The 55,947-nt window shown below is 40.4% G+C and carries 55 protein-coding genes and 1 rRNA gene; 31 read left to right on the top strand and 25 right to left on the bottom strand.

What is annotated here, in order from left to right; all coding sequences use genetic code 11:
- Nucleotides 1–411: 411 nt before the first annotated feature.
- The 9 genes from CSV68_RS13370 (at nt 412) to CSV68_RS13325 (ending at nt 11,538) form a co-directional block, all read left to right on the top strand.
- Nucleotides 412–2,226, top strand: a complete 1,815-nt coding sequence (locus CSV68_RS13370; protein WP_199175032.1) for an assimilatory sulfite reductase (NADPH) flavoprotein subunit — start codon at nt 412–414, stop codon at nt 2,224–2,226.
- Between the two features lie 23 nt (nt 2,227–2,249).
- Nucleotides 2,250–3,974, top strand: coding sequence for an assimilatory sulfite reductase (NADPH) hemoprotein subunit (gene cysI / locus CSV68_RS13365; protein ID WP_099662372.1), 1,725 nt, complete (start codon nt 2,250–2,252; stop codon nt 3,972–3,974).
- Between the two features lie 256 nt (nt 3,975–4,230).
- Nucleotides 4,231–4,842 carry an NAD(P)H:quinone oxidoreductase gene (wrbA, locus tag CSV68_RS13360; protein ID WP_099626281.1) on the top strand — a complete coding sequence of 204 codons (612 nt, stop codon included), beginning with the start codon at nt 4,231–4,233 and terminating at the stop codon, nt 4,840–4,842.
- A 1,209-nt stretch (nt 4,843–6,051) separates the two neighbouring features.
- Nucleotides 6,052–7,203, top strand: coding sequence for an ABC transporter substrate-binding protein (locus CSV68_RS13350; protein WP_099662371.1), 1,152 nt, complete (start codon nt 6,052–6,054; stop codon nt 7,201–7,203).
- A gap of 107 nt (nt 7,204–7,310) precedes the next feature.
- Entirely contained in the window at nt 7,311–8,195 is an 885-nt protein-coding gene (locus tag CSV68_RS13345) for a branched-chain amino acid ABC transporter permease (protein ID WP_099662370.1), read from the top strand.
- A 4-nt stretch (nt 8,196–8,199) separates the two neighbouring features.
- A complete protein-coding gene (locus CSV68_RS13340; RefSeq protein ID WP_099634733.1) occupies nt 8,200–9,183 on the top strand; it encodes a branched-chain amino acid ABC transporter permease in 984 nt (327 codons plus the stop codon).
- The gene (locus CSV68_RS13335) at nt 9,155–9,928 is read left to right on the top strand and encodes an ABC transporter ATP-binding protein (protein ID WP_099634732.1); all 774 of its coding nucleotides are present in this window, start codon (nt 9,155–9,157) and stop codon (nt 9,926–9,928) included. The genes CSV68_RS13340 and CSV68_RS13335 overlap by 29 nt, the downstream gene beginning before the upstream one ends.
- Nucleotides 9,921–10,622: an ABC transporter ATP-binding protein gene (locus CSV68_RS13330; protein WP_099662369.1), complete on the top strand. Its 702-nt coding sequence runs from the start codon at nt 9,921–9,923 to the stop codon at nt 10,620–10,622. Before CSV68_RS13335 ends, CSV68_RS13330 begins: the two co-directional genes overlap by 8 nt.
- A 571-nt stretch (nt 10,623–11,193) precedes the next feature.
- The gene (locus CSV68_RS13325; RefSeq protein ID WP_099662368.1) at nt 11,194–11,538 is read left to right on the top strand and encodes a DUF6568 family protein; all 345 of its coding nucleotides are present in this window, start codon (nt 11,194–11,196) and stop codon (nt 11,536–11,538) included.
- A 67-nt stretch (nt 11,539–11,605) separates the two neighbouring features.
- Here the strand turns inward: CSV68_RS13325 and CSV68_RS13320 are convergent, their stop codons facing one another.
- From CSV68_RS13320 to CSV68_RS13295, 6 genes are all read right to left on the bottom strand, one after another.
- Nucleotides 11,606–12,241 carry an NAD(P)-dependent oxidoreductase gene (locus CSV68_RS13320; RefSeq protein ID WP_099662367.1) on the bottom strand — a complete coding sequence of 212 codons (636 nt, stop codon included), beginning with the start codon at nt 12,239–12,241 and terminating at the stop codon, nt 11,606–11,608.
- Nucleotides 12,222–12,983, bottom strand: a complete 762-nt coding sequence (locus CSV68_RS13315; RefSeq protein WP_099662366.1) for a sirohydrochlorin chelatase — start codon at nt 12,981–12,983, stop codon at nt 12,222–12,224. The genes CSV68_RS13320 and CSV68_RS13315 overlap by 20 nt, the downstream gene beginning before the upstream one ends.
- Entirely contained in the window at nt 12,980–13,756 is a 777-nt protein-coding gene (gene cobA, locus CSV68_RS13310) for a uroporphyrinogen-III C-methyltransferase (RefSeq protein ID WP_099662365.1), read from the bottom strand. The genes CSV68_RS13315 and cobA overlap by 4 nt, the downstream gene beginning before the upstream one ends.
- A 12-nt stretch (nt 13,757–13,768) precedes the next feature.
- On the bottom strand, nt 13,769–14,365 hold the full coding sequence (gene cysC, locus CSV68_RS13305; RefSeq protein WP_099635154.1) for an adenylyl-sulfate kinase: 597 nt from the start codon (nt 14,363–14,365) through the stop codon (nt 13,769–13,771).
- An 11-nt stretch (nt 14,366–14,376) separates the two neighbouring features.
- Nucleotides 14,377–15,519: a sulfate adenylyltransferase gene (gene sat, locus CSV68_RS13300; RefSeq protein WP_099662364.1), complete on the bottom strand. Its 1,143-nt coding sequence runs from the start codon at nt 15,517–15,519 to the stop codon at nt 14,377–14,379.
- A gap of 68 nt (nt 15,520–15,587) precedes the next feature.
- Complete coding sequence (locus tag CSV68_RS13295) at nt 15,588–16,295, bottom strand: phosphoadenylyl-sulfate reductase (RefSeq protein ID WP_099662363.1); 708 nt, start codon at nt 16,293–16,295, stop codon at nt 15,588–15,590.
- Between the two features lie 884 nt (nt 16,296–17,179).
- Between CSV68_RS13295 and CSV68_RS13290 the strand changes: the two genes are divergently transcribed.
- Nucleotides 17,180–17,896 carry a YebC/PmpR family DNA-binding transcriptional regulator gene (locus CSV68_RS13290; RefSeq protein ID WP_099635150.1) on the top strand — a complete coding sequence of 239 codons (717 nt, stop codon included), beginning with the start codon at nt 17,180–17,182 and terminating at the stop codon, nt 17,894–17,896.
- Nucleotides 17,897–17,935: 39 nt separating this feature from the next.
- On the opposite strand, the gene CSV68_RS13285 is transcribed toward CSV68_RS13290, so the two are convergent.
- Nucleotides 17,936–18,310 carry an SLAP domain-containing protein gene (locus CSV68_RS13285; protein WP_099635149.1) on the bottom strand — a complete coding sequence of 125 codons (375 nt, stop codon included), beginning with the start codon at nt 18,308–18,310 and terminating at the stop codon, nt 17,936–17,938.
- A gap of 221 nt (nt 18,311–18,531) precedes the next feature.
- Here CSV68_RS13285 and CSV68_RS13280 point away from each other — a divergent pair, with 221 nt between their 5' ends.
- From CSV68_RS13280 to CSV68_RS13270, 3 genes are all read left to right on the top strand, one after another.
- Nucleotides 18,532–18,999 carry a low molecular weight protein-tyrosine-phosphatase gene (locus CSV68_RS13280; RefSeq protein WP_099635148.1) on the top strand — a complete coding sequence of 156 codons (468 nt, stop codon included), beginning with the start codon at nt 18,532–18,534 and terminating at the stop codon, nt 18,997–18,999.
- Complete coding sequence (locus CSV68_RS13275; protein ID WP_099635147.1) at nt 18,996–19,697, top strand: RluA family pseudouridine synthase; 702 nt, start codon at nt 18,996–18,998, stop codon at nt 19,695–19,697. Before CSV68_RS13280 ends, CSV68_RS13275 begins: the two co-directional genes overlap by 4 nt.
- A gap of 75 nt (nt 19,698–19,772) precedes the next feature.
- On the top strand, nt 19,773–20,990 hold the full coding sequence (locus tag CSV68_RS13270; protein WP_099635146.1) for a carboxylate--amine ligase: 1,218 nt from the start codon (nt 19,773–19,775) through the stop codon (nt 20,988–20,990).
- Between the two features lie 48 nt (nt 20,991–21,038).
- Here CSV68_RS13270 and CSV68_RS13265 read toward each other — a convergent pair whose 3' ends face one another.
- Complete coding sequence (locus CSV68_RS13265; RefSeq protein WP_233192923.1) at nt 21,039–22,772, bottom strand: methyl-accepting chemotaxis protein; 1,734 nt, start codon at nt 22,770–22,772, stop codon at nt 21,039–21,041.
- A 281-nt stretch (nt 22,773–23,053) separates the two neighbouring features.
- Between CSV68_RS13265 and CSV68_RS13260 the strand changes: the two genes are divergently transcribed.
- Both CSV68_RS13260 and CSV68_RS13255 read left to right on the top strand, forming a co-directional pair.
- Nucleotides 23,054–24,097 (top strand): lipid II:glycine glycyltransferase FemX, encoded by a 1,044-nt coding sequence (locus tag CSV68_RS13260; protein ID WP_099662361.1) that lies wholly within the window; start codon nt 23,054–23,056, stop codon nt 24,095–24,097.
- 38 nt (nt 24,098–24,135) lie between these two features.
- Entirely contained in the window at nt 24,136–25,317 is a 1,182-nt protein-coding gene (locus CSV68_RS13255; protein ID WP_099635143.1) for a DEAD/DEAH box helicase, read from the top strand.
- A 170-nt stretch (nt 25,318–25,487) separates the two neighbouring features.
- Here the strand turns inward: CSV68_RS13255 and map are convergent, their stop codons facing one another.
- The 3 genes from map to CSV68_RS13240 form a co-directional block, all read right to left on the bottom strand.
- Nucleotides 25,488–26,237 (bottom strand): type I methionyl aminopeptidase, encoded by a 750-nt coding sequence (gene map / locus CSV68_RS13250; RefSeq protein WP_099662360.1) that lies wholly within the window; start codon nt 26,235–26,237, stop codon nt 25,488–25,490.
- Nucleotides 26,238–26,331: 94 nt separating this feature from the next.
- Nucleotides 26,332–26,673 (bottom strand): magnetosome magnetite crystal formation protein family, encoded by a 342-nt coding sequence (locus CSV68_RS13245; protein WP_099635141.1) that lies wholly within the window; start codon nt 26,671–26,673, stop codon nt 26,332–26,334.
- Between the two features lie 101 nt (nt 26,674–26,774).
- Complete coding sequence (locus CSV68_RS13240; protein WP_099635140.1) at nt 26,775–27,512, bottom strand: hypothetical protein; 738 nt, start codon at nt 27,510–27,512, stop codon at nt 26,775–26,777.
- Between the two features lie 231 nt (nt 27,513–27,743).
- Here CSV68_RS13240 and CSV68_RS13235 point away from each other — a divergent pair, with 231 nt between their 5' ends.
- Nucleotides 27,744–28,289, top strand: coding sequence for a GNAT family N-acetyltransferase (locus CSV68_RS13235; protein ID WP_099635139.1), 546 nt, complete (start codon nt 27,744–27,746; stop codon nt 28,287–28,289).
- 904 nt (nt 28,290–29,193) lie between these two features.
- Here CSV68_RS13235 and CSV68_RS13230 read toward each other — a convergent pair.
- From CSV68_RS13230 to CSV68_RS13225, 3 genes are all read right to left on the bottom strand, one after another.
- Complete coding sequence (locus CSV68_RS13230; RefSeq protein ID WP_099635138.1) at nt 29,194–29,772, bottom strand: beta-class carbonic anhydrase; 579 nt, start codon at nt 29,770–29,772, stop codon at nt 29,194–29,196.
- 108 nt (nt 29,773–29,880) lie between these two features.
- Nucleotides 29,881–30,021, bottom strand: coding sequence for a hypothetical protein (locus tag CSV68_RS17360; protein ID WP_199168577.1), 141 nt, complete (start codon nt 30,019–30,021; stop codon nt 29,881–29,883).
- Nucleotides 30,022–30,128: 107 nt separating this feature from the next.
- Nucleotides 30,129–31,361, bottom strand: a complete 1,233-nt coding sequence (locus CSV68_RS13225; protein WP_099635137.1) for an aminopeptidase — start codon at nt 31,359–31,361, stop codon at nt 30,129–30,131.
- Between the two features lie 184 nt (nt 31,362–31,545).
- On the opposite strand from CSV68_RS13225, the gene motA reads away from it, so the two are divergent.
- Together motA and motB are read left to right on the top strand one after the other, a co-directional pair.
- Nucleotides 31,546–32,355: a flagellar motor stator protein MotA gene (motA, locus tag CSV68_RS13220; protein ID WP_099635136.1), complete on the top strand. Its 810-nt coding sequence runs from the start codon at nt 31,546–31,548 to the stop codon at nt 32,353–32,355.
- Entirely contained in the window at nt 32,339–33,106 is a 768-nt protein-coding gene (motB, locus tag CSV68_RS13215) for a flagellar motor protein MotB (RefSeq protein ID WP_099635135.1), read from the top strand. Before motA ends, motB begins: the two co-directional genes overlap by 17 nt.
- 29 nt (nt 33,107–33,135) lie before the next feature.
- Here motB and CSV68_RS13210 read toward each other — a convergent pair whose 3' ends face one another.
- Both CSV68_RS13210 and CSV68_RS13205 read right to left on the bottom strand, forming a co-directional pair.
- Entirely contained in the window at nt 33,136–33,357 is a 222-nt protein-coding gene (locus tag CSV68_RS13210; RefSeq protein ID WP_099635134.1) for a DUF1128 domain-containing protein, read from the bottom strand.
- A 74-nt stretch (nt 33,358–33,431) separates the two neighbouring features.
- Nucleotides 33,432–34,787 (bottom strand): alanine/glycine:cation symporter family protein, encoded by a 1,356-nt coding sequence (locus CSV68_RS13205; RefSeq protein ID WP_099635133.1) that lies wholly within the window; start codon nt 34,785–34,787, stop codon nt 33,432–33,434.
- Nucleotides 34,788–35,010: 223 nt separating this feature from the next.
- Here CSV68_RS13205 and CSV68_RS13200 point away from each other — a divergent pair, with 223 nt between their 5' ends.
- Together CSV68_RS13200 and CSV68_RS13195 are read left to right on the top strand one after the other, a co-directional pair.
- Nucleotides 35,011–35,451 carry a hypothetical protein gene (locus tag CSV68_RS13200; RefSeq protein WP_099635132.1) on the top strand — a complete coding sequence of 147 codons (441 nt, stop codon included), beginning with the start codon at nt 35,011–35,013 and terminating at the stop codon, nt 35,449–35,451.
- A gap of 35 nt (nt 35,452–35,486) precedes the next feature.
- Nucleotides 35,487–36,437 (top strand): YihY/virulence factor BrkB family protein, encoded by a 951-nt coding sequence (locus CSV68_RS13195; protein WP_099635131.1) that lies wholly within the window; start codon nt 35,487–35,489, stop codon nt 36,435–36,437.
- Nucleotides 36,438–36,478: 41 nt separating this feature from the next.
- Here the strand turns inward: CSV68_RS13195 and CSV68_RS13190 are convergent, their stop codons facing one another.
- From CSV68_RS13190 to CSV68_RS13170, 5 genes are all read right to left on the bottom strand, one after another.
- Complete coding sequence (locus CSV68_RS13190; RefSeq protein WP_099662359.1) at nt 36,479–38,383, bottom strand: heavy metal translocating P-type ATPase; 1,905 nt, start codon at nt 38,381–38,383, stop codon at nt 36,479–36,481.
- 810 nt (nt 38,384–39,193) lie between these two features.
- Entirely contained in the window at nt 39,194–40,726 is a 1,533-nt protein-coding gene (locus CSV68_RS13185) for a fumarate hydratase (protein WP_099662358.1), read from the bottom strand.
- A 24-nt stretch (nt 40,727–40,750) separates the two neighbouring features.
- Nucleotides 40,751–40,921 carry an SE1561 family protein gene (locus CSV68_RS17355; protein WP_099635128.1) on the bottom strand — a complete coding sequence of 57 codons (171 nt, stop codon included), beginning with the start codon at nt 40,919–40,921 and terminating at the stop codon, nt 40,751–40,753.
- 353 nt (nt 40,922–41,274) lie between these two features.
- Nucleotides 41,275–42,075, bottom strand: coding sequence for a delta-lactam-biosynthetic de-N-acetylase (pdaA, locus tag CSV68_RS13175; RefSeq protein ID WP_099635127.1), 801 nt, complete (start codon nt 42,073–42,075; stop codon nt 41,275–41,277).
- 105 nt (nt 42,076–42,180) lie between these two features.
- Nucleotides 42,181–43,080, bottom strand: coding sequence for a TIGR01777 family oxidoreductase (locus CSV68_RS13170; RefSeq protein ID WP_099662357.1), 900 nt, complete (start codon nt 43,078–43,080; stop codon nt 42,181–42,183).
- Between the two features lie 93 nt (nt 43,081–43,173).
- Here CSV68_RS13170 and recX point away from each other — a divergent pair, with 93 nt between their 5' ends.
- Both recX and CSV68_RS13160 read left to right on the top strand, forming a co-directional pair.
- Nucleotides 43,174–43,986 carry a recombination regulator RecX gene (recX, locus tag CSV68_RS13165; protein WP_099635125.1) on the top strand — a complete coding sequence of 271 codons (813 nt, stop codon included), beginning with the start codon at nt 43,174–43,176 and terminating at the stop codon, nt 43,984–43,986.
- On the top strand, nt 43,976–44,308 hold the full coding sequence (locus tag CSV68_RS13160; protein ID WP_099635124.1) for a YfhH family protein: 333 nt from the start codon (nt 43,976–43,978) through the stop codon (nt 44,306–44,308). The genes recX and CSV68_RS13160 overlap by 11 nt, the downstream gene beginning before the upstream one ends.
- A 38-nt stretch (nt 44,309–44,346) precedes the next feature.
- On the opposite strand, the gene CSV68_RS13155 is transcribed toward CSV68_RS13160, so the two are convergent.
- Nucleotides 44,347–45,330, bottom strand: coding sequence for a metal-dependent hydrolase (locus CSV68_RS13155; RefSeq protein ID WP_099662356.1), 984 nt, complete (start codon nt 45,328–45,330; stop codon nt 44,347–44,349).
- Between the two features lie 97 nt (nt 45,331–45,427).
- Here CSV68_RS13155 and mutY point away from each other — a divergent pair, with 97 nt between their 5' ends.
- The 4 genes from mutY to CSV68_RS13135 all read left to right on the top strand — a co-directional run bounded on the left by mutY (nt 45,428) and on the right by CSV68_RS13135 (nt 49,398).
- Nucleotides 45,428–46,474: an A/G-specific adenine glycosylase gene (mutY, locus tag CSV68_RS13150; protein ID WP_099662355.1), complete on the top strand. Its 1,047-nt coding sequence runs from the start codon at nt 45,428–45,430 to the stop codon at nt 46,472–46,474.
- 72 nt (nt 46,475–46,546) lie between these two features.
- Nucleotides 46,547–46,861, top strand: coding sequence for a gamma-type small acid-soluble spore protein (locus CSV68_RS13145; RefSeq protein ID WP_099635121.1), 315 nt, complete (start codon nt 46,547–46,549; stop codon nt 46,859–46,861).
- Nucleotides 46,862–47,055: 194 nt separating this feature from the next.
- Nucleotides 47,056–47,604, top strand: coding sequence for a nucleoside tri-diphosphate phosphatase (ntdP, locus tag CSV68_RS13140; protein ID WP_099635120.1), 549 nt, complete (start codon nt 47,056–47,058; stop codon nt 47,602–47,604).
- Nucleotides 47,605–47,652: 48 nt separating this feature from the next.
- On the top strand, nt 47,653–49,398 hold the full coding sequence (locus tag CSV68_RS13135; RefSeq protein ID WP_099635119.1) for an ABC transporter ATP-binding protein: 1,746 nt from the start codon (nt 47,653–47,655) through the stop codon (nt 49,396–49,398).
- A 129-nt stretch (nt 49,399–49,527) separates the two neighbouring features.
- Here CSV68_RS13135 and CSV68_RS13130 read toward each other — a convergent pair whose 3' ends face one another.
- Nucleotides 49,528–50,607, bottom strand: a complete 1,080-nt coding sequence (locus CSV68_RS13130) for an FUSC family protein (RefSeq protein WP_099635118.1) — start codon at nt 50,605–50,607, stop codon at nt 49,528–49,530.
- Nucleotides 50,608–50,681: 74 nt separating this feature from the next.
- Entirely contained in the window at nt 50,682–51,968 is a 1,287-nt protein-coding gene (locus CSV68_RS13125) for a glutamate-1-semialdehyde 2,1-aminomutase (RefSeq protein ID WP_099662354.1), read from the bottom strand.
- Nucleotides 51,969–52,138: 170 nt separating this feature from the next.
- On the opposite strand from CSV68_RS13125, the gene bcp reads away from it, so the two are divergent.
- The 3 genes from bcp to perR all read left to right on the top strand — a co-directional run bounded on the left by bcp (nt 52,139) and on the right by perR (nt 54,118).
- Nucleotides 52,139–52,612, top strand: coding sequence for a thioredoxin-dependent thiol peroxidase (bcp, locus tag CSV68_RS13120; RefSeq protein ID WP_099635116.1), 474 nt, complete (start codon nt 52,139–52,141; stop codon nt 52,610–52,612).
- A 12-nt stretch (nt 52,613–52,624) separates the two neighbouring features.
- Entirely contained in the window at nt 52,625–53,569 is a 945-nt protein-coding gene (locus CSV68_RS13115) for a D-2-hydroxyacid dehydrogenase (RefSeq protein ID WP_099635115.1), read from the top strand.
- A gap of 102 nt (nt 53,570–53,671) precedes the next feature.
- On the top strand, nt 53,672–54,118 hold the full coding sequence (perR, locus tag CSV68_RS13110) for a peroxide-responsive transcriptional repressor PerR (protein WP_099662353.1): 447 nt from the start codon (nt 53,672–53,674) through the stop codon (nt 54,116–54,118).
- Nucleotides 54,119–54,159: 41 nt separating this feature from the next.
- Here perR and CSV68_RS13105 read toward each other — a convergent pair whose 3' ends face one another.
- The gene (locus tag CSV68_RS13105; RefSeq protein WP_099635113.1) at nt 54,160–54,516 is read right to left on the bottom strand and encodes a YgzB family protein; all 357 of its coding nucleotides are present in this window, start codon (nt 54,514–54,516) and stop codon (nt 54,160–54,162) included.
- Nucleotides 54,517–54,675: 159 nt separating this feature from the next.
- On the opposite strand from CSV68_RS13105, the gene CSV68_RS13100 reads away from it, so the two are divergent.
- Complete coding sequence (locus CSV68_RS13100; protein WP_368665184.1) at nt 54,676–55,539, top strand: nucleotidyltransferase-like protein; 864 nt, start codon at nt 54,676–54,678, stop codon at nt 55,537–55,539.
- A 342-nt stretch (nt 55,540–55,881) separates the two neighbouring features.
- Nucleotides 55,882–55,947, top strand: a 16S ribosomal RNA gene (locus CSV68_RS13095); the annotation flags it as partial.

Raw genomic sequence — 55,947 nt, 5'->3', positions numbered from 1 at the left:
TTCATGTGAGTCCTCCTTGGTTATAATTAGGGGTCAAGCCGTCGACGCCTTGACACCCCGAATCATACCAAGGGGACTTTTCTATTTCAATAGGGTTCCACTAACCAAACAGGAATGCTCCCGATGGATCAGCGCGGGCCTTGAGACCCCACAGGAAGCGAAGCTGACGAGTAGGCTCAAGGTCGCGCCCATGGGAAAGCGTCCCTCCGAAGCGCAAATCCCCACCCCAGCAAAAATTCCAACTACTCTATTTCTACAAAGTTTACTTTACTATATTAAATGCCTACTTGACTAATAGGATTAATCATAATACAATGAAATCATCTTAAAAATAGTTGTCAGTCTAGTCAGATTTTCTGCAACATTAAGCGATTATAAAAAATACAATAAGAGGTTGCGAGGGTGATGAATATGGCGTTACAAGTATCGAACAGTCCTTTTAGTGAAGAACAAGTAGAATTGCTCAATCGTTTATTGCCGAACATTACAGAAACACAGCAAAGTTGGCTTAGTGGTTATTTAACAGCTATCTGCTCAGCTTCAGTACCATCGGGTGGCGTCGCTGTATTAGAGCGTCCCGCTATCGAAGTTCCGACGGCAGTAAAAGAAATAACTATACTTTATGGCTCCCAAACAGGCAACGGGCAGGGAATCGCAGAACAAGCGGCAGCTAAGTTAAAAGAGAAATCTTTTGATGTGACTATACAGTCTATGAATGATTTCAAACCCAATAACCTGAAGAAAATTGAAAATCTATTGCTTGTCATCAGTACACATGGAGAAGGAGATCCACCTGATACAGCCTTACCATTTTTTGAATTCTTGCATGGAAAACGTGCCCCGAAACTAGGTCATCTTCATTATTCAGTATTGGCACTTGGCGATAGCTCATACGAATTCTTCTGTAAGACGGGCGCTGATTTCGATCAGAAACTATCCGACCTTGGCGCTGTTTCGTTAGCACCACGTGTAGATTGTGATTTGGATTATGATGAGCCGGCAGCACAGTGGCTAGCGGCGGTGGAAGTTTCATTAGAAATCCAAACGGGTGGTCAATCGGCTGCAGCTAGTGTGGAAATTGAAACTACATCTTCTACTCAGTATTCACGCACGAATCCATTTAAAGCGGAAGTACTTGAAAATATTAACCTAAACGGCCGAGGTTCTAATAAAGAGACGCGTCATGTGGAGATTTCATTAGAAGGCTCTGGACTGACATATGAACCGGGCGATAGTGTAGGGATTTTTCCAACGAACAATCCCGACTTAATCGATGAGATTATTCAACTAGGGAATTGGAATGCAGAAGAAACCGTCGAAATTAACTCACAAGGTGAACGCCGTGCTTTACGCATTGCTTTACTGAATCACTTAGAGATTACTGTAGTAACTAAACCGTTACTTGAAAAACTATCTAATTACTCTGAGTCAGAAGAGTTGAAGCGAATTATAAAAAAAGAACATGCAGAAGAACTTCGTGCGTATGTCGATGGACGCGATTTACTAGATGCATTAAAGGACTTCGGACCAGTAGAAGCTTCAGAACAACAGCTGGTGGGGATACTTCGTAAATTGCCAGCGAGATTATATTCAATTGCAAGTAGTCTAGAAGCGAATCCTGAAGAAGTGCATCTGACAATTGGTGTTGTTCGTTACGAAGCGCATGGTCGCGACAGACAAGGCGTTTGCTCTATTCAATGTGCAGAAAACCTTGAGCCAGGAGATACATTACCAATCTATATCCATAAAAATGATAATTTCCGTTTACCTGCTAATTCCGAAACACCGATCATCATGATAGGGCCAGGAACGGGTATCGCGCCATTCCGTTCATTTATTGAAGAACGTAGTGAAACAGGAGCAGAAGGAAAGTCTTGGTTGTTCTTTGGGGATCAGCATTATGTGACAGATTTCTATTATCAGACGGAATGGCAAAATTACGTGAAGGATGGTGCATTAACACGCCTGGATGTAGCATTTTCACGTGACACGGATGAAAAAGTATATGTACAGCATCGTATGAAGCAAGCAAGTCAAGAACTGTACCAATGGATTGAAGAAGGTGCAGTGATTTATGTGTGTGGTGATGAACAGAACATGGCAAAAGACGTCCATGCGACGTTATTAGAAATCCTTCAACAAGAAGGCGGCAAATCACTTGAAGAAGCTGAAGCATTCATTACACAGTTAGTTCAAGAAAAGCGCTATCAGAGAGATGTCTATTAAGTAATTTGAAGGGGAGTGGGAGCATGTCTTCAACAACAAAACCGATCCATATACAAGATGGAGCACCGAGTGATGTAGAAGAAATTAAAATTGAAAGTGATTACTTGCGTGGAAACCTCATCGAAACGATGAATGATTCCATCAGTTCAGGAATTCCAGATGATGATAACCGTCTAATGAAATTTCACGGAAGTTATTTGCAGGATGACCGAGATCTACGGGTAGAGCGTCAGCGTCAAAAGTTAGAGCCGGCCTATCAATTCATGATCCGCGTGCGTACACCAGCTGGCTTCGCTACGCCAAAGCAATGGCTGGTTATGGATGAACTGGCACATAAATATGGTAACGGTACATTGAAGTTAACGACACGCCAAGCATTCCAGATGCATGGAATTTTGAAATGGAATATGAAAAAGAATATTCAAGAAATGAATGACGCGTTACTGGATTCTATTGCGGCTTGTGGTGACGTCAACCGAAACGTCATGTGCAGCCCGAACCCAAATCAATCGTCAGTTCACGCAGAAATATATGAGTGGTCGAAGCGATTAAGCTTGGACTTATTGCCACAAACAACGGCTTATCATGAAATTTGGTTGGATGAGGAAAAGGTTGTGGATACGGCAGGGGAAGAAGTAGAGCCAATCTACGGCGCGACGTATTTGCCTAGAAAGTTCAAGATTGGAATTGCGGTACCTCCAATGAATGATATTGATGTATTTTCTCAAGACATTGGGTTGATTGCGATAGTCGAAGACGAAAAACTAGTCGGCTTCAACGTTGCTGTAGGTGGCGGTATGGGAATGGCGCATGGAGATGAGCAGACGTACCCTCAGTTAGGTCGTTTGATTGGATTCGTACCTGCAGATCAAGTAGTAGAAGTAGCGAAGCATTTAATGATGATCCAACGTGATAACGGAAATCGTTCTGTACGAAAGTATGCACGATTCAAGTACACGATTGATTCTCGCGGACTTGATTGGTTAATTGGAGAGCTTCATAATCGTCTAGGTTGGGAATTGGAAGAGACACGCCCTTATCACTTTGATCATAATGGTGACCGCTATGGATGGGTGCCAGCAGAAAATACAAGCTGGAATTATACGTTCTTCATTGAAAACGGTCGTGTGCGTGATACTGAAAACTATAAACTGATGACTGCTCTTCGTGAAATTGCAGAGATCCATACAGGTGATTTCCGTCTGAGTCCGAATCAAAACTTAGTTCTAGGCGATGTAGCTGATTCAAATAAGAAGAATATAGAAGAGATTATTGCGAAGTATGGTTTGGAGTCTCCAGCTGAGCAGTCGGCATTACGTAGAAACTCCATGGCATGTGTATCACTGCCGACATGTGGTTTGGCAATGGCAGAGGCAGAACGTTATTTACCTTCACTGATCACAAAAATCGAGGGCTTGCTAGATGAAGCTGGACTTGGCGATGAAGAGATCGTGACGCGTATGACAGGATGCCCGAATGGATGTGCACGTCCAGCGATAGCGGAAATAGGCTTTATCGGTAAGGGACCAGGCAAATATAATATGTACTTAGGTGGCGGCTTTACGGGGCAACGCTTAAGCAAGATTTACCGTGAAAATATTGGAGAAGAAGAGATATTAAGTGAGTTAGGACCTATATTGAAACGTTATGCGAAAGAACGCGATGACGGTGAACACTTCGGGGACTTTGTAATCCGTGCTGGAATTGTTGCAGAAACTACGGATGGAACGAATTTTCATAAGGTATAAGTCGATAAGTAGGGCAGCTAAAGTAAAATCTAGCTGTCCTTTTTGAATTGTAGTATTGGATTGTTAACGAATTCATTAAGATAATTTTTTTACTGTTGCACCTCAACCTCAATTGAAAAGTAAGTTGATTTGGTATAAAAATTATATGTATGGAGATGATTAGTAATAGAAATAACGGGGAAAGGAAGAAGGAATGGGTTCTCATAGTATGAGCCCTTAATGAAACAATATTTATCAAACTGAAGGAGATGTTAGGATGTCAAAAGTTAAGTTAGCAGTAATTTTTTACAGTATGGGTGGAACGAATTATCAATTAGCAAAGTGGGCAGAGGCAAGTGCGAAAGAAGCAGGTGCTGATGTGAAAATTTTAAAAGTACAAGAACTGGCTCCACAATCAGTAGTTGAAAACAATGATGTATGGAAAGCAACAGCTGATGCAACAAAAGATATTCCAGTAGCTACATCAGATGATATTGAATGGGCAGACGCTATTATTTTCAGTACGCCAACACGCTTTGGTAATATGGCTTCTCAAATGAAACAATTTCTTGATACACAGGGTGGGATATGGGCAAAAGGAAAGACTATAAATAAGGTTGTAAGTGCTATGTCTTCTGCTCAAAATCCACATGGCGGTCAAGAAGCAACCATCCTATCGCTATATACTTCGATGATGCATTGGGGTGCGATTATCGTTCCACCAGGATATTCGGATCCAGTAATCTTTGGTGCGGGTGGAAACCCTTATGGAACTAGTGTTACAGTCGGCCCGTCCGGTGAAATGATTGAAGATGTAGAAGCTGCTGTTAAATATCAAGCTAAGCGTACAGTCACTGTGGCAGAGTGGGTTAAAAAAGGAATTCAATAAATAAATGTCGTTGAAAAACTCTGTCTAAATAGGCAGGGTTTTTCTATGTTCTTGATTGATCAATGAATCAAACTTTAAAAATAGTGTGCGAATTCAGCTTGTAAGCATTTACTTGTTTATGCGCTAAAGCATTGCGGAATACTACTAATAACAATGATATTCCAACAGTACCTGGCTCCATCTACACAAATGGAGACGTAGTAAACGTTACATATGAATCTTCTATGTTTGGAGAAGAAATTAAATCTTTCATGAACAAGTAATTGATCGAAACTATATAAATGAATCCTTAATTCGATAATGAATTAGGGATCTTTTAACTAATGAGCTGTTTTCAAGGAAAGGTTTGCTGTAGTTCGTTTAGAAACATTTTATCTCTTCTGTATTATGGAGATAAATAAGCTCGATAGCTTCTTTTAGATATGCTCTGCGCTTTGTACGATCCGCTATGTATCGCTTCATACTATCCGCCTTCAGGAAATTAATACAGATAAATCCCATATCGTTCATCATAGATTTTCACAATTTTATCACGGATCATTTTGGCCAATGAGGGACCTGAGCTACTTGTTGATACACCGATAAGCAGTTTACCACGGGTAGTGACAGCGGGAATTTGCTCAGTGGCTAACAACGGATTGGAAGCGTAAACGACTAGTTTTTATACCTCTTTATATTGTGTGATTATGGCATAAGAAATTTGAAGAGACCTAATTTAATTAGGTCTTTTTGTCTGCTTACCGACGTAAAGTAATAGATAGGACAATAATAAAAATGAAAAGAGTAACCATATAAACTAGTAAATTACTGACTAGTCACTGCTCTGCAAAAGTGAAACCATTTAATATAACAAGATTACTAATGGTAGAGAGTGTGCCGTAACAACTCACTGCGAAGATAGCCATAAGTGGATCTATCCAGTTTATTGAAATGTTTTACATTATCTGCAATTAAGAAATGAATATTTATAATGCAAATGATGGTTTTAAATATTTGAAATATTATACCTATACTAATAATAATAAGGTATAATCAAAATATTAGTTATATCACTATTTTGTCACGTAAAATCAGAAGCTCATATTCGATAAGTCATAGGATAACCAGAGTTGTGACAAATGAAAATGCCAAATGGTATAACTAACAAATTATTGAGAGTTGTGTAATTCTCAATGATTGAAATTTCAATCAAATAGGGGGCTGGGTAGAATGAGTAAAAGAAGTAAACTCTTGTTTACAGTTTTAATGGCTTTCACATTAGTAATGTTAGTCGCATGTGGAAACTCATCAACAGATGATACTGAAAGTGAAGATTCTGATGATGTTGTAAAAGCAAAAGTAGGCGTTATTTCATACTTAACTGGTCCAGGTGCTAGTTATGGTGAAGCGATTACAAACGGAATCAATCTTGCACACAAAGAAATTACTGAAGTAGGAGAAGTCGACATCGAGTTGAAGATTGAAGACTCTGCTGGCAAACAAGAAGAAGCATTATCAGTTGCACAAAAATTAATGAACTCAGAAAATGTAGATGCAATTATTGGACCTACATTAAGTACTGAAATGCAAATTGTTGGACCAGAAGCAGATTTAAACGGAGTTCCGATTCTAGGTACATCAAACACAGCTGAAGGTATTCCACAACTTGGAGAATATGTATTCAGAAACTCGATTCCTGAGACGTTAGCAATTCCTGCATCTGTGCAGAAAGCTATTGATAAATATGGCGCGAAAAAAGTTGCTATTTTATACGGCAATGATGATGTATTCACAAAAGCAGGATATGACACGATGAAGCAAGTTGCTGAAGATTTAGATTTAGAAGTTTTAACAACAGAAACTTTCCAGTTAGGACAATCTGATTATAAAGCTCAATTAACAAAAATTAAGAGCCTTAACCCAGATTTAGTTTTAGCTTCTGCTCTTTATAATGAAGGTGCAGTAATTCTTGATCAAGCCCGCAAAATGGGAATTGACGTACCATTTGTTGGCGGTAATGGTTTTAACTCACCGGAAGTCATTAAAATTGCTGGTGATGCTGCAAATGGTTTAATCGTTGCAACTCCTTGGTTCTCTAAGAAAGACGACGAGAAAGTGAAAAAGTTTGTTGAAGATTATGAAGCGGCTTACGGTATGGAGCCAGACCAGTTCGCAGCACAAGCATATGATGGTTTTTATGTAATGGCTGAAGCAATTAAAAATGCTGGTGAAGCAGATCGTGATGCGATTCGTGATGCACTTGCTGAAATTAAAGATTTTGAAGGTGTTCTAGGAAATATGTCATTTGATGAAGAAGGCGACATTATTATGGAGCCAACTGTTTTAATTATTGAAGGTGACGAATACGTAGTATTTGAATAATTTTTAAGGATAGGGGCTGGGGGTTTCCCAGCCTTATTGTTTTCCTAAATAACTTACGAAAAATGAGATTGATTAAATAAGTCGAAAATGAAGAAGGAGGAGGACTATTGCTAATTGAACAATTAATAAATGGGTTAACATTAGGGAGTATCTATGTCATTGTTGCGCTAGGTTACACCCTTGTATTTGGTGTATTAAACGTAGTGAATATGGGGCACGGTGAAATCTTTATGTTCGGAGCATTTATGGGCGTCGTCGTCACGAATATATTAGGTTGGCCATTATACATTGCATTTGTTGTTGCCATTGTAGTGACAGGAATTTTAGGCTATTTTCTGGAAACGTTTGCGCTAAGACCATTACGAGGAAAAGAAGGTGTCTCACATCTTGCGCCTTTAATAAGTACAATCGGAGTTTCTATTTTTCTTGAGAACGTCGCACATCACTTTTTTGGTTCAGGTAACCACCCATTCCGTACATCACTTTCGGAATTAAAATTCGTTTTAGGATCAACAACTGTTTACTACGTTCAAATTATTATTTTCGTTATTGCTATTTTACTTATGTTCGGACTTACTTTTTGGTTATCTAAAACAAAGGCAGGAAAAGCATTACGTGCAAGTGCGGAAAACTTAGCAGTAGCCAGTCTTCTCGGTGTAAATACGAAGAGAACGATAACGCAAACCGTTATTATTGCATCGGCAATGGGCGGAATCGCTGGGATTTTAGTTGGAATAGCTTTCAACTCTGTTAACCCTCAAATGGGTTTATCTTTCGGACTTAAAGGATTAGCTATTATTATTTTAGGTGGCTTAGGTAATGTAAGGGGGGCCATGGTAGGTGGCTTGATTTTAGGGATGGCTGAAACATTTATCGTAGCCTATGGAGATTCAGGTTATCGTGATGCTGTTGCGTTTATCGCAATCATTGTTATTTTAATCGTACGACCACAAGGAATCTTTGGAACAGCTACAACTGGAAGAAAGGGTTGATTAGATGTTAGGCGAATTAATAAACCCGTATTATCTACAAGTTAGTTCTTTTATTTTAATCAATATTATTCTGGCTGTTAGTATATACATAACGCTTGGAACGGGACAATTATCACTGGGTCACGCAGGTTTTATGAGTATAGGCGCGTACACAACAGCTATTCTAACGCTACATTATAATATGCCACTTGTACTCGGTGTCATTATAGCTGCGATCTTTACAGGGATTGTTGGGACATTAATTGGTATACCAGCTTTAAGATTGCAAGGTGTTTATCTCGCTATTGCAACACTTGGGTTTGGTGAAGTCGTTCGAGTCCTTTTCATTAACTGGGATGGTTTAACAAACGGTGCAATTGGCTTATCAGGCATTCCGCATCTTGGAAGAGAAATATTTAGTTTAAGTAAAAGTATGGGAATAGAACCTGATATGTTTGGGTTGAAAAATAACCAATTCATAAGTTTAGCTGTCTTTTTTGTCTTACTTATTATAACGATTTCAGTCATTTGGTTCTTTGTAAGACAAAATAATTCTAGAATTGGACGTGCTTTCTCCGCTATTAAAATGGATGAAGAAGCATCAGAAGCAATGGGTATTAATATTACGTATTACAAAGTGTTAGCTTTCGGTCAGGGCGCAATGTTGGCAGGATTTGCAGGCGCATTATATGCCCATTTAATGGCGTACATTAGCCCATCAGACTTTGATTATCACAGAGCAGTAGAAATATTAATATTTTCTATCTTTGGCGGAAGTGAGGTTATATGGGGATCCATATTCGGAGCTGTGTTCTTATCTGCAATGCCGGAATTCCTACGTTTTATCAACGAATATCGATTTATGATTTATGGCGCGCTTCTGGTTCTTATGATGGCGTTCCGTCCACAAGGAATTATCGATGTGAATATGGTGAACCGATTTAAACGATTGAAACCTAAGAAGAAAGGGGAGGAAAAGCATGGTACTGGAAATAAAGAAGATCAGTAAAAACTTTGGTGGTATCCAAGCTTTAACCGATGTCTCATTTTCAGTGGAAGAAGGCGAAATTCTTGGTTTAATTGGGCCTAATGGTGCTGGGAAAACGACGATGTTTAATATGATTACAGCTATGTATCCTCCTAGTTCTGGTGAAATATCGTTTGTTGGTAATCCACTTTCAAATCTGAAGCCACATCAAATCACTGAAAAAGGTATCTGTCGTACATTTCAAAATATCCGTTTGTTTTCTGACTTAACAGTACGTGAAAACGTTATGGTAGGTAATCATTGCCGACTAAAAACTAATGTGATGCAAAGTGTTTTTCGTACGAAAGCTCAAAAAGCAGAAGAAGCTAGAGTCTTGGCGACTTCAGATGAGATACTAGAAGTTGTCGGCTTAGCGAATGACAAGGAAACGATTGCAAAAAACCTTTCATACGGTGCACAGCGAAGATTAGAAATCGCAAGAGCTTTAGCGAGTAGACCAAAGTTAATTCTTCTTGACGAACCAGCAGCTGGTATGAATGAAAAAGAAACGAATGATTTATTTAATTTAATTAAAAAAATCCAAACATTAGATATTACAGTGCTACTGATCGAACATGATATGCCACTAGTGATGCGTGTATGTAATAGAATTATCGTTTTGAACTTTGGTAAAAAAATTGCAGAAGGTACACCGAGCAGTATTCAAAACAATAAAGAAGTAATTGAAGCCTACCTCGGGGTTGAGGAGGAAGATGAGCTTGCTTAAACTAGATAACATCAGTACCTTTTATGGTAAAATTCAAGCGTTAAAAAGCATAGATATAGCTGTAGAAGAAGGGACGATCGTAACGATTTTAGGTGCCAATGGTGCGGGCAAGACGACGATGATGAATACCATCGCAGGGCTTTTAAAACCTAAAGAAGGTACAATCCATTATTTAGGGAAAGATGTTACAGGCCGTCGACCAGACCAGCTTTTAAGAAATGGTTTAGCACTTGTTCCAGAGGGCCGAGGTATTTTGGCAACAATGACTGTTTTAGAAAACTTGGAAATGGGTGCATATCACCGAAGTGATTCCGAAGTTGGCGCGGATATTGAAAAAGTGATGGATCGCTTTCCAATTCTGAGAGAACGAAAAGAGCAATACGGTGGTACACTTTCAGGTGGACAACAACAAATGTTAGCGATTGCCAGAGTGATTATGTCTAGACCAAAGCTTCTTTTACTAGATGAACCTTCAATGGGTCTAGCACCGATAATCGTTGCTGATATATTTAAAATTATTAAAGAGATTAATGAAGCAGGTACGACTGTATTACTTGTTGAACAAAATGCGCGACAAGCCTTAAAAGTAGCAGATCGTGGGTATGTACTTGAAAATGGGAAAGTAGTTGCTTCTGGTACTGCTAAAGAATTACTGCAAGATGATACGATTAAGAAAGCTTATTTAGGTCATTAATCAAGATTGAAAAGGTAGTGGAACTTTGCTACCTTTTTTTATTTTGTTAAAATAGAAAAAATTTTAAACCTAGACCTAAACCTTTACTTAAATAAAATTTTCACTTGGTGTGAATAATATGAACTTCCATGAATCTTAGAAAGTTAGAGATAGAGGGATTATCATTGATCGTATTCCAACGGGTATCAAACATTGTATCGCGTACATAACAGATTAAGAGTTGGGCATGTGACATGGGATCATCCATGACAAGGAGATGATTATGTAGCTACAAGTGTGATGGCCATTCCAGCGCATGACGTCAATCTGTTTATGAACATAGTAGTAGGCATGAGCATAAGCTATATCTTAAACGGTTTTGGAAAACAACAGGACTGTTCTAGTAAATGAATTAGTCTTGATTGAGTTTTCGATAACACAGGCTATAATGACGACAGGATGGATGGGAATATCGTTCACGCCTATCCGTTTGTAAAAAGTTTCTTGAAAGAGTGAACCCATAAGCAGATTTGTTTGAGTCGCTATACAATGCGGTATACTACTACTAACAAAGAAAGGAGACTGATCATAAATGAATTATGAAGAAAATATAGCTAGTTTTGATAAAATTGATTCAGCAAGAGCAGACGAACTAGTAAAAGGGAACGGCGAGGCTGTAATCTACGTCGGTAAATCCGTATGTCCTTACTGCCAAATCTTCGTTGAGAAACTCAACAAAGTAGCCAAAGAAACGGATACCCACATCTATTACGTTAACAGTATTGAAAACGCTGATATGAAAGGTGTTTCTGCCTTCCGTAATGAGTACGACATTCCAACAGTACCTGGTTTTATCTACACAAATGGAGACACAGTAAACGTTAAATGTGATTCTTCTATGTCTGAAGAAGAAATTAAATCTTACATGAACAAGTAATCGATCGAAAACTATATAAAAAGATCCTTAATTCGTAAGTGAATTAAGGATCTTTTTTATTTCATATTTAATTAACGAGCTGTTCTGAAGGAGAGGTTTGCTGTAGTTCGTTCAGAAATGTTTGACGCTCTTCTGTGTTATGGAGATAAATAGGCTCGATAGCTTCTTTCAGCCATGCTCTGCGCTCTGCACGATCTGCTACATGCTGCTTCACATAATGTCTAACAGTAGCGAGAAAATCCAGATACTCCTCATATCGTTCATCATAGGTTTCAGCAATTTCGTCACGGATCTTTTTGGCCAATGAAGGACTTGAGCCACTTGTTGATACACTGATGATCAGTTTACCACGTGTAGTAACAGCGGGAATCTGTGCAGTGCCTAAAGACGGATTGGAAGCGTGAACGACTAGTTTTCCTGCATCTTTCAATTGCTTGGCAAGGTGATCATTCACTGCTTCGTTATCTGTTACGAGCAGGGTAAGAAAAGCGTTCGCAACATCTTCCCATTCCGCTTCTTTTGTAATGAGCGTAACCATCCCTTGCAGTTCAAGTTCCGCAAAAGATGGATGAAATTCAGGGCTGACAATTGTAGGATGAATACCGAACCGATGTAGGTTGAGTGCTTTGTGATATGCGACGTGCCCGCCACCGACTAAGAAAATATTAGATTCATCCATGTTTTCAAGCATGATGGGGAACATAGAGATCACGTTTCCTTTCTGCTGCTTCATTAGCCCTTTCATTCAGAATCGCATGAATTACTGGATCATAGCCTAGTTCGGGGCAGAGATGAATAGCGGTTGTGGTTTGGGTTTTCTTTAGTGTTCGTTCAATTGATTTCATTAAAATACCGGTGAATAATAAATACGGTAAAATGTACAGATTTTTAGGTTGGTGTTCTAGTAGCCGTTCAAGTTCATTTTCATAAAAAGGCTCGCAAGCTGCTAGATAGCCGACATGAACATTTTGAAGCTTGGTTTTCTCTTGGAATATTCTTTTGATTTTCGCAAAATCTTCTTTCGTAGCCGGGTCACTACTGCCTCTTCCAATCAATAAAATGGATGCATCGTTAGGGATTACTTCTGTCGTTTCATGCAATCGTTCGATTAGTACATCAACCATACGTTCATCCACGCCAATTGGATCACCATAGTAAACAGGAATATCAGGATAACTCATCATGACGTCTTGTAGCTCTGTAGGAATGTCCACGTTGGCATGGCCCGCGCGCAATAATAGAAAGGGGATAGCAATAATTTCTGTTGCACCCCGTTCTATACAGCGTGCGACACCTACTGCGATAGATGGATCAGCGAGTTCAAGGAAACACGCTTCTTGAATAGGGGCCACTTCGGTTTCCATCGTCTTCTCAATGAAGGCCGAAGCAGCCTGCTGTCCTTTCTTTACGCGGCTACCATGGCAAATATATAGGATCGCTCTCATACTATCGTCTCATGCAAACGACGTTCTTCGCTCGATTCCTCGAACCATTGCAATTCGTCACGTAAGCGGACCACTTCACCAATAACAATCATGCTAGGGTTTTTGACTTCTTCAAGTCGTGCCGTATCTGTCATGGTGGAAAGTGTTGCAGTAACTGTGCGCTGCGTCTCTGTAGTACCCCAATGAATGAATGCAACGGGTGTGTCTGGATCTTTGCCGTGTTGAATTAATTGTTTCTGGATATAGGGAAGATTGCTGACACCCATGTAAATGGCCAGTGTATCAATTCCTTTGGCGAGGGCCTGCCATTTCTCAGCCTCTTCGGCACCTTCCTTACGATGGCCCGTGACGATTGCAAATGATGCACTGTAATCACGGTGAGTAACGGGAATCCCTGCATAGGCAGGAGCTGCGATTCCAGACGTGATGCCCGGGATCACTTCGAATGGGATGTGATGCTTCACCACAAACGCTGCTTCTTCACCGCCGCGACCGAATATAAATGGATCGCCGCCTTTCAGACGTACGACTCGTTTACCTTGCTTCGCATGTTTAACCAATAAGAAATTGATCATATCCTGCTGGACGAAATGATGCTTCGGAAGCTTGCCTACAAAAATCAATTCCGCATCCGGCTTCGCATGAGTCAAAATTTCTTGATTGATCAGTCTGTCATAAAGAATTACATCCGCTTGCTGTATAGCTTTCACCGCTTTGACGGTCAATAAATCAGGATCTCCAGGACCCGCTCCGACTAGCCAAACTTTACCCATTCCAATCACTCCTTAATTAATCCATTTTTTATCACGTAAGTAGTCGATTAATTGCTCGACACACTCTTCCACAGTATATTGATCCGTTTTTAATGTAAGTTCAGGTTTTACTGGTACTTCATAAGGTGATGAAATTCCGGTGAATTCAGGAATGACACCGGCACGTGCTTTTTCATATAATCCCTTTGGATCACGTTCTTCACAAGCACCAAGAGGGCAACTAATATATACTTCAACAAATTCATCCTCTTCTACCAAACGTCTGACGCTGTCTCGATCTTCTTGGAAAGGAGAGATGAATGCGGTGAATACGAGCTGACCACTATCTATGAATAATTTCGAAACTTCGCCAATGCGACGAATGTTTTCTTTACGTGCTTCATCAGAGAAGCCGAGGTCCTTATTTAAGCCATGACGGACATTATCGCCGTCAAGTACATAAGTGTTAGCACCAAGATCATGCAATCGGCGCGCGGCTGCATTGGCAATTGTAGATTTCCCTGAACCGGATAGGCCGGTGAAGTAGAGTACTGCGCTATGATGTTTGTTTTTTATACGCTGTTCTTCTTTTGAGATTAATTGATCATGCCATACAATGTTCTTTGCCATATCGTTTCCCCTCACTTCGCCAGTTCTTTTTCTTGTAAACCATTAATCAGTACATCAACTACTTCTTTACGACTGAATTCTGGTGGAGGCAAGATGCCGTTTTTCAACATCTCACGTACCTTAGTTCCCGAAAGGATTACATGGTTTTCACTAGTGTGCGGGCAAGTTTTAGGCGTTGCCATATTGCCGCAAGTTTTACAGAAGAAGCTATGTTCAAAGAACAGTAATGTGATGCCGATTTCTTCCGCTGTGAAGTTCGAGAAGATTTCTTGTGCCTCGTATGTGCCGTAATAATCCCCAACACCTGCATGGTCACGCCCAACGATGAAGTGTGTGCAACCGTAATTTTTACGTACAAGTGCATGGAAGATGGCTTCGCGTGGTCCTGCATAACGCATGGCAGCAGGGAAGACAGCCAGCTTCACACGATCTTTAGGATAGTAGTCACGTAGTAATACTTGATAACTTTCCATCCGGACATCGGCGGGAATATCGTCTGACTTAGTTTCGCCGACTAGCGGGTTGAGCAAAAGTGCATCAACAATCTCAAGTGCAGTTTTTTGGATATACTCATGTGCACGATGCACAGGATTACGCGTTTGGAATCCGACAATGGTCTTCCATCCATTATTTTCAAATGCTTGACGAGTTTCGGAAGGATCGAAATAAAATTCAGCGAAATCTTTCTGTTCTATTCGTCTGATTAGTTTAATCGGTCCGCCAAGATAGATATGGCCACGATCGAGTAACTTCGCAACACCTGGGTGTGCACGGTCAGCTGTTTTATAAACTTTCTCAGCTTCGATTTGTTGATCAGGTTCGAAGATATCGGTAATTTCAAGTGTACCGTAGATATCGCCTTGATAATCGAGTAAAACCGTATCGCCTACGGAGTAAGCCGAACTGTCTTTAACGGGTAGTGTAATTGGTAAACTCCATATTGTACCATCTGCTAAACGAATATCATTGACGACTGCATGATAATCTTTAGAAGTTAAAAAACCAGTTAACGGGCTGTATGCACCCGTTGCTATTAATTCCAAATCACTTACTGATGTAGCATCAATTGAGACTGTTTTATGCAGTCCCTCAATGGAGAGAGCGGGATCGTATAAATTAACTAAATTACCGCCATGTGGTTGTATTGTTGTCATTATTTGAACACCTATCCTTTTCATTTTAATAAGTCATATAGAAATACTTGGTTTTAAGGTTAAAAAAATCATGTATGCAATCCGCATTCTGTCTTGCCGCTACCAGTCCAACGTCCAGAGCGCATGTCTTCTTCAGTAAATGCTGGTTTTGTACAGTTTGCGCACCCAATACTCGGGTATCCTTGATCATGAAGTATATTATAATCCAGTTCATGGGTGTGGGCGAAACGCCAAACATCTTTCCATGTCCAATGAATAAGCGGACACACTTTAATCTTTTTAAAACGGTTATCTAAATTCAAGTACTCGGTAGATTTTCTTAATTCAGATTGTTCACGCCTTAATCCTGATATCCAAGCAGTGGAAGGGGCAATTGCTTCTTCCAGTGGTTTAATCTTGCGCAAATCACAACATTGGTTTGGATTGGTTTTCCAGAGATCCAGGCCATATTGATCTGTCTGTTCTTCAATAGTCAAACCAGGCTGTTGCAAATGAATTTGAAGCTGAGGATAACGCTTCTTCACTTTTTCTATCGTGTCATATGTCTCTTTAAAATGATAATTGGTGTCTAAAAATACAATCTTGGCATCGGGTTTCACGCGTGAAATCAGTTCGATCAATACAATTCCTTCGATACCAAAGCTACAAGCATAGACTAGCTTTTCTCCATAGTGATCATAAGCCCATTGCAGTACTTCAGAAGCTCCTTTTGTCTCGGAGTCTGCCGGAAACTCTGGTAAGACCGGTGCATCTTTTAACGATTCAAATGTGATCATTCCATCCCCCCGTTAACTGTTATATTATTAACAGTTTAACAGACAATTAAAAATAGTCAATGCAAATTAGAATAGTAGGGATTGAATTTTTATACGTGTAAATAATGGCGGTTTGTTAGTTGCATTACGTTTCCGTAAAGGGGGCGTAATAAGCGGCGAGTTCATTGCCCCCACTTCGGCGCTGGTGGTAGGCGCCTTCGTTGGATTGGGTGTAGGTCAGTTCGTATACTTCTTTTTAAAAAGTACAAAATCAGTAACACCAAATCACTGATCTTCTTCCTATAAGAACCACAACCAAAATAACTACCACTCAGCAGCGCAGGCACAACTGCGGGGTAGGCCGTGGCCAGGAGACAACTGGCAGCACTACCGCCAGCTGGCTCCTGGCTGTAGGCAATCCCCCACGTGCCTGCGCGATTCCAGAAAGCAGACACTCGATGACTTCGGTATCCAACAACCAGTCGAGCAACGACCCCAACAAAAGTGAAAATGACCCGCAGCCGCCTAGTCTTTCCGCCAACCGCGTTTCCAGGTTGGGTAAGATACGCTAATTATCATTCTTAGAACCACAACCAAAATAAATACCGCTCAGCAGCGCGGGTCCAGAAAGCAGACACTCGATGACTTCGGTATCCAACAACCAGTCGAGCAACGCCCCCCAACAAAAGTGCCAAAGACCCGCAGACGCCTAGTGTTCCAGTCAAACGCATTTCACAATCGGGTAACATACTGTTGCCCCAAGCGAATAAAACGTAGGACGACAGTACTATTTCATCTCTATTTATCTCACAACATTATTCTTTTTACTTTTCATGTCAAAATGCAATTGGTATACTAAATAGTAGTAGTAAATCATTATAACTAAAGGAAAGAGTGTGCACCCAATGGGCCGTAAATGGAATAACATTAAAGAAAAGAAAGCGTCTAAAGATGCGAACACAAGTAGAATCTATGCAAAGTTTGGCCGTGAAATATATGTAGCAGCAAAATCAGGGGATCCAAGTCCTGAGTCCAACCAAGCACTGAAATTCGTACTCGAGCGTGCAAAAACCTACAGCATACCGAAAGCGATCATCGACCGTGCAATCGAAAAGGCGAAAGGTGGCGGCGAGGAAAACTTCGACGAACTTCGTTATGAAGGATTTGGTCCGAATGGCTCTATGGTCATCGTGGACGCTTTGACAAATAACGTCAATCGGACAGTTTCCGAAGTGCGTGCGGCATTTGGTAAAAATGGTGGCAACATGGGAGTGAGTGGTTCTGTAGCTTACATGTTTGATCCAGCTGCAATTATCGGTGTTGAAGGCAAAACGGAAGATGAAGTATTAGAGTTATTGATGGAAGCGGACGTTGATGTAAATGATATTGAGGAGGAAGATGGGCAAGTAGTAGTTTACGCTGACCCTACCCATTTCCATGAAGTACAAGAGGCATTCCGTCAAGCGGGTGTTACGGACTTTACCGTAGCCGAGTTATCCATGATTGCTCAGAACGAGATTTCATTAGATGAAGAAACTCAGGATCAGTTTGAAAAAATGATTGATGCGCTTGATGATTTAGAAGATGTACAACAAGTTCATCATAACGTTGAATTAGCATAAAAAAACAGCTGTTCCATAAATGGAGCGGCTGTTTTTATATTACTTTATGATAACTTTCCATCCGTCAGAAGGTTCTTCAATTGAATGTACATAAGTAGGTAAGAAGATGAAAGACCAGGGTGTTGCGGCAAAAGGTGGAATATCGAGGGATAATGAAAAAGTCTCCTCAGCTACTACATCACTGTGTTCATTCACTACACATACTATAGCTTCACGAATAGATAATAATTCATTACGATTATTTTGCAAGAATACAGTAGCGACTAATCCTCCGTTGCGTTTTCGTTTCAACAGTATAGGTGTAGCTGTAAATTCTTCATGTACTGACTTTTTAGTTTCATATTGAAGAATAAAAGCCTGTTTTTGTTTGTCCGATAAAGTAGCTTCCCATGTTGCTTCAAAAACAATTTGCATAGCGTAGACCTCCTTTTTCCTGTATCATTCCCAGATAAATGATATTTAAGTCCTATTATAACATGAAATACTAAAAGATATTAACTACGACTTAATTCTCTTGTGTAAGATAAGAATTTCAGTATGACTGGAATTATCGCTGATTATTATACATAGAATGAATGAATTTATCGAATGATGTATACTAGAGTAGAAATATACTAGTAAAGGGAGAGAGTCGTATGATACGTGTATTATTCGTTTGTCTCGGGAATATTTGTCGCTCACCTATGGCTGAAGGAGTATTTCGTAAGATGATTCATGATGAACGATTGGAAGGGCGCATCAAAGTAGACTCGGCAGGAACAAGTGATTGGCATGTCGGGAAAGCGCCCCATGAAGGAACTTTGGCCAAACTGGCAGAATATCACGTTTCGGCAGATGGGATGGCGGGACGTCAATTAAACGTGGAAGATGCAGCGGATTTTGATTATATAATCGGAATGGACGCAGAAAACATCCGAAATATTCATAACATATTTGGTGATCATAATCATCAACGTGTGCTTCGTTTTTTGGATTTGACAAGTCATCAAAAAGACGTTCCAGACCCGTATTTCACTGGTGATTTCCAAGAAACATACGACTTGGTGCTCGAAGGGTGTCAGGCGTTATTGGATTTAATTAAAAAAGAGGGATCCATAAAATGAAGATTCCTATATTATATGAAGATAACCATCTCTTAGTCGTTGAAAAGCCGGTCAATGTACCGGTGCAAAAAGATGAGAGCGGGGACTTGGACGTATTAACTATTTTAAAGCAAGATATTAAGAGACGTTATCAAAAGCCAGGAAAGGTATACCTTGGCTTAGTACATCGTCTTGATCGTCCCGTTGGTGGCGTAATGGTATTTGCTAAAACTTCCAAGGCGGCATCTCGTCTATCCGATCAGCTTCGGCGCGGCATCATCGAACGGAGATATTTAGCGGTTCTCCGTGGTGTGCCTCGGAAAAAACAATCTACTCTTCAGCATTATTTATACAAGAATCGTCAAAAAAATCAAGTGTACAGCGTGAAGCCGAACCATCCGGAGGGGAAGATGGCTAGTTTGGATTATCAAGTACTTGATAGTAAAATTGATCAAAGCTTAGTAAGTGTACGTCTACATACAGGACGATCACACCAGATTCGAGTACAAATGGCAACAGAAGGGCTTCCGCTCTATGGTGATCAGAAATACGGTGGTACTATCAATAGGCGTGGCGAACAAATTGCGTTATGGTCACACGAGTTGGAGTTCGAACATCCGACAACAAAGGAAAAGCTACAATTTACATCAGAAGCACCACGAGTTTATCCTTGGGAATTATATACTACGCACGATCAAGTTTATAAAACATATGGTTAGTGAAGAACCGTCCATTCTTGACTTACGAATTCGGTGCCACTACACTAAATGGAAAAACGTCTGTTGGAGGAATATATGAGTAAGCATTCTTTTATCCCGATTATTGTCGGAACTAATATTAACGCCTATAATATGGCAATTTCGTTTCATGAAGAATATGGCATTAAACCTGTAATTGTAGGCAGAGAGCCATTGCCATTCACAAGCTATAGTACGATTACGGACATCCAAGAATTAAATCCTGGTTTGCATGATCCAGAAATATTCGTCCAGTTTTTACGTGAAATTGCTAAAAAATATAGGACAGCTGATCAAAAATTAGTGCTTGTCGGTACAGACGACTTATATGTACGTCTGATTATTGAGCAGCGGGAAGCTTTGCAAGAAGATTTCTTGTTCAATTATATCAATGAAGAAATTATGAATGCCGTGTATATTAAGAAGAATTTCTATGAATTATGTGCTGAACATGGGATAGATACACCTTCTACCTACTTTCATTCATGTTTATCCGATGAACCATTTACGGAAGAAGTGCTGTTCCCGGTCATCATCAAGCCAAGCGACGGAGTTCAATACTACCGCCATCCGTTTGAAGGGTTGCAGAAGATCTATAAGGTCGATACATATGAGGAAATCAATCGAATTATTCAAATGGTAAAGGCTAGTGGATATACAGAAGATCTGATTATCCAAGATTTCATTCCTGGTGATGATACGTATATGTGGGATGCTGTGTATTATGCAGATCAGCACGGTAAAGCACAGTTAATCACATTGGCGCAGGTGGTATTACAAGAACGTGCGATGACAGCGATCGGAAACTATACAGCGCTGATTACGCGGTATGATAAAGAAATTATGACAAAATTAGCTAACTTCCTTGAAGCAATTGGCTATGTCGGTTACGGAAACTTCGATTTGAAATACGACGAACGCGATGGTAAATTCAAAGCGTTTGAAGTGAATATCCGCCAAGGGCGTTCAAGTTATTACATTACGCAGTGCGGTGAGAATATGGCGAAGTATTTGGTCGATGACTTAGTGTATGGTAAGGAAAAGCCGTTAACATATCTAGATGACCATTTCCTATTCACTGTCGTACCGAAAGCGGTATTGAAAAAATTTGTGGATAATCCGCCTATGGAAAAAGAGATTCGATCTTTAATCAAAGCAGGAAAATACGGAAATCCTTTATTTTACAATAAAGATAAGCATATGAAACGTAAGTTATATTTACTTATGCGTCAAATCAACTACTACAAGAAGTATAAAAACGCTGTTGAAGAATAAACTAATCCCTGCGCATCTGCGCAGGGATATTTTATTCTTATTAAGTTATTAGCTGAATCGGTCTACTAAGTCGTGCATATTCTCCGCTTCTGTATGAAGGTCGAGGGAAGCATGCATAATCGTGCTAATCGCAGCTTTTTGTTCATCAATAGATGCATTGACTTGTTCGGTAGCTGCTGCGGATTCAGTCGCAACAGCGGCAATTTGATCAATTGCCTGAACAACATGTTGTCGATTTTCATCCATACTGTTCATATCATTTTCCATAGTCTTCAACAGTGATGTGATGTTGAGAATGGAATCGGATAGTTGTTCGAAAGCATGTTTAGTTTCCATAATGGTGCCTTCTTGATTACTCGTCAATTCTAATGTGTGTTTCATTTGGTTTTCAGCAGTCGTCGTATCTTTTCGAATATGCACGAGGAGGTCGCGAACTCTCGTAGTTGCCTCGTTCGTGTCTTCAGATAAATGACGCACTTCGTTGGCTACTACAGCGAATCCTTTACCATGTTCCCCTGCACGAGCAGCTTCAATACTAGCGTTTAACGCAAGTAAGTTCGTTTGCTCTGAAATGGATGAAATGGTTTGGACGATGGCTTGGATCTCATTCATTCTAGATACAAGTTGTGAGAAGTTACCTTGTAAATCATTAATGACGATGTTGAAATTCTGAGAGTTTTCTTCTAAGTTCTCGGCCTTTTGCATACCAGAACTTTGTAGATCGTTCATGCTGCGCATCTCTGTCACAACGTTTTCATATTGCGCTGCTGCATTGGAAATCAGTGTAGATAATTGCCCCACTTTTGTGATCGCAACATCTGCTTCTTCTGATTGCAATACAGCCCCTGAAGATACCTCAGCAATAGCGCTGTGGATCTCGTCAGCAGATGCTGTTGCTTCTTCCGTGATTGCGCTTAATGTTTCGGATGATGTTCGCATGCGGTCTGAAGAAAGTCTTGTGTGACCGACCATCTCATTCAGATTATTTTTCATCGTATTCACATTTTCAGCTAAATGGCCAAGCTCATCACGTGAACGGATTGGAATATCTTCACCTGACAATTGACCTTGCGCAATTTCAGCTGTAATGAGGCGGATATTTTTAATGTATGATGTCAGACGTCCTGAGAAAATCGAAAATAATGTAACGCCTACAATTATAGAAATAATTACTGAAATTAAGGTGTACCATAAAACATTTTTTGCTCCAGCATTAAAGTCTACTAAATAGGTTCCGGCCACTACGATCCATCCCCAATTAGGATCTTCTAAGCCGTACGTGATTTTTGGTGCTTCTACATTTAAGTTACTTGGTAGTGGCCAGTCATATTGTACATAACCGCCTCCGTTTTTAGCTTCTGAAATTACTTCACGAATGAAGTAACGTCCATCTTTTGTTTTGGTTTCATAGAGACTTTCTCCTTCTTTCTGTGGATGTACTAGCAAAGTACCTTCCTCATCCACTACATAAAAGTAGAAGTTCTCCCCGTATTTCGCTGGATTGTCTAAAGATCTAGTACCATCTGTGGCCATAGGTCCCATGATTTTTTCTTTAGCCCGTTCTTGGGCATCTTCTAAACTAATTGTACCGTTCTCTACTTGAACATTGAGCTCATCGATCAAATCTAGGACAGCGTATGTCCCGTTCTGTAATCCCATTTCCCCAACAGTCTCAAGCTCTTGCTTCGCCACAAAGTAATTGACGACACCAACAGCTACTAATGGAATTAAAATAACTAGTGCTGCAAGCGCTATCAACTTGTTGCGTACTGAACCTTTCAATATGTAATCCCCCTTTTGCATTTCTATGTGAACCTTTCTACCCTGTTTATAGTATAGGCTATTCCGATTGATAACGGAATAGCCTGTCTCATTTTCTAGTAAATTATTACTTATTATTCAAGCAACGTTGTTAAATGGCAGGTGTATACCCTTCGATTCTTGACTTGAAAAATGCAGTAGGATACACTTAATAGAGCTGTGGCTATACGGTTCTTAAAGATTTTCAAAAGTTTAAAACGGAAATTGTATGGAGCTATAGTAACGTAAGGAGTGTTCGAGCAGTGCCGATTTTAGATAAAAGTAATGCAAAAGATGTTGAAAGATATGAAACGTTTATGAGAAATTCTCCGTTTCGTTCGATTACACAAGATCCCAATTGGGCGCATGTAAAAGATGACTGGGGTAACGAGCAAGTATATGTAGAACGGGACGGAGAAATTGTAGCCGCTATGTCCTTATTGATACGTAAGGTACCAGGCGGTTTTTCATTACTATATGCACCACGTGGACCTATTTGCGATTTACATGATCAGAAGCTGGTTGAAGAATTGATTCAAGAGGCAGAAGTGCTTGTGAAAAAACATAAAGCTTTTGCATTAAAAATGGATCCTGAACAGCTTTATACAGATGAATTGGACAAGTTATATCGTGATGCAGGTTACATAGTACGCAACGAAGGCGCGGGTAAAGAAGATTTAATCCAGCCTCGCTATAATATGATTGTTAAATTGACGGACGAAGATGAAGATTCTTTAATGCTTAAGTTCCGTAGCAGAACGAGAAGTAAAATCCGAAGTTCAGCACGTAAAGGTGTGGAAGTATCTTATTCACGCAGTGATGAATATTTAAAGAAATTCTTTGAAATCCATGAAGAAATGTCTGTTCGAAATCAAATCTCTATTCGTTCATATGATTATTTCGTTAAAATGCGAGAAGCATTCGATGATTTACGTATTTATATAGCGAAGCACGAAGACGACTATTTAGCTGGTGCTGTAACTATTAACTATAAAGGAAAATTATATTACTTATATGCGGGTAGCTCCAACACGAAGCGTAATCTAAATCCTAGTTATCTAATGAACTATGAAATGATGAAGTGGGGATTGGAAATAGGTGCAGAACAGTATGATCTTGGTGGAGTATTCGTACTCGACAGTGAGCAAGATGGATTATATAATTTTAAAAACAGTTTTTGTCAGGTAGACGGAGTGACAGAATTTATCGGTGAAATTGATAAAGTGTACAAACCGTTCATTTATAATATGTTTGTGAAAGTAGTGCCTAAAATTCAGAAGTTGAAAAAGAAGCTTCAAAAAAAATAACCGGTTGAAGTCCTCAACTACAGAAAAGAGTGAACCGAATGAATTTTTTAGACGAGCTGAATGAATCTTTACGCACAAAATGGAAATTTAAACAGCCTATGCCGATTCAGTCTCAAATGATACCCGAGATGTTGTCTGGTAAAGACATAGTAGCTGAATCACCAACAGGGACAGGTAAAACACTAGCCTACGCATTACCTGTGATTCAAATGGTCGACGGCAATCTACCGAAGACACAAGCATTAATTATTACACCATCACAAGAGTTATCCATGCAAATCGTTAATGTGATACGTGAATTGGTTGAAGGAACTTCCGTAACGGTAACTCAACTAATTGGCGGTGCAAACATGCAACGTCAAGTCGAAAAGCTTAAGAAAAAACCGACAATCGTAGTCGGCACTCCAGGAAGATTAAATGAACTAGTAAGAGAAAGAAAACTAAAAATGTATGATATTCAATACTTAGTCATTGACGAAGGGGATCAGCTTTTGTCGCGCGAATATCGCGTACTGGTGAAAAGCTTGATTGAAGCAGCAAACCCCGAACGTCAGTTAGCGGTTGTGTCTGCCACAATTACAGATGAAATCGAACTCGTTGCCAAGCAGCTGATGAAAGATCCAATCCGACTGCAAGTCAATTCAGATGAAATTCCAAATAGTGGTCAAGTGGTTCATTCATACGTAAAAGTAGATGAGCGCAGAAAGACGGATATACTTCGAGGGATTTCTGCATTATCAGGAGTACGAGCGCTAACATTCATGAATAATGTGGATCAATTGCGCATGAAAGAACTAAAACTACTCTACAATGATGCACCGATCGCAGTCCTCTATTCTGACATGAAAAAACTCGACCGTCAGAAAACATTGGAAGACTTCAGAAAAGGGACTATTCGCATCCTTATCGCTACAGACTTAGCGGCACGAGGACTGGACATCGAAGGACTAACGCACGTCATCCATGTCGACGTACCTCATACAGCCGAACAATACGTGCATAGATCAGGAAGAACTGGCCGTGCAGGGGCAGACGGAGAAGTCCTCACACTTCTATCCTACCCAGAAGAACGCGACTACCGTAAAGTTTCCAAGGGTATCAAAACAGTCCAAAAAGTTTGGTACAATGGACAACTGATCGAAGGAAATTCCAAGACAATCGACGACATGAAAAAAGCAGCACCAAAGAAATCAAAGCCGAAAGTTAAGAAAAAGAAATAACCAAAAACGTATCTTCCAAACGATAATACAAAAAGACTGAAGACTACTCTCCTATCAGGGAGGTAGCCTTCAGTTTTTTCTTTTACTATAGCAGGTTAGATCTCAAAACGCTTCGTAAGTATAAAAAATGAGCATGCACGGAAAACATCCGTACATACTCATTTCTATCATCAATCAAGCTGAGTCAAAATAATAGGCTGACCTTTCGTCACGACTATCGTATGCTCAATCTGTGCAACGAGCGACTTGTCGGGCGTAACAAATGTCCAACCGTCATCCAACTCAACTACTTGCTCAGCCGTTTGTGAAATGAAAGGCTCCACTGCCAGAACCATACCATCCTTCAATAACGTTTTATCCCAAGGGTCATAATAATTCAGAACATGTTGAGGCTCTTCGTGAAGGGCCGTACCGATTCCATGACCGGTTAAGTTTTTGATCACATGTAAGCCATTATCTTTTGCTTCACGCTCTACAGCTTTACCGATTTGATTCAGACTAGAACCTGCTTTTACTTTCAATAACGCGCGGTCCAAAGCGGACTTTGCTACGTCGCATAATTTCTGCTTTTTCTCATCAGGTGTACCTGCCACGAATGAAATCCCAGTGTCTGCAAAGTAGCCGCCAGCTGATCCAGAAACATCTATATTCACGAGATCACCGTCTTGGATCTCGTAGCTTCCTGGAATGCCATGCGCTACCTGATGGTTGACGCTGATACATGTATAGCCAGGGAAGTCATACTGGTCGATAGGAGCAGAAACTGCACCTTTTTCAGTGAACAGACGACCTGCCATATTATCAAGTTCTTTCGTTGTGATGCCAGGTACTGTAGCATCTTTCAACGTTTCACGAATTTCCGCAACAATTTTACCTATTGCCCGTAACCCCTCTAATTCTTCATCATTTTTCACAATCATGTTCACAAGTCCTTTCTTCCGTACAATTTATTCAATTCTACTATATCATACTTTATCGATGTTTTTTTAATGATTAGCTTGTTCTTTCCATTACTTACTTCAAGACTTTTACACCTTGATACACATTCCAAATCAAGACGCTTACAAACAATAAACTATATAGAATGATGAATAGCATAGGAACGAATCCCCAGAACATCATATTGCTGTTTGTATTGGTTATGGTATCGACATTAAAGGAAAATATCGAAAAGGACATGATGATAAACCCAGCAATTAGTAATGCCATAGGGACGATATGTGAAATGAGTGCCTTTTTTGCATGGCGGCGAACTTCGAATTCATCTGCAACGAAGTAAATGATAATCGGCAATAGAAGGGGAGCGAAAAATACACTGAAATAACTAAGTGAAGACAATAATTTTGAATTTGACATAGCGTAACCTCCACTCTCTAGCATGATAGTCCATACTCTAACCTATACCCTATTTTACGGTATAATCATAAAAAAAACACGGTTGCCCAATTGGCACCGTGTTATAATTGTGTGGGCTTTGAAAAACGCTGTCCCATAAATAGTATAAAACCGATAACTGCGGAAAGAAATAAAGCGGCTGTTGAAACAAATAGTTCATCAGTTCCATTTTTTATTGCAATACCGATGAAAGACCAAATGATAATTAAATTAAACATAGAGTCGTGGTAATGATACATAAAATGTAGAGCGATCGCTGCAGTCAGAGTTAAGAACAATACTGTCCATAGTGGATCACTCAAACCCCATCCTGTCCAATCGTGAAATTTGAAAGCATAGGTAGAATTTGCAATGACAGCGATGAAGATCCATGCCATGTAAGCCGAAATCGGAAGTCGTTCCCGGTTCGTTCCCTCTATTTTGGCGTAACTGAAATACAGCACGAGTAAACTAATTAACAAAGCAATTACGCTGACGATGGCCCAGTAATAATAACTATAATGCCATAATAAAAGCCATGCGATATTTAAAAAGCAGCTGACTGAGAAAGAAATTGCACGTAGATTGGCAACGGATGAAGAAAGTCTAACTGATGTTTTGAAAAACATGTATAGCCAACTGACAAGTAACAGATCTAGCACTATCCAAATTGAAAAAACGTACTCTGCAGGCATGAATAGAACCGGTACTCGATTAGCAATTTCCCAAGTAGTCAGTCCGTTAAGTGGAATTAAATTTGCAGCGATATGTGTTCCAATCATGATGAGTAGCGAAAGTACCATCAAAATAATTCTTAGCATGATAAAATCCTCCTGAACAACAGTATACAGAGATTACGGATCGATGGAGGGGAAAAGTATGAATTTTCCTTTACAAATGAGAAAATGTGGCGTTCTATTGTCTTGTAGATGTAAAAAATCTATAATAAGAACTAATGAATTCAGGTAACTGGTACTGAATCTCCATTTCATTCATATCGTTTGGATAAAGTAGAAGGCAAGAACAGAATGCTTCGAAAAGGATGAGGACAAATGATTTTACTCGAAGGGGAGCAGTGCTACCTACGGATACTCACAGAAGATGATGCGTATCAATTCACCCAGCTGCTAATTGCCAATAAGGAGTACTGGACGGAATTTGAACCAAGGCACGATAATACGTATTATACAGTAGCAATGCAACGAGATAAAATTCGAGAATCTCTCTATCAAATGCGTGATCGACGGGAGTATAATTTCGGTATTTTTGATTCAGCAACAAGTTTAATCATCGGTCAGATTTCATTGTACAGCATCAAACGGTTACCGTTTTCCAGTGGTTTTGTGGGGTATTCCATTGATCAGCGGCAAACAGGAAGAGGCATCGGCACAGAAGCGGTCTCGCTTATTAATCAGTTTGCATTTGAAAAAGTGAATCTACACAGGGTAGAAGCATATGTATCTCCTCGTAATGTAGGTTCAGTCAAAGTGTTGGAAAAAGCACAATTCCAGCGTGAGGGATTGTTACGCCAATTACTATTTATTAATGGTGTGTGGGAAGATCATTATATGTATGCCATTGTGGAAGAGGATTATTGAAAGGGTAAGACCCTTTTGGAAAAGTGGATAACTATATGGAAAAGCCGGCTCTTCGAATAGAAGTTGCTGGTTTTTCGTTTTTATTGCGGTAGTACGCAGTGCAGATGTGTTCGTTGCCGCTCATAGTTTCGCGTGAAGCGCTCATAGTTCTTGCTGATCCGCTCTATCACACGGGATAACCGCTCTATGCCACCTCATAACCGCCCATACATTCAGTCCAAGCGATCATAGTCGACTTGCAACCGCTCTATCACCCCGCACGCCCACGTTATCCTGAAAGTGGTAGGGCAGTGCAGACACATTGCCGCTCATAGTTTCGCGTGAAGCGCTCATAGTTCTTGCTGATCCGCTCTATCACAAAGGCTAACCGCTCTATGCCACCTCATAACCGATCATACATTCAGTCCAAGCGATCATAGTCGACCCCTAAACGCTCTATCACCCCGCACAGCTACGTTATCCTGAAAGTGGTAGGGCAGTGCAGACACATTGCCGCTCATAGTTTCGCGTGAAGCGCTCATAGTTCTTGCTGATCCGCTCTATCACACGGGATAACCGCTCTATGCCACCTCATAACCGATCATACATTCAGTCCAAGCGATCATAGTCGACTCCTAAACGCTCTATCACCCCGCACACCTACGTTATCCTGAAAGTGGTAGGGCAGTGCAGACGCATTGCCGCTCATAGTTTCGCGTGAAGCGCTCATAGATCATGCTGATCCGCTCTATCACAAAGGCTAACCGCTCTATGCCACCTCATAACCGATCATACATTCAGTCCAAGCGATCATAGTCGACTTGCAACCGCTCTATCACCCCGCACAGCCACTTCAACAAGTACACCATAAAAACACAAAAAAACGACCCTTCAATAGAAGAGGTCGATTTTTCATAAAGCTATTTTACTGAGAGACTTCCTTTACTTTGTAACCATCTTCAATAATGTCCAGCTTGCCGTTTCCGGGATCGATAACAAGTCCATGTACATTTACGTCGGTTGGGATGAGAGGGTGATTACGGATCGCGTCCACACTCTTTTTCACGCTTTCTGTTACATCACTGAAACCGTGCAACCATTTCTCCATATCGATTCCGGAGTACTTCAATGTTTTAAACATGTTTGGATCTACACCGCGCTCAATCATATTGCCTATAATGTGATCGGTGTTGATGGAGCTCATGCCACAATCATGATGGCCAACTACGTATATTTCATCAGCTTGTAATTCATAAACTGCCACTAAAATACTTCGCATCAAACCGCCAAAAGGAGACGTGATGATTGCGCCGGCACTCTTAATGATTTTAGCATCGCCATTTTTCAAATTCATCGCTTTAGGGAGGAGCTCGATTAATCTTGTATCCATACATGTTAGGATGACAATTCGTTTATTCGGAAATTTCGTAGTGGAAAACTCTTCATACTTTTTTTCTTCGACGAACGTTTTGTTATAAATCATAATTTCGGATAATGATGTCATGGTTATGATCTCCCCCGTACTGTTTATAGTATGTAAAAGAAAAGAGTCGCCTTGTTAGGCAACTCTAATCATTAAATCCATGTCTATTAAGACTGGAATAAAAGCAAATTAGTTTCTGCCTTCTGGTTTTGGATCAACTGTAATGGAATCGTTTGAGTCCATTGATCCAGATAAGAAGTGCATCGTAAACAAGGATGCAAGTCCAAGAACAACCATGTAACCGATAACTGTTGTATACATTAAAGCCATTTGAAAGCCCCTCTTTCTGAAAGGTATTATGTTCTCTTATCTATTATACACGATTTTCAAGAAAAAATTAAGAGCTACTGTAAACTTTGAATGAAAAGTGACGGAATTTAGAATGCCCAATTGCCATTACGGAAGACAGGCTCTACTGTTCCGTCTTCAAGTATCCCATCAATATCCATCTTTTCAGATCCAATCATGAAGTCGACATGTGTCAAGCTTTGATTCAACCCGTTAGCTTGAAGTTGTTCGGAATCCATTTCTTTCCCACCGTCAAGACAGAATGCATAGGCACTTCCAATAGCCAAGTGATTCGAAGCATTTTCATCGAACAATGTATTATAGAATAACACATTTGAATTGGAAATAGGTGAGTCATGCGGTACTAATGCCACTTCGCCAAGGAATTGTGAGCCTTCATCCGTATCGACAAGTTGTTTCAGTATTTCCTCGCCTTGATCAGCTGTAACGTTTGTGATTTTACCTTCTTTAAATTGAATCGTGAAGTTATCAATGATTGTTCCTGCATAGCTAAGTGGTTTAGTGCTAGTAACAGAGCCATTCACTCCAGTTTTTAATGGTGCCGTAAAGACTTCTTCGGTCGGCATATTCGCCATGAACTCATGCCCAGCTTGGTTGACACTACCAGCTCCACACCATAAATGCTTTTCTGGTAATTCTATTGTTAAGTCAGTGCCTGGAGCTGTATACTGAAGTTTGCGGTAATGTTTACCATTCAAATAATCTACTTTTTCATGCAAGTTTTCATTGTGCTTTTTCCATGCTTGCACTGGATCAGGCTGATCAGCCCTTACAGCACGTATAATAGAATCCCAAAGAGCAGGAACTTGTTCTTCCGTAGATAGTTCTGGGAAGATTTTAGCTGCCCATGCTGCTGAAGGTGCCGCAATGACTGTCCAACTGAATTTATCTGCCTGCATAGCTTGGCGGAACTTGCTGAGAGCAGTACTGGCAGCTTTTTGATTATCACGTATTCTACTAGATTCGATACCGTTTAATAAATCAGGGTCTTGCGATACGATTGACATGAAAGCGGCACCTTTTTCAGCTAGCTGTTCACGTTCCATCTGTTTCCACGTAGGGAACTCGGAAAACGAATCCGCTGGTGCTTTTTCATAACGCAGACGTGTGACTACATCATCAGCCCAGTCTACGAAGACTTGTCGTGCACCTGCTTCATACGCTTTTTCAACGATCAATCGAACAAATGAAGTATTTTCTGTAGAAGCGCTGATGAATAGATATTGGTCCTGTTGAATATTTACACCCACCTTAACGGCTAAGTCGGCATAATTAGAAAGTTGATCTTGAAATTGATTCATCATGACATCTCCTTTTACGTATTGTGACAATTCTAACAAGTGAAGATCACAGTTCGCAACGATAAAGCAATTGAAATAGGATGAAATACTCGTAGCTGCCTAAGAATAGTCGTCAGTATTCCCTAAACAACGTCATGAAATGACCGAAATAATAAGAAGAATGCAGTATTTGGAGGCTTTATACATGGATTTGTCCACAATTATAGGTTTAGTATTAGGATTTGCAGCACTCCTCATTGGAATGACACTTAAAGGAGTTACACCCGATGCGTTACTTAACCCGGCTGCGATCCTAATCATCATAGCAGGAACGATTGCCGCTGTAGTCATCGCATTTCCGATGAATGAATTAAAAAAGATACCCAAATTATTTAAAATTATTTTTACGCAGCAAAAGCTTGCATCCGATGCAGAATTAATTCGTCTATTTTCTTCTTGGGCTGATATTGCTCGTCGGGAAGGGTTACTAGCTTTGGAAGCAAAAACAGATGAAATTGATGATCCGTTTTTGAAAAATGGATTGAGTTTGGCAATTGACGGACAGAATGCTGATTACATTCGTGATGTATTAAGTGAAGAAGTTGAGGCTATGCAAGAGCGGCATTCAGTCGGAGCACTCATCTTCTCACAAGCGGGTACATATGCCCCTACACTAGGAGTTCTAGGAGCTGTTGTAGGTCTGATTGCCGCACTGAAAGATATGAATAATATCGATGCGTTAGGACATGCGATTTCTGCTGCATTTATTGCGACATTGCTTGGTATTTTCACAGGATACGTTTTATGGCATCCGTTTTCCAATAAACTTGTACGTAAGTCAAAAGAAGAAGTCCGCCAGAGGACCATGGTAATCGAAGGAATTCTTTCCGTATTGGAAGGGGAAGCACCGCGTGTCATCGAACAAAAATTGGCATCTTATCTTTCTGTAGAAGACCGGAAGAAGCTAGCTATTGATGGCAGCGAAGGAGCTGGTAAAGTTGGCGAAGAAGCGTAAGAAAAAGAAACATGAAATAGAACATATTAATGAGTCCTGGCTATTACCTTACGCCGATCTACTGACATTATTACTGGCATTATTCATCGTATTATTTGCTACTAGTTCAGTAGACGAGGGACGATTTGCAGAAGTCTCTAAAGTATTTAGTGAAATATTTGAAAGTGGTAGTGGAATCATGAGTGAGAGCGCGCCAACCACTACCCCAGTCCCAGATGACTCAGTAGGGGAGCAAGATGAAAACTCCTCCTATATGGAAGATCAGCAATCCTTGGGGGAAACGCAAGATGATTTGGACGAGTATATTGCCGTGAATGAACTAGAAAATCAATTTGATACTGAAATGACAAATGAAGGCTTGTTGTTGACGATTCGAGACAGTGTACTGTTTAAATCCGGGAAATCAACGATCAATCCTGAGTATAAAAAACTTGCGAATGATATTTCTCAGTTGCTGACACTTGATAGACCACGTCAAGTGGTCATTACGGGTCATACAGACGACATTCCGATCAACAATGCAGAGTATTCATCTAACTGGGAATTAAGCGTTATGCGTGCTGTAGAGTTCCTAAAAATCATTGTCGCGGACAATGAAGTCGATCCGAATCTTTTCAGTGCGAAAGGATACGGGGAATATAAGCCGATTGTTCCGAATGATACGATAGAAAATCGCAGTAAAAACCGAAGAGTAGAAGTGCTCATTCAACCACTTGTTTTAAAAGATGGCACGCAGATCACAGCGCAATAAAAAAAGCGACTCCACGTGGAGTCGCTTTTTTAATTGCGCATAGAACCAAGTTCTGTGGCAATTGCTTGCATTTCATTCGGTGTGATATTTTCACGTTTCATAACCATTTCGTACATATAGTGCAAATCATCATACTGTTCTGTACTAAAGTTTTCAGGTTTCATCGCATCGACATTTACCATGCGTAGTTTTTCTTTAATCTTTTCAATCATGTATGAGACATTCTCAGGTGATTTTGCAGACAAATCCATATTCTTACCGCCTTTCCTCTTATGAAATCTATCATTTCATGAAAGCGGTAAGCTGTCAACTGCACTGCGAAGTGTTACTTGCGAGCTTCTTCGCGTTCTTCGTCAATTTTCTTCTTAAAACGTTTAGTTTCCATAATAACTACTCCGGATAAGCCTAGCAATCCAATTAAGTTTGGAATCGCCATTAATCCATTCAATACATCTGCTAAGATCCATACTAGATCAAGTGATGCAGTGGCCCCCACATAAATAAATGCTACAAATACTACACGATATGCTAGTACAGCCACACGATTAGGGAATAGATACTGGAAGCATTTCTCGCCGTAATAACTCCATCCTAAAATAGTGGAAGTGGCAAAGAATACTAATCCAATAGAGACTAAAATGGGTCCTGTATTACCGAGGAAGGAGCCAAATGCTTGGGCTGTCAAAGCACCCGCGTCAATTGACTTATCTTGCCATTGATTACTCATAACAATAGTAACACCTGTAATTGAACAAATGATCAACGTATCGAATAATACTTGCGTCATCGAAACAAGAGCCTGACGTCCGGGCATATCTGTACGTGCAGCTGCTGCAGCGATTGGTGCAGAACCGAGACCCGCTTCGTTGGAGAAGAGTCCACGTGCAACACCAAATCGAATCACTGTACCGATAGCACCACCTGCAACTGCCTGGCCAGTGAATGCATCTGTGAAGATGAGGCCGAATGCAGCTGGAACTTGTTCAAAGTTCAATACCATAACGATCGCTCCGGCAATGAAATAGAATAATGCCATGATCGGTACGAAAAATGCCGTTACACGACCGATTGATTTGATACCTCCAAGAATAACAAGTGCGCCGAATAAAACCAAAGCGATCCCTGTAATATAATGGGGTACTTCAAATGTGCTTTTCATTACGTCTGCTACTGCTTTAGATTGTGTTCCGTTACCGATTCCGAACGCAGCTAGTGCGCCAAATATCGCAAATAGTACACCAAGCCACTTTTGCTTCAGACCATGTTCAAGATAGTACATCGGTCCACCGGCCATTAAGCCATTAGAATCTTTAACGCGGTATTTAACGGCAAGGATTGCCTCACTGTATTTTGTAGCCATACCGAAGAATCCAGCTAGCCACATCCAGAAAATCGCACCCGGTCCACCAGCTACAACAGCGGATGCAACTCCGACGATATTACCAACACCAACTGTGGCGGCCATCGCGGTCATTAGAGCCTGGAATTGTGAAATGTCACCATCTGCTTTTTTATCATGCTTCCGTGAAAAAACTTGTTTCAGTGAATAGGGCAGTAATCGTAATTGAATGAATGTTAAACGCAGTGTTAAATAAATTCCGGTACCAATTAATAAAATGAGCAACGGTGGTCCCCATATTAAATCGGACGCGGTAGTCAAGAACTTCTCGATATTCTCCATTTCATCCCCCCAATTTCTCTGTGATGTTTGTATACGTTCCCAAGATTACGAGGACCAACCCCTTTCAGTAGATTCTGATATTAACATGTTATTGTTAATAATCTAAAAAATAGAACGATTCGTCAAGCTTTTTTTGAATAAAGTGTAACAAAGATTGTTTGGTAAGTTGCAATATGGGTATAATGAAGTGAGACGTAATCGTGAATAAGGAGGCGAAACATGTATGGGTTCTAGTAAATTTGGAAGATATGTATTAGGCGGGGCGCTACTTGGAGCTGCAGTGAGTATGTTGGATAGAGCAACAAGACAGCAGACGATCACTACGGCAAGATCCTCGTATGAAAAAGCATTGTATTACAAAGAAAATCCGGATATCGTGAAAAATGAGTTCCAACAGAAAAAAGAAAAAGTACAAACTCTTGTTGATCAAGTGAAAGGTGATGTAAATTACATCAAGTCACAGGTCGATGAAATCAAGACTTTGACTCCGCAAGTTAAAGAAATGTTTGCGGATACAAAAGAAGCAATTGCTGATTCCAAATCAGATTATCAGCATATTATCGAGGACGATTCTACAGCTGCATCTTCTGTTTCAACAGAAGGAGACGCTTCGTTGCCTCCGATGGTTCAAAAAAAAAACATAATATCATTAGAGAAAGCATAACAGTAGAATCAGTAAATGAAAGGGGGACACATCAATTGGATAAACAAAAAAGTGCCCCTTCTTCTGATGCTGAAAATGAAGAGGAATCACAAAGAGAAAGAGTAAAAGGATTCATTAAGGATGTTAAAGACGGAGAAGAAGATGATTTTGATCCGACTACTACGAGTGGTTTTTTCAAACAATTGATTATCCGAGTGAAAGAATTGGATATTTCAGCAGCTGGTTCGCAGTTAGCGTTCTTTTTCCTATTGTCATTATTCCCTCTATTAATCTTTCTTTTCACATTACTACCTTACTTACAGTTAGACCAAAGCCAAATCTTTTTGTTTATCCGTGAGTACGCGCCGGAAAGTACAGCTTCTTTAATTGAAGGGACACTCTCTGAAGTACTAGATAATAAAAGTGGAGGATTACTGTCAGTCGGAATCTTGGCTACTATCTGGTCGGCATCTAAAGGTATGGGTGCAGTAACAAAAGGCTTGAACGATGCATATGAAGTGGAAGATGATAGAAACTTTTTCGTATCTAAAGGGTTATCGATTGCGTTTACTATTATGTTAGTGGCGACGGTAATCATCGCATTAGTCCTACCTATATTTGGCCAACCAATCGGGCAAGTGATTTTCACATTCTTAGGATTGGAAGAAACGTTCTTGACTGTATGGAACTTGATACGATTCCTCATTCCACCATTCCTGATCTTTGCAGTATTCTCTTTACTATACTGGCTAGTGCCAAGTGTGAAGTTGCATTTTAAAAGTATACTTCCGGGTGCTATTTTTGCAACAATAGGATGGATCATTACGTCACTAGGATTCTCGTTCTATATTAGTAATTTTGGAAGCTACGCCAATACGTACGGGAGTATCGCTGGAATTATCGTATTAATCATGTGGTTATACCTGTCAGCTATCATTTTGATACTCGGAGGTACAATCAATTCAGTCGTGAAAAATCGTCAAGAACATAACCAACAAATTGTATAAATAAAAAAGTGAAGAAAGGGATTCCCTTTCTTCACTTTTTTTTATTCTATTTTATTAAGCATCCGTAAACCATTTAATATGACCAATATTGTACTTCCTTCGTGTCCAATGACACCAAGAGGTAAATCCACTACTTGCATGAAGTTTGCGATAATGAGGATCGAGATGACCGCTATCGAGAAGAATACATTTTGTTTAACGATTCGTTGCATTTTTCTTGAAAGCTTAATAGCATATGATAAGCGATTCAAGTCGTTTTGCATGAGAACAACATCAGCTGTCTCTAATGCCACATCTGTACCTTCACCCATCGCGATACCGGAAGTAGCGGTAGCAAGGGCTGGGGCATCATTGATTCCATCTCCCACCATACCGACCATACCGTACTTCTTCAATAGTTGCTTAAGCTGAACCACTTTCTCCTCAGGTAGACATTCCGCTACGTAAGAATCCACACCTACTTCGTTTGCGATGGCTTGTGCTGTCTTTTCATTATCACCAGTCAACATGACGGTATGGAGACCTAAAGACTGCAGCGATTTAATCGCAGAAATAGCTTCTTTTCGCAAAGTATCTTGTAAAGCTGCTAGAGCTACAATTCCTTGTTCATCTCTCATGAAAATGACCGTTTTTCCTTCATTCGCAAGTGATACTGCCACATTGTCCTGAAATTCTTCTACTAACTCTTCGCCAACAAATTTCGGTTTACCGATTAACATGTACCCTTGATCCGTTTCTGCTTTAATACCAAATCCAGGAACGTCTTCAATATGAAGATTACGTTTAGGTTCTACACCATGCTCTGTCGCGTAATTGATGATGGCCTTTGCCAACGGGTGATTGGAAAGTGACTCCGCACCTGCAAATAAAGCAAGCGTCTCTTCCACGTCTGCACCTTCACGAACGATAAAATCCATCACAATAGGTTTTCCATTAGTCAAAGTACCTGTTTTATCAAAAGCAAATGCTTGCAAAGTACTTAAGTGTTCTAAATGGACTCCGCCTTTAAATAATACCCCTTTTCTGGCACCGTTAGAAACAGCTGCTAGTGTAGCGGGCATAATGGAAGCCATCAATGCACAAGGGGAGGCGACTACTAGCAAAACAATCGCACGGTAGAAGGTTGTAGTCCAGTCCCAGTTAAATAAGAAGTGGGGGAGGAACATCATGATGACAACTGCTGCGAGCACAATCTTTACATAAGACCCTTCAAAGCGCTCGATAAATTGTTGTGATGGAGACTTCTCGCTTTGTGCATTTTGCACCATCGTAATAATTTTTTGGAATAATGTCTCAGAACTAGGTTTCGTCATCGTCATGCGAATCGCACCGCTAATATTAACTGTCCCTGCGAATAATTCATCATTTTCCTGTTTCGTCACGGGAATAGATTCTCCGTTGATGGCTGACATATCGATCGAAGTGATGCCGCTCAAGATTTCACCATCAACCGGAATTCGTTCACCAGGTTTAACGAGCAATATAGCTCCAATGGATAGAGAATCTGTAGATACTTTTTTCTCGCTACCATCTTCAAGGATTAACCAAGCTTCCTCAGGCTGCAATTCCATCAAAGACGATATTTCATTATGGCTTTTATTAAGTGTATAGGTTTCTAGTGCTCCACTTATTGCGAAGATGAAGATCAGGATTGCACCTTCAGCCCAGTATCCAATAATACCTGAACCAATGGCCGCGAAAATCATTAGCATCTCGACATTCAGTTCTTTGTTTTTTATCGTCTCTTCAATACCTTCCTTCGCTTTAGCGTAACCGCCGATCAGAAAGGCTATGATATACAGCGTGACAGAAAAGGATTCTGTACCGTTCTTTCCTAAAATCCATGCTGCAAGAATAATGATTCCAGATAATATAGCCGCAATTAGTTCAAGACGTGCAGACCAATCAATCGTCTGTTGCGGTTGTTCTTTTGCAAGTGTAGTCATGTGATTTCCTCCTAATTGATAATGAGTTTCAATTTCAAAGCTCTTATTAAAGCAGTAAAGTCGACTCTACAGTAGTAGAATCGACTTTTCGGGCATCTAAATAGAATGAATATGAAGTTGTAATAGTTATTATCTACAGTATATCATTTCTCAATGAGAAGTGTTACTTAAATGGCTAATTAATGCAAATTGGGTTAAAAGTTATAAGGGTAAGGCTATCATTAGTGTTGAGGAGGGGATTTCTAGTACAAAGATGTGCTCCCAACGCTCCGCTTATGCTCGCAAAAGTCGTCCTACGCTACGGCTCTCGCTCTAGGCGGACGCTTTCCCATGGGCCCGCGGTGAGCCAACCAGTTCGTTGCACTCTCTTCGGTTGTCTCACCTAATCGGGCTGATCCATCGAGAGTCGCCGTCTGCCGCTCCAATCCCTTGCAATGTAAATAGATGATACTTATTGTTGTGTATTGAAGTTAGATTTGTAATTTGATCACACTTCTAAATAAGTTAAGCTCAAGTGCAAATACAATTTGAGTTCAAAATCAAGTACAAGAATAGATTTGAACTACACTTTCCAATTTAAAAACGAGTCAAAAGTGAAGCGGAGTGGAAGGCGGCGACTCGGGGAGGATCAACTCGACAGGTGAGACAACTAAAGGAACGTAGTGACTAGTTGGCTCACCGCGAGCCCTCCCGAACGCGTCCGCCTGGAACGCAGCGTAACGATGGATAACCGCACCATCACTTATCCATGCCAATTTATTTATTTACATAAAAAACAGCGAATGATAGTTCTCATTCGCTGCTTGCTTATTAGTTAAATACTTTTTCTTTGAACTGAGAAAGCTTTTCTAAAGATGACTTGTCAATATCAGCATGTAAACTGTTACCGTGAGAGTCCATCGTGACAACTGCAGTGAAGTCCTCTACGCGTAAATGCCATAGTGCTTCTGGAATACCGAACTCCAGTAAGTCGACGCCTTCTACCTCTTTAATACAGTCAGCATAATACTGCGCCGCACCGCCTATACCATTCAAGTACACACCGCCATGCTCTTTAAGAGCCGCAAGTGTTCTAGGTCCCATTCCGCCTTTACCAATGACCGCACGGATACCGAACTTTTTCATGATATCACCCTGGTACGGTTCTTCACGCATAGAAGTCGTGGGTCCCGCAGCTTTAATCTCATACTTACCTTCATCATTCTTTAGAACAACTGGTCCACAGTGATAGATGACTTGTCCATTCAAATCAACTGGTGCGTCATTGTCCATTAAGTGCTTGTGGATTGCGTCACGGCCTGTGTACATACGGCCCGAAATTTTCACCACATCGCCAACATGAAGGTCACGAACGTCTTCTTCTGAAATGGGTGCTTGCAAGTGTACGATACGTGCAGTGGATTTTGCTTCTTCAGCTGGCTGTTCGAATGCAATTTTCTCGCCTTCATTATAGTGCCAATCCATGATTTCGCCAGTTGTTGCATTGATGTTCACTGCCATACGGCGATATGCCCAGCAGTTATACGCTACAGATACATAGAAGCTTGCGGGAATGCGGTGCATGACACCGATTTTACATCCTAATAATGTAGCTTCGCCGCCGAAGCCCATTGTTCCGATTCCAAGAAGATTGGCTTTTTCTAATACGTACTCTTCCAACTGTGCAAGCTCAGGAACTGGATTCACGTCCGTTACATCGCGGAAAAGTTGTTCTTTCGCCAAGTCATATCCAGATGAACGGTCGCCACCGATTCCGACACCGATAAATCCAGCAGAACACCCTTGTCCTTGTGCCTGGTAAACCGAGTGAAGGATACATTTGCGAATACCGTCTAAATCGCGTCCTGCACGGCCAAGGCCCTCTAATTCAGTAGGGAGGCTGTATTGAATGTTTTTGTTCTCACATCCGCCGCCCTTTAAGATTAACTTCACTTCTATATAATCTTCTTCCCATTGTTCAAACTTAACAACCGGTAGACCGATTCCTAAGTTATTGCCGCTATTATCGCCAGTTAATGAATCTACAGCGTTCGGACGGAGCTTTCCTTTTTCAGTTGCTAACTCCAAAGCGCGTACAATAGCCGCTTTGATTTCCAATTGGTTTACCCCGATTGGAGTTTTAATCTTGAATGTAGGAAGGCCTGTATCCTGACAAATTGGAGATAGTTTATCATCTGCCATATTGATATTATTTGCGATCGTATCCAAACTCATTGCAGCACTTGTGCCTTTATTTTCATTTTCTTTTGCAGAAAGGATTGCGCGTCTAACGTCTTTTGGCAAGTTTGTGGACGTTTCAAAAACCAGTTCATAAATACTCTTCTCAATTGTCTCTATGTACATCTCAAAATCCCCCGTTAGTATATGTTATTTTTTCGAACTATCCATTTGTTCTTCTAATTCATCGAGTAACATGATTAGACGATCTATATCTTGGAGGTCCGTGTGTTCAGGTTCAATCGCTTCTAATGTTTCAATAAATTGATTGAATCGATTCTTCAGTTCGACGACTTGTTCGTTATTTTGTGAGTTATCCATACGTACACCTCTTTCTATCATTGATATCGTATACGAAAACACTGTCTTTTTCAATCTGATTTTGTTGGGCATACTACAAACGGCAAAAGAAAAAGAAAATAATAGAATTTTCATTAAAACACTTTACAATTAACAGAATAGTTGTTATAGTAAGTCTAATCAAAAGAAAAGGAGGTCGTAGTTATAGAGACGAATCGAATCCTAGACACATAACAACGAAGGAGGGGATCCGTAACAATCCAACATCGGTGAACACGTTGGATAACTACGAATGTAAACATGCAAACTGAAGATGCATCAAATAATTAGAGACCTTATCTGTTGGTAGTGAACATACAGATAAGGTCTCTCATTTATTGTGTAATCGCATTTCCTTTCTCATATTCCTTCACTAACTGATCCAGTGAATGAAATTCATAGCCTTGTTTCTTTGCATCTCGAATGAAATCGGGGAGTGCCTCTGCATTATCAGGAGATACGGTATGCATGAGAATGATAGCACCCGGGTGTAATTGATTCATCAATTCGTTATAGGCATACGCTTTTCCTTTTCGTTGATCGCGGTGCCAGTCAATGAATGCAACAGACCAGAAAATATGCCTGTACCCAAGGTCATTTCCTTTCTGCAGTAACTTCGCATTAAATGTTCCCTCTGGCGGCCTCGCGTAGATTGTTCTCTTTTGTCCAGTAGTAGCATAGACAACTTCATCCAACCTCTTCCATTCATTTTCCATCTGTTGCTCAGTTATATTGGCCATGTTCGGATGGTCATATGAATGATTTCCAATGCCATGACCATCTTTCGCCATGCGTTTGACTAGATCACTGGCGCTTTTTACATAATGACCAGTCAAGAAAAATGTGGCGGGTGCTTTCTCTTTCTTTAGTGTATCTAAAATGCTTTCCGTGTAGCCGTTCTCATATCCGTTATCGAATGTTAGATAGACGACTTTTTTATCATCTTTCCCTTTATAGATTGCACCGTAATCATCAAGCAATTGATCCAGTTCGGCTCCTGCAGAAGGGGGAACTCCTTCAGTAGCCTTCTTGAAACCCCAATGTAAAGCTTCTGCTTGGACAGTAAAGGGATTCATCACCACTCCAACTATGAGCAAACAAGATGCCAGTAAAATTCCTGACAAATGATGAGTCATTAAGCGTCACTCCTTTTTACTAAGCATGTGTCAATCCGCTTTTTGTATGTATGTAATGAAAAAATGTTTGTCAAAACGTAAAAACGTCTCAACAAACATTTGAAATTATTTTAATAGGTTTTCAAGCGCCGGTCGTAAGGAAGGATAATCAAATATAAATCCATTGGCCAACAACTTTTCCGGTAATACATGTTGACCTTGCAGTACGACAATACTCTTTTCTCCCAATGTAGCTTCCATCGCAAAACTTGGTACCGGGAACCAATGCGGACGGTGCAATACTTTTCCAATCGTTTTTCCGAATGCATTCATATGCATTGGGCTCGGTGCCACTACGTTAACAGGCCCTTCCACGTCTTCATTCTCTATGGAGAAGAGAATGGCATTGGCTACGTCTTCCACGTGAACCCAAGAGAACCACTGATTGCCTGAACCAATTTTTCCACCTGCAAATAATTGATAAGGAAGCTTAATAAGTGGAAGTGCTCCGCCATCTTTCCCTAATACAATACCGAATCGGGTGTATACAGTACGTACGCCCATTTCATTTGCCTGTCCCGCAAGTTGTTCCCAGTCATAGACGGTTTTGGCTAGAAAATCATCGCCTACTGCAGTGGAGTTTTCGGTATATTCAGCGGTCAGTGATGTAGGATAAATGCCGATCGCACTCGCATTCACTAGGACACGAGGTTTCTTTGGGAGTGTTCGTATCATACGCAACACTTCTTGTGTAGCTGTTATTCGGCTATCATAAATCTGCTTTTTTCGTTCTTCAGACCACCGGCCGTCATCTATAGACACTCCTGCTAAATTAACGAATGCATCTGCTTGCACGATTTCATTCTCAGGTGAGGCATTATCCGTCAACCATTGGACATAGTGAACTCCATTAAGCTGCGATGAAGGCTTACGTGTTAAGATCACTACTTCATGACCATTATCTTTCAGCTTCTTCGTTAAGATGTTGCCAATGAATCCAGTTCCCCCTGTAATAACCACTTTCATAATGGTTTCCCTCCATTCTCTTGAAAATTAATACACTATTGCTGACCAGCACCACTAGAAGCGGTATACTAAGATAAAGTAGGTGATGGAAACGTGCCGCTTATTACCAAAATATCACAACAAAAACGAGATAGCGAACGTTATAATATTTTCCTTGATGATCAATATGCATTTAGTGTCCATGAAACAGTCCTAGTGAAATTTGAACTTACGAAAGGCATGGAATTGGACGATTGGTCAACGGATGAGATTGTATATTCAGACCAAATTGAAAAAGCATTTAACCGAGCATTACATTTTTTGTCGTTTCGTATGCGGAGTGAAATGGAAGTTAAAAAGAAATTGCTTGAAAAAGAATATGGAGAAGCTGTTGTTCTAGAAGCTATCGTGAAATTAAAACGACTCGGCTTTTTGAATGATGAAGCATTTTCGGAAGCGCTTGTACGTACGGAAAAAAATAGTACGTTAAAGGGTCCAAGAGCTATTCAGCAATCTCTCTATAAAAAAGGTATACCCAAAGAACTGCAAACTCAAGCATTGGAGGAATATACAATGGAAGATCAAATGGCTAATGCCATGAAACTGGCTGAAAAAACGATGCGATCGAATAGTTCACAGCCGCCAGCACAAGTTAAGCAAAAAATACAGAATTCATTGGCTAGAAAAGGTTTTTCTTATCAGCAAATTTCGGAAGTTCTCAGCAATTTAACAATCGAGCGGGATGAAGAAGAATGGTCCGACATTACGTCTGCATTCGGTGAGAAAGCATGGAGACGATACCAAAGTAAATACTCAGGATCCGACCTTAGACAACGCGTGAAGCAATCAATGTATCAAAAAGGCATTCCACTCAGTCAAATTGATCAATTTATTGAACAGAAAAGGAATGAAGAAGATGGATACTGAAAAACGTTATAGTGATATGAATGAAAACGAACTGCGTAGTGAAATTGCTAACCTAATGGAAAAAGCGCGTAAAGCCGAACAGATGGGGATGATTAGCGAATATGCAGTTCACCAAAGAAAGGCAGTTCTTGTACAATCATATCTTGTAGACCCGGCTAGTATTAAGCCAGGCGAGATGTACCGTATTGAAGGAGACGATGGGGTCTTCTTCCAAGTAGATTACCTTAAAGGATTGTTCGCATGGGGATATCGCTTAGGCGGCGAGAGAGCTGAAGAAGCATTACCGCTTGCTATGTTGAAAGATATAAAAAGCGGAAAATAAACAAAAAAGAGCGCTCGTGCATTATGCACGAACGTTCTTTAGTTATTTGGGGCGAAATTAAGCTTTTTACGGAGTTTTTCTTCTGAAAAGATCCATCCTGTATAAGAATTGACTACTTCTAAGTCTTCATTGACGTGTGCGACTGCAACGAAGGGGTAGTACCCTTTGCTTCGATAACGCAAATCAATTAAACGGACTTCGTAAATATGTCCTTTTTCCGAAATGGACCAACGATAAAGAGGCGAAAATGAAGTGAAAGCTTGCATGTTCGGATCTTCTAGTGCCACTTCAACTTGAGGTGACATCGGCATGACTTCGCGATTGAACCTTTCATAAATGGTAATGGAACGTCCGTATGCTCGTCCTACATAATGGTCAACATCTGTCGTGGCAGCAACTCGCCACTGGAAGAAATTCATCGTAGGCGCGGTAAATATATGCGTCGCGTTAGGAATCGTCTTCTTGACTGCATTCTTCACTGCGCTCTTCACAGCGAAGCGCAATAGGTAATAGAAGAAGATGACGACATATAATGTGGACATTGTAAAGACGGGATCTGCGCCGAACACCCATGCCATGATCGCAATTACATGGAGGCCAAATATAATGGGGTCAAATGTATTAATGACTCCTATGGCTACCCACTTATGAGAAAATGGACGAAGGGCTTGTGTTCCATATGAGTTGAAAATATCAACAAATACATGTGTGAACACGGCTAAAAATGTCCAAGCCCAGACATGAAAGAATATGGCTCCGGGAACAAAGAATGTCAGCAGTATGGAAATCATCAACGGCCACAGCATAACAGCCGGAACTGAATGCGTGATACCACGATGATTACGTAAATAGACAGCATTGTTTCGAAGTTTCAATACCGTATCTATATCGGGAATTAGAGATCCGACCATAATTCCTGCAAAAACAGCGCCCATTGTGGCAGGCTCAGTTGCTACGACTGAATCGGCAAGAGCTAATCCACTGATCGCAACACCCATAGCGATATGTGTACCTGTATCCAAATTATCACTCCTTAATCGAAAGAGTTATATGCTACTTATAATTATATACCCTTTATTATTATAACTAAAAGTATTTACATGAAGAAGCGAGGTCCATATGCAAATTATTGAACAAAAGAAAGCATTCCAAGATGCGTTATTGACTTGGTATGAAGCTGAAAAACGAGACTTGCCTTGGAGAAGAACAGACAATCCATACTATATCTGGATTTCTGAAGTTATGTTACAACAGACACGAGTGGATACTGTCATACCGTATTATGAGCGTTTTATTAAAAAGTTTCCTACGATGCAAGATCTTTCAAATGCACCAGAAGAAGAGATTTTGAAAATGTGGGAAGGACTTGGCTATTACTCCAGGGTGCGTAACCTACAGTCAGGTGTAAGAGAAGTCGTTGAAACCTATGGTGGGAAAGTTCCTAATAACCGAAAAGAAATTTCTACATTAAAAGGAGTCGGGCCATACACGGCAGGTGCTATATTGAGTATTGCCTATGGAGTACCCGAACATGCAGTAGACGGAAATGTTATGCGGGTGTTGTCGAGAATTTTATTAATTGAAGAAGATATCGCTTTGCCCCGTAATAAAAAGTTATTTGAGCAAGCCGTGATGGAATTAATTTCGGAAGAAGATCCATCATCCTTCAACCAAGCGCTTATGGAACTGGGTGCAACGATATGTACGCTGAATCCACACTGTTTATTGTGCCCTGTTAGGGAGTTTTGTATCGCCTTTGAAGAGGGAAAACAACAGCAATTGCCAATTAAAATAAAAAAACAGAAAATGAAGCATGTTTCGCTAGCTGCCTTTGCCATTCAAAATGAAGACGGCAATTGGTTGTTGCAAAAACGTCCCAGCACTGGGCTTCTCGCCAGTCTGTGGGAATTTCCAATGATTGAACTTCAAGAAGCTTCTGCGGTGGAAGCATTTGAAAAAGAGAATGGAATAAAACTAAAAAAAATTCAAGAATTACCGCATGTGCTCCATGTGTTTTCACATATAACATGGGATATTCATGTATATCGTGCACAATTGGATGAAGAACATACAAAAGGCGATTTGCAGTTCTTCACTACACAAGAAGTTCTGGCACTACCGAAGTCAAAGCCTGTTCTAAAAATAATCGATTTGCTTGAATGGTAAAAACTTTATAACCACCCGTGAATAAAACTCCGACTAACAGGACATCATAGTGAGTACGGAGGTGAATAAAACATGCCAAATCAATCAAAACGTAATTCACAGCAAGATCCATCTATAACAGATGCGAACCAAGTGAAAAAACAGAATGCGCAACAATCGATGAATGAAGAGTTCGCTTCCGAGACGGACGTCAATCAAGTACGTCAGCAAAACGCGCAATCTGCGATGAACATGCAGTCTTCTTCATCCGCGATGCAGTCCTCTATGAATGAGGAGTTCGGATCTGAAACAGATGTTAATGAAGTGAAGAAACAAATTAACAAAGCAGAAGCAAACAAACAAAATGCTTCAGGAGCACGTGCGAACCAAAATAAAGGTTCAAACTAAGCAGGAACATCACCGACCGGTAGAAAAGGCTAGTATAAGCCATTTCTACCGGTTTTTTTGTGTGAAAAAGCATGCTGTGGACCTACTGTATTGAATGAATTACGAAATAGATGGTTGAATCGTTTTAAATTTAGGAAAGCTGTTGGTATAATGAACAGATAGCAAGAGCGGCAAGGCTCAAAGGTGGTATAAAAATGGCGATTCCAAAAGAAGGAGAAACAGTACAGATACACAGCTACAAACATAACGGCAAAATTCACCGTGTCTGGCAAGAGACACTCGTTTTAAAAGGTACACGCAATATTATCATCGGTGGCAATGAACGCACGCTCGTGACTGAGTCAGATGGTCGCACGTGGCTGACACGTGAACCATCCATCTGCTATTTTCATGCGGAAAACTGGTTTAACATCATTTGTATGTTGCGTGAAGATGGTGTCTACTATTACGTTAATATGAGTTCACCATTCGTTTACGATGAAAAGTACTTGAAGTATATCGATTATGACTTGGACGTTAAAGTGTTTCCTGATATGAGCTATTTGATTCTCGATGAAGATGAATATTCAGATCATAAACGTCAAATGAATTATCCAGAAGTCATCGATTTAATCTTGCAGGATAACTTAAAGAAGCTTCTTGGCTGGATCAAGCAAAGGAAGGGTCCATTTGCTCCTGATTTCATTGATGTTTGGACATCACGTTTTGAATTTTATAAGCAAATCCAAGAAGAACAAATCTAGACCTGCTTGCACTCGTGCAAGTCAGGTTTTTTTAGTAGGAGGAACACGATGGGCGAAAGCATTAAACGTTATCTTCAATTTGTAAAGCCTTATAACTGGCAAATTGTCTTCACTGTTCTCATTGGTGTTGTGAAGTTTGCGATTCCACTATTTTTACCATTACTAATTAAAATTGTGATTGATGATATTATCGGTTCCCCGACGTTGAGTGATTCGGATAAAACACAGCAATTATTTTATTGGCTTGGCGGGACGATCATTGTGTTCTTCTTGATCCGTCCGCCTGTGGAATATTATCGTCAATATTACGCGCAATTAGTAAGTAATAAAATTTTGTTTGATATCCGTAAATCACTGTATAGTCATTTACAAAAGCTTGGACTGCGCTTTTATTCCAATACACGTGCGGGTGAAGTGATTTCGCGGGTGATCAATGACGTAGAGCAAACAAAAAACTTCGTCATGATTGGTTTGATGAATGTCTGGCTTGACTTGGCAACTATTATTATTGCAATTGCTATTATGTTGACTTTGGATGTGGAGCTAACGCTTGTCACATTGCTGGCATTTCCGTTTTATGCATTCAGTGTCAAACATTTCTTCGGTAAATTGCGTCAGTTAACACGTAAACGATCTCAGGCGCTCGCTGATGTACAAAGTTATTTGCATGAGCGTGTGGCGGGAGTAAGTATTATTAAGAGTTTTGCAATCGAAGACAAAGAGCAGGAACGTTTTGATGAAGTGAACAATAAATTCCTTGACCGGGCAATTGAACATACACGTTGGAATGCCAAAGCGTTTGCAGTCGTTAATACGATTACCGATGTGGCTCCATTACTCGTCATTGGCTATGCAGGTTACCAAGTAATCAACGGTTCATTAACTGTCGGAACGATGGTCGCTTTCATCGCATTTATAGAAAGACTATACTCACCTTTACGTCGACTAGTTAATTCATCCACTTCATTGACGCAATCATTTGCTTCGATGGATAGAGTACTAGAATTAATGAATGAAAAGTATGACGTTGTTGATAAAGAGGATGCAAAAGCACTACCATCGATTGCTGGGGAGATCGAGTTTGATCGTGTCAGCTTTGCATATGAAGAAGAGGAAGTACTGTCAAATATTAGTTTGAAGATCCGCCCTGGTGAAACAGCTGCACTTGTTGGTATGAGTGGGGGTGGGAAATCAACCATTATCAGTTTGATCCCAAGATTTTACGACGTGACGTCTGGTGCTATTCGCATCGACGGCCATGATATCCGCGACGTAAAGGTTAAATCGCTTCGTGATCAGACCGGTATGGTACTTCAAGATTCAATTCTGTTCAGTGATTCTGTCAAAAGTAATATTTTGATGGGGAAGCCAGATGCCACTGACGAAGAAGTCATCGCTGCAGCAAAAGCCGCAAATGCGCATGATTTTATTGAAACATTGAGTGAAGGATACGATACGAGGGTAGGGGAACGGGGCGTGAAGTTGTCAGGTGGACAGAAGCAACGTATCTCCATTGCTCGCGTCTTCCTAAAGAACCCGGCATTGCTCATCTTGGATGAAGCAACGTCTGCCTTGGATTTAGAAAGCGAAGCGCTTATCCAGGATTCATTAGAACGCTTAGCACACGATCGTACTACACTAATCGTCGCTCATCGACTATCTACCATTACGCATGCGGATTGTATTTATGTAATAGATCACGGTGATTTAAAAGAATCAGGTACCCATAAGGAATTGATGAAACTAAACGGTACCTACGCTGGTTTATACAATCGTCAAGAACTTGGGGGATAAGTAGAAAGGTGGACATGGGCAGGATCAGCGTGTGTACTGTAACGAAAATGCGAACCATTCGGCAAATGAACTTCAACTATTTATACAAATAAAAACGGCACAAGACTAGTATAGTCTTGTGCCGTTTTATTAATAGAATTCATCTTCTAAAATGTTCTCTTCATCTTCATACCGTGTTTGGTAAGAAGTGATCAGCGTATCCAGATGTTCTAGCTGTTCCTCGTAATTCAGGATGGACGAGAGGACATGAAGTAAATGATAAGAAGAAAACTCTTCTTCTTCATTGGTGATCGCAATTTCCTTCACGAAAATATTCATTACTTCTTGTCGTTGCATAAACTCACTATGTGTTTCATCGTCGTCGAAATCCGCTTTTAGCTTACCAACGAATTTCAGATGAAGTTGTTCATGATAGACGAGTAATGACTCTAGACGCTCCTGAATCATCATTCGGAAATGCTCCGGAAGATTGATGAGTTCATTTTCATACATATGCATCCTTTTAAGAACGTCATAACTACTCCTAGTTGTAGCGATCAATTGTCGATAGACAACAAGCCGTCTCGCTTTTGCGGCAGTAGTTTTCTTGAAATAGCTGCGCTCTTCTTTAAATAATAAGTACAGCTGATCAATTTGTATCAGACGTTCCTTTAACTTACTCAACGATTTCTTCATAGCAGTATGTTCAGACACTTGACGACCAGCTAGACGCGTCCAACGAATAATTTCGTCCTGTGCCTGATGAATCGCCTGAAACAGTTTCGTTTCATATTTCGGTGGCATGAACACTAGATTCACAATGAATGCCGCTAGTACACCTACCAAAATTGTACCTACACGAAGAAGGGCAAATGTTAAGAAGGCATCATCTTTAACCTCCATCACTGCAATCATCGTAACGAGTGCAAGTGACATAGATTTTTCGAGGCCGAGTTTCAACATAATGGTCATGACGATGACAGCCGCCAAACCGACAATTATTAGTTGAGGCCCGAAGATGAGAGTGAATAAGACTGCTATAGTGGCACCGATTAAATTACCTTGCAATTGTTCTACTATTGTTAAGTATGATCTGTAAATAGAGGGTTGGATTGCGAAAATAGCTGCAATACCTGCGAACACTGCTGTAGGTAATTCTAATAAATTTGCGAGAAACAGAGCAAATACAATCGCAATACCCGTCTTAAAGACGCGGGCACCAAGTTTCATTGGGTAATTCCTTTCCTAAAAGCTCTTTTATGCTTACTTTACAATATACGCATAAAACGGTCAATTGTTCTATTTCAAAGCGCCTTAAATGCGTGATCTACTGCTTCAAGAGTTTCGTTTATATCGGATTCTGTATGAGCAGAAGTTAAGAACCATGCTTCATACTTAGATGGTGCCAAGTTGACACCGTTTTTCAGCATCTCTTTAAAGAAACGACCGAAAATTTCACCGTCTGTTGCTTCAGCTTGCTTGTAGTTTTCCACTTTGACGTCTGTGAAGAACAATGTAAGTGCGCCTCCGAGACGATTGATCGTCAATTGGACACTGTGTTTTTTAGCTAGTTCTAGAATACCATCTTCAAGTAACCCGCCTAAGCGATCCATTTCTTCATAGATGCCCGGTTCTTGAAGCACTTCCAGACAAGCAATTCCAGAAAGCATAGATGCAGGATTTCCAGCCATTGTTCCAGCTTGATAAGCCGGCCCTAGTGGGGCAACTTGTTCCATAATTTCTTTTTTACCGCCGTATGCGCCAATAGGTAAGCCGCCGCCGATAATCTTCCCGAACGCAGTTAAATCCGGCTGAAGGCCAAGTAATGTCTGTGCTGCACCATAATGAAAACGGAATGCTGTAATGACCTCATCATAGACAGTCAAAACGCCTTGTTCTTTAGCTAACTCATGAACAAGTTCCAAGAAACCTTCATTTGGCTCGACGATTCCAAAGTTCCCGACAATCGGTTCGATGAGAATACAAGCAAGTTCATCGCCCCATTGCTTCATCGCTTCTTTATAGCTTTCGGGATCATTGAACGGAATCGTAATGACCTCTTTCGCGATAGAAGAAGGGACGCCTGCAGAATCTGGCGTGCCTAAAGTAGCGGGACCAGATCCAGCAGCTACTAATACAAGATCCGAGTGACCGTGATAGCAACCAGCGAACTTCATAATCTTTGTACGACCAGTATATGCTCTTGCTACACGAATTGTTGTCATAACAGCTTCTGTACCGGAGTTAACGAAACGAACTTTGTCCATTCCTGGAATAGCTTCTTTTAACATTTTTGCAAATTGTACTTCGTGGCGTATAGGCGTTCCATAGAGTACACCTGTTTCCGCTGCCTTCGTAATGGCTTTTGTTATGTGAGGATGCGCGTGTCCTGTAATAATCGGGCCGTATGCTCCTAAGTAGTCAATATAACGATTACCATCTACATCATAGAAATAAGCGCCTTCTGCACGTTCCATAACAGTAGGTGCACCTCCGCCAACCGCTCCGTAAGCTCGGGCTGGGCTATTGACACCACCCACAATATGTTCACATGCTTCTGCGTAGATTGCTTCTGAATTTTTTCGGTTCATTAGTTAATTCCTCCAAATCAATTATACGTTATCCATTTTAGCATTAATGGGAGTGAAGTCTCTACCTTCAGAGTGAAGTATAGGTAAATTGTAAAATTCAAAAACTTCCTATACGATAAGTAAAGAGAGATCGAAGTGTACTATTCATTTTTATTAGAGGAGGATTCTTAATGGAAAAATTAGAAGGAAAACAAGCACCTGCATTTTCGCTAGCAAATGAAAATGGCGAAATGATTTCATTGAATCAATTCAGAGGGAAAAGTTATGTAGTATTGTATTTTTATCCGAAAGACTCCACACCTGGTTGTACAACAGAGGCTTGTGATTTTCGTGATGCGCAATCAGATTTTGAAGGGCTAAATGCGGTAATACTTGGTGTCAGTCCAGATCATGAAGCGTCTCACCAAAAGTTTATCGCGAAGCACAGCTTGCCATTTTCTTTGCTTGTGGATGAAGATCATGCGGTAGCTGAACAGTATGGTGTTTGGAAGCTAAAGAAGAACTTCGGAAAAGAGTATATGGGAATAGAACGATCTACATTCTTGATTGATCCAACAGGTACCGTAGTGAAAGAATGGCGGAAAGTTCGTGTGAAAGGTCATGTGGAAGATGCACTTGCGACACTTGAGCAACTGACGAACTAGGAGGCAATCACTATGAAGATATTATTTACATTTAAGATCAAAACTTCATTTAAAGAGCAATTAAAAGAGAAGTATTCAAATGTGGAATTCCTGTATACAACCAATATTGATGAAGTGTCGTTAGAAGATATAGAAGTAATCGTGACAGATGGTGGAGATTTGAAAGCAGAACATGTCGAAAAAGCTACTGAACTGAAATGGGTCATGGTTGCGGCTGTAGGAGTCGATACATTGCCGATCGAAGCACTTCAGGCGCAAGATGTTCTAGTCACCAATTCTCATGGTGTTCATAAAATGCCGTTAGCCGAATCTGTATTAGCTCATTTATTATCACTTGAAAGGGGTTTACCAGGTATTTATAAGAGAGAAGCTGAAAAAGAGTGGGAGCTAGACTCTTTACCAGGTGAAGTGAATCACTCCACTGCATTAATAGTAGGAACTGGAGCGATTGGCGAAGAAATCGGAAGACTTTTGCAAGCATTTCATGTACATACAATCGGATGTAACCGTTCAGGGCATTCAAATCCTTATATGAACGAAACGATTTCCTTGAATGAAATTCTTGAAAAGCTTCCTCATGTCGATTATGTGATTTCCATATTGCCAAGCACTCCTCAAACGCGATGGATTTATCAGCCAGAGCATTTCCGCGCAATGAAGGAGACAGCTGTCTTTATGAACGTGGGTAGGGGGGACGCAGTAAGAGAGCAGTATGTGTTAGACGCGTTAAAACAACAGGAAATCCGCCATGCGGTACTGGATGTCTTTGAAACAGAGCCATTACCTAAAGATAGCCCTTTTTGGGAGTTGCCGAACTGTACGGTATCCCCGCATATGTCCAGTCTTTCCGATCAATACATTAAACGTTCCTTAGATATTATGGATACTAATCTTGAGAAATGGGTGGCGGGAAACAGAGATCTCATCAACCAAGTGGATTTAGCAAAAGGCTATTAATATAGCGTTATCGGCAGAATAGTTGACAATACACCTCATAGTTGAGTAAACTAATTATAATGATTATAAAGAAGTAATCCTTATGAAGTGAGGTGCATTACGATGCCTGGAGTATTCTTAAAAGATGCGTTAGTGACATTGAAAGAAAGTGGTGTGAGAATTACTCCGCAACGACATGCGATTCTCGAGTATTTAATCACATCTCATTCACATCCAACTGCTGATGAAATCTATAAAGCGCTAGAAGAAGACTTTCCTAATATGAGTGTGGCGACAGTTTATAACAACTTGCGTGTATTCCAAAACTCTGGATTAGTAAAGGAGTTAACATATGGAGATGCGTCAAGTCGTTTTGATTTCGTGACACATGATCATTACCATATTATTTGTGACGATTGCGGAAAGATTGTAGATTTCTACCATCCTGGTCTAGAAGAAGTAGAACGTCTAGCAGCGCATGTAACGGGTTTTAAAGTAAATTCACATCGTTTAGAAGTGTATGGAACTTGTCCTGACTGCGCAGTAGCACAACAGACTCAAGCGAAATAAAAGAGTGTAACCCATTGTGGGTTACACTCTTTTATTTTGTATTATTTTTCTTGCTTCACTTTTTTATTATACGTGATATCGAATTCTTTACCTTCAAGGTTTGGATCGAGTGTTAATGGCTCACGGCAATGTCCACACATATCAACTCGTCCAAGCACTTTAGTATGCTTACCGCAATTCGGACATTGTACTCGTACAGCTCGCGTTGACAAGGTACCAATCCACGCGTACACCACTGTACTACCGATAATTGCAAGCATTCCCAAGAACATAAAGATCAACATGACAATTTCATTGGAACGGAAAAAGATCCCGACATACATAATGACAACACCAATGAAAATAAGTGCTAAGGCAAATGATCGAATACGATTTATTTTATTTTTGTAAGGCTTCATCTTAAGTTTCCTCCTAACGCTATCCTCACCTAATATATCATATTATTATTTAATTGCAGTATAAACTCCCTTTAAAATAAAGGATTTTGTGTGAAATTCGTCGAAATAGAGTATTCGAGATGATCTTATAGAAAGCTGGGAGGCGAGATAGTGGAACAAATGCTACGGCCAGTGTACCAAGAGAGAGCTAGTTTACCTGAGACATTAAGTGTGCTCCTCATTGGCAATCAAAGAGAAGACGACCCGATCACTGATACCTTTGATGAAATCTTATTTATTATTACCTCAAACAATGAGATACCCATTCAGACCAAACACTATACAGATGGTAAACGTAAGGCGGCTATGCACATCATTAGCGAAAGACAACTAACACATTGGTTGCTTGTAGGAACAAACAAGAAAATCATTGATTGGCTTATCCTCGGAAAAGTATTCTTTGACCGTGATGAATATGCGGAACGACTGAAAGAACGTTTATCCGAAGAACCGCTGTTTGGTAGGGGCATTAAGATGGGGATGGAAATGGCTAAAATGATTCGCGCTTATAATGAAGGGAAAATTCATTTCGAAAGAAAACAACATATGGATTCTTATCTTTACGCGATCAATACATTACATCACCTAGCAAGGTTCGTGGCCGTTAAACGCAACGTATTACCTGAAAATACCGTCTGGGCACAAATGAAGAAAATAGATCCAGCTGTTTTTAAGTTATATGAAGAATTGATTGGCAGTGAAGAGGAACTAGGGAAACGTTTGGATTTGGTGTTCTTGGCAAGTGAGTTCTTCATCCATAACTATACAAATGAAGCTGCGGTACATTTGCTGACTATCATGAGTGAAAAGGAATCATGGACCGTCCAGCAATTGCATGAACAGGAAGAGTTAGCGTTGTATTCCTCGGACCTAGAGTTCTTTATCGAGTATTTGGTAGATAAACATTTAATTGAAACTACGCAAGTGCCATCTAAAAATGAGTTGCTATTCCATAGAGAGTACCGTATTATAAGGGCTCGGTAGCTGTCGTAGAGCGATTCCGAGATCGCTCTATAACTTTTATTGAAATAGTTGTTGACTTATTCTTTGACGTCATGTTATTATAGTAAATGTCGCTTGGGAGAAACGTTCTAACAACGCGTACAACACATTCAAAAAAAGAATTTTAAAAAAGACTTGACGAATGAAAGCAAGATGAGCTATATTAGAGAAGTCGCTTTTACAAGAAGCGCAAAACATGAACCTTGAAAACTGAACAGCAAAACGTTAACGAAATACAGTTTGTGTATCGGCTTGCCGGTGACACAAACAAAATGAGTATCTTAATTGATGCCAGCAAATGAAACTCGAGCTAATCGAATTTCTCTTATGGAGAGTTTGATCCTGGCTCAGGACGAACGCTGGCGGCATGCCTAATACATGCAAGTCGAG

Source organism: Sporosarcina sp. P29 (assembly GCF_002743265.1).
GTDB lineage: Bacteria > Bacillota > Bacilli > Bacillales_A > Planococcaceae > Sporosarcina.
This window is presented reverse-complemented; position numbering and strand designations above follow the sequence as displayed.

Excerpts from the sequence above, each read along its gene's own strand:
- CSV68_RS13245 (WP_099635141.1), bottom strand. The coding sequence starts at position 26,673 with ATGTCAAATTCAAAATTATTGTCTTCACTTAGTTATTTCAGTGTATTT.
- CSV68_RS13210 (WP_099635134.1), bottom strand. The coding sequence starts at position 33,357 with ATGGATTTGTCTGCAAAATCACCTGAGAATGTCTCATACATGATTGAA.
- CSV68_RS13230 (WP_099635138.1), bottom strand. The coding sequence starts at position 29,772 with ATGACATCATTATCCGAAATTATGATTTATAACAAAACGTTCGTCGAA.
- CSV68_RS13340 (WP_099634733.1), top strand. The coding sequence starts at position 8,200 with ATGTTAGGCGAATTAATAAACCCGTATTATCTACAAGTTAGTTCTTTT.
- CSV68_RS13285 (WP_099635149.1), bottom strand. The coding sequence starts at position 18,310 with ATGCAAATTGTTTTTGAAGCAACATGGGAAGCTACTTTATCGGACAAA.
- CSV68_RS13100 (WP_368665184.1), top strand. The coding sequence starts at position 54,676 with ATGCTACGGCCAGTGTACCAAGAGAGAGCTAGTTTACCTGAGACATTA.
- CSV68_RS17360 (WP_199168577.1), bottom strand. The coding sequence starts at position 30,021 with ATGGCTTTAATGTATACAACAGTTATCGGTTACATGGTTGTTCTTGGA.
- ntdP (WP_099635120.1), top strand. The coding sequence starts at position 47,056 with ATGGCGATTCCAAAAGAAGGAGAAACAGTACAGATACACAGCTACAAA.
- CSV68_RS13205 (WP_099635133.1), bottom strand. The coding sequence starts at position 34,787 with ATGGAGAATATCGAGAAGTTCTTGACTACCGCGTCCGATTTAATATGG.
- CSV68_RS13130 (WP_099635118.1), bottom strand. The coding sequence starts at position 50,607 with ATGAAACTTGGTGCCCGCGTCTTTAAGACGGGTATTGCGATTGTATTT.
- mutY (WP_099662355.1), top strand. The coding sequence starts at position 45,428 with ATGCAAATTATTGAACAAAAGAAAGCATTCCAAGATGCGTTATTGACT.
- CSV68_RS13240 (WP_099635140.1), bottom strand. The coding sequence starts at position 27,512 with ATGCTAAGAATTATTTTGATGGTACTTTCGCTACTCATCATGATTGGA.
- CSV68_RS13325 (WP_099662368.1), top strand. The coding sequence starts at position 11,194 with ATGAATTATGAAGAAAATATAGCTAGTTTTGATAAAATTGATTCAGCA.
- CSV68_RS13290 (WP_099635150.1), top strand. The coding sequence starts at position 17,180 with ATGGGCCGTAAATGGAATAACATTAAAGAAAAGAAAGCGTCTAAAGAT.
- CSV68_RS13185 (WP_099662358.1), bottom strand. The coding sequence starts at position 40,726 with ATGTACATAGAGACAATTGAGAAGAGTATTTATGAACTGGTTTTTGAA.
- CSV68_RS13145 (WP_099635121.1), top strand. The coding sequence starts at position 46,547 with ATGCCAAATCAATCAAAACGTAATTCACAGCAAGATCCATCTATAACA.
- CSV68_RS13125 (WP_099662354.1), bottom strand. The coding sequence starts at position 51,968 with ATGAACCGAAAAAATTCAGAAGCAATCTACGCAGAAGCATGTGAACAT.
- perR (WP_099662353.1), top strand. The coding sequence starts at position 53,672 with ATGCCTGGAGTATTCTTAAAAGATGCGTTAGTGACATTGAAAGAAAGT.
- CSV68_RS13235 (WP_099635139.1), top strand. The coding sequence starts at position 27,744 with ATGATTTTACTCGAAGGGGAGCAGTGCTACCTACGGATACTCACAGAA.
- CSV68_RS13335 (WP_099634732.1), top strand. The coding sequence starts at position 9,155 with ATGGTACTGGAAATAAAGAAGATCAGTAAAAACTTTGGTGGTATCCAA.
- sat (WP_099662364.1), bottom strand. The coding sequence starts at position 15,519 with ATGACAACAATACAACCACATGGCGGTAATTTAGTTAATTTATACGAT.
- CSV68_RS13170 (WP_099662357.1), bottom strand. The coding sequence starts at position 43,080 with ATGAAAGTGGTTATTACAGGGGGAACTGGATTCATTGGCAACATCTTA.
- bcp (WP_099635116.1), top strand. The coding sequence starts at position 52,139 with ATGGAAAAATTAGAAGGAAAACAAGCACCTGCATTTTCGCTAGCAAAT.
- wrbA (WP_099626281.1), top strand. The coding sequence starts at position 4,231 with ATGTCAAAAGTTAAGTTAGCAGTAATTTTTTACAGTATGGGTGGAACG.
- cysI (WP_099662372.1), top strand. The coding sequence starts at position 2,250 with ATGTCTTCAACAACAAAACCGATCCATATACAAGATGGAGCACCGAGT.
- pdaA (WP_099635127.1), bottom strand. The coding sequence starts at position 42,075 with ATGACTCATCATTTGTCAGGAATTTTACTGGCATCTTGTTTGCTCATA.
- CSV68_RS13270 (WP_099635146.1), top strand. The coding sequence starts at position 19,773 with ATGAGTAAGCATTCTTTTATCCCGATTATTGTCGGAACTAATATTAAC.
- CSV68_RS13200 (WP_099635132.1), top strand. The coding sequence starts at position 35,011 with ATGGGTTCTAGTAAATTTGGAAGATATGTATTAGGCGGGGCGCTACTT.
- CSV68_RS13370 (WP_199175032.1), top strand. The coding sequence starts at position 412 with ATGGCGTTACAAGTATCGAACAGTCCTTTTAGTGAAGAACAAGTAGAA.
- CSV68_RS13135 (WP_099635119.1), top strand. The coding sequence starts at position 47,653 with ATGGGCGAAAGCATTAAACGTTATCTTCAATTTGTAAAGCCTTATAAC.
- motA (WP_099635136.1), top strand. The coding sequence starts at position 31,546 with ATGGATTTGTCCACAATTATAGGTTTAGTATTAGGATTTGCAGCACTC.
- CSV68_RS13225 (WP_099635137.1), bottom strand. The coding sequence starts at position 31,361 with ATGAATCAATTTCAAGATCAACTTTCTAATTATGCCGACTTAGCCGTT.
- CSV68_RS13315 (WP_099662366.1), bottom strand. The coding sequence starts at position 12,983 with ATGAGAGCGATCCTATATATTTGCCATGGTAGCCGCGTAAAGAAAGGA.
- CSV68_RS13280 (WP_099635148.1), top strand. The coding sequence starts at position 18,532 with ATGATACGTGTATTATTCGTTTGTCTCGGGAATATTTGTCGCTCACCT.
- CSV68_RS13105 (WP_099635113.1), bottom strand. The coding sequence starts at position 54,516 with ATGAAGCCTTACAAAAATAAAATAAATCGTATTCGATCATTTGCCTTA.
- CSV68_RS13320 (WP_099662367.1), bottom strand. The coding sequence starts at position 12,241 with ATGTTCCCCATCATGCTTGAAAACATGGATGAATCTAATATTTTCTTA.
- cobA (WP_099662365.1), bottom strand. The coding sequence starts at position 13,756 with ATGGGTAAAGTTTGGCTAGTCGGAGCGGGTCCTGGAGATCCTGATTTA.
- map (WP_099662360.1), bottom strand. The coding sequence starts at position 26,237 with ATGATTGTGAAAAATGATGAAGAATTAGAGGGGTTACGGGCAATAGGT.
- CSV68_RS13115 (WP_099635115.1), top strand. The coding sequence starts at position 52,625 with ATGAAGATATTATTTACATTTAAGATCAAAACTTCATTTAAAGAGCAA.
- CSV68_RS13190 (WP_099662359.1), bottom strand. The coding sequence starts at position 38,383 with ATGACTACACTTGCAAAAGAACAACCGCAACAGACGATTGATTGGTCT.
- cysC (WP_099635154.1), bottom strand. The coding sequence starts at position 14,365 with ATGGCAAAGAACATTGTATGGCATGATCAATTAATCTCAAAAGAAGAA.
- CSV68_RS17355 (WP_099635128.1), bottom strand. The coding sequence starts at position 40,921 with ATGGATAACTCACAAAATAACGAACAAGTCGTCGAACTGAAGAATCGA.
- CSV68_RS13160 (WP_099635124.1), top strand. The coding sequence starts at position 43,976 with ATGGATACTGAAAAACGTTATAGTGATATGAATGAAAACGAACTGCGT.
- CSV68_RS13350 (WP_099662371.1), top strand. The coding sequence starts at position 6,052 with ATGAGTAAAAGAAGTAAACTCTTGTTTACAGTTTTAATGGCTTTCACA.
- CSV68_RS13255 (WP_099635143.1), top strand. The coding sequence starts at position 24,136 with ATGAATTTTTTAGACGAGCTGAATGAATCTTTACGCACAAAATGGAAA.
- CSV68_RS13295 (WP_099662363.1), bottom strand. The coding sequence starts at position 16,295 with ATGATCACATTTGAATCGTTAAAAGATGCACCGGTCTTACCAGAGTTT.
- CSV68_RS13275 (WP_099635147.1), top strand. The coding sequence starts at position 18,996 with ATGAAGATTCCTATATTATATGAAGATAACCATCTCTTAGTCGTTGAA.